The sequence below is a fragment of the Kribbella sp. NPDC004875 genome, assembly GCF_042873375.1.
Taxonomy (GTDB): domain Bacteria; phylum Actinomycetota; class Actinomycetes; order Propionibacteriales; family Kribbellaceae; genus Kribbella.
On record NZ_JBIALI010000010.1, the window covers coordinates 55214 to 111645 of the forward strand.

Annotated in this window: 50 protein-coding genes and 2 pseudogenes (2 of these 52 running past the window's edge); 26 read left to right on the forward strand and 26 right to left on the reverse strand. The window is 69.2% G+C overall.

The features are described 5' to 3' along the window. Window positions 1-913 carry the 5' portion of a hypothetical protein gene (locus ACFYRH_RS39250; RefSeq protein WP_387785683.1) on the reverse strand. 146 nt of this gene lie to the left of the window's left edge, so only the first 913 of its 1059 coding nucleotides appear in the window; its start codon is at window positions 911-913; the stop codon falls past the left edge of the window. A 93-nt stretch (window positions 914-1006) separates the two neighbouring features. Here ACFYRH_RS39250 and ACFYRH_RS39255 point away from each other — a divergent pair, with 93 nt between their 5' ends. After that, complete coding sequence (locus tag ACFYRH_RS39255) at window positions 1007-1579, forward strand: TetR/AcrR family transcriptional regulator (protein ID WP_387785686.1); 573 nt, start codon at window positions 1007-1009, stop codon at window positions 1577-1579. Here ACFYRH_RS39255 and ACFYRH_RS39260 read toward each other — a convergent pair. Genes ACFYRH_RS39260 through ACFYRH_RS39275 form a run of 4 tightly spaced genes read right to left on the reverse strand, consistent with a single transcriptional unit; the run spans window position 1544 to window position 5739 of the window. Continuing rightward, the gene (locus tag ACFYRH_RS39260) at window positions 1544-2320 is read right to left on the reverse strand and encodes a metallophosphoesterase (RefSeq protein WP_387785689.1); all 777 of its coding nucleotides are present in this window, start codon (window positions 2318-2320) and stop codon (window positions 1544-1546) included. The genes ACFYRH_RS39255 and ACFYRH_RS39260 overlap by 36 nt on opposite strands. A gap of 19 nt (window positions 2321-2339) precedes the next feature. After that, complete coding sequence (locus ACFYRH_RS39265; RefSeq protein WP_387785691.1) at window positions 2340-3575, reverse strand: Nramp family divalent metal transporter; 1236 nt, start codon at window positions 3573-3575, stop codon at window positions 2340-2342. A gap of 60 nt (window positions 3576-3635) precedes the next feature. Next, a complete protein-coding gene (locus ACFYRH_RS39270; RefSeq protein ID WP_387785694.1) occupies window positions 3636-4256 on the reverse strand; it encodes an SIMPL domain-containing protein in 621 nt (206 codons plus the stop codon). Window positions 4257-4272: 16 nt separating this feature from the next. Continuing rightward, window positions 4273-5739, reverse strand: a complete 1467-nt coding sequence (locus ACFYRH_RS39275) for a restriction endonuclease (protein ID WP_387785697.1) — start codon at window positions 5737-5739, stop codon at window positions 4273-4275. A gap of 223 nt (window positions 5740-5962) precedes the next feature. Here ACFYRH_RS39275 and ACFYRH_RS39280 point away from each other — a divergent pair, with 223 nt between their 5' ends. Then, on the forward strand, window positions 5963-7585 hold the full coding sequence (locus ACFYRH_RS39280; protein WP_387785699.1) for an AMP-binding protein: 1623 nt from the start codon (window positions 5963-5965) through the stop codon (window positions 7583-7585). On the opposite strand, the gene ACFYRH_RS39285 is transcribed toward ACFYRH_RS39280, so the two are convergent. After that, window positions 7521-8666, reverse strand: a complete 1146-nt coding sequence (locus ACFYRH_RS39285; protein WP_387785700.1) for an MFS transporter — start codon at window positions 8664-8666, stop codon at window positions 7521-7523. The genes ACFYRH_RS39280 and ACFYRH_RS39285 overlap by 65 nt on opposite strands. Before the next feature lie 50 nt (window positions 8667-8716). Here ACFYRH_RS39285 and ACFYRH_RS39290 point away from each other — a divergent pair, with 50 nt between their 5' ends. Beyond that, the gene (locus tag ACFYRH_RS39290) at window positions 8717-9139 is read left to right on the forward strand and encodes a winged helix-turn-helix transcriptional regulator (RefSeq protein WP_387785702.1); all 423 of its coding nucleotides are present in this window, start codon (window positions 8717-8719) and stop codon (window positions 9137-9139) included. A 153-nt stretch (window positions 9140-9292) separates the two neighbouring features. Here the strand turns inward: ACFYRH_RS39290 and ACFYRH_RS39295 are convergent, their stop codons facing one another. Continuing rightward, window positions 9293-10171: a LysR family transcriptional regulator gene (locus ACFYRH_RS39295; RefSeq protein WP_387785704.1), complete on the reverse strand. Its 879-nt coding sequence runs from the start codon at window positions 10169-10171 to the stop codon at window positions 9293-9295. Between the two features lie 88 nt (window positions 10172-10259). Here ACFYRH_RS39295 and ACFYRH_RS39300 point away from each other — a divergent pair, with 88 nt between their 5' ends. Then, window positions 10260-11423, forward strand: a complete 1164-nt coding sequence (locus tag ACFYRH_RS39300; protein ID WP_387785706.1) for an MFS transporter — start codon at window positions 10260-10262, stop codon at window positions 11421-11423. Here ACFYRH_RS39300 and ACFYRH_RS39305 read toward each other — a convergent pair. Genes ACFYRH_RS39305 through ACFYRH_RS39315 form a run of 3 tightly spaced genes read right to left on the reverse strand, consistent with a single transcriptional unit; the run spans window position 11397 to window position 13919 of the window. Beyond that, complete coding sequence (locus ACFYRH_RS39305; RefSeq protein ID WP_387785709.1) at window positions 11397-12344, reverse strand: R2-like ligand-binding oxidase; 948 nt, start codon at window positions 12342-12344, stop codon at window positions 11397-11399. The two genes, ACFYRH_RS39300 and ACFYRH_RS39305, sit on opposite strands and share 27 nt — an antisense overlap. Continuing rightward, window positions 12341-12934, reverse strand: coding sequence for a TetR family transcriptional regulator (locus ACFYRH_RS39310; RefSeq protein WP_387785712.1), 594 nt, complete (start codon window positions 12932-12934; stop codon window positions 12341-12343). The genes ACFYRH_RS39305 and ACFYRH_RS39310 overlap by 4 nt, the downstream gene beginning before the upstream one ends. Window positions 12935-12989: 55 nt before the next feature. Continuing rightward, on the reverse strand, window positions 12990-13919 hold the full coding sequence (locus ACFYRH_RS39315; protein ID WP_387785715.1) for a TauD/TfdA dioxygenase family protein: 930 nt from the start codon (window positions 13917-13919) through the stop codon (window positions 12990-12992). 111 nt (window positions 13920-14030) lie between these two features. Here ACFYRH_RS39315 and larE point away from each other — a divergent pair, with 111 nt between their 5' ends. After that, entirely contained in the window at window positions 14031-15506 is a 1476-nt protein-coding gene (larE, locus tag ACFYRH_RS39320; RefSeq protein WP_387785718.1) for an ATP-dependent sacrificial sulfur transferase LarE, read from the forward strand. A gap of 130 nt (window positions 15507-15636) precedes the next feature. Next, window positions 15637-16020, forward strand: coding sequence for a cold-shock protein (locus tag ACFYRH_RS39325; protein ID WP_387785720.1), 384 nt, complete (start codon window positions 15637-15639; stop codon window positions 16018-16020). Between the two features lie 220 nt (window positions 16021-16240). Here ACFYRH_RS39325 and ACFYRH_RS39330 read toward each other — a convergent pair whose 3' ends face one another. After that, window positions 16241-16993, reverse strand: a complete 753-nt coding sequence (locus ACFYRH_RS39330; protein ID WP_387785722.1) for a TetR/AcrR family transcriptional regulator — start codon at window positions 16991-16993, stop codon at window positions 16241-16243. Between the two features lie 100 nt (window positions 16994-17093). On the opposite strand from ACFYRH_RS39330, the gene ACFYRH_RS39335 reads away from it, so the two are divergent. Next, complete coding sequence (locus ACFYRH_RS39335) at window positions 17094-18644, forward strand: MFS transporter (protein WP_387785725.1); 1551 nt, start codon at window positions 17094-17096, stop codon at window positions 18642-18644. Between the two features lie 111 nt (window positions 18645-18755). Here the strand turns inward: ACFYRH_RS39335 and ACFYRH_RS39340 are convergent, their stop codons facing one another. Next, complete coding sequence (locus tag ACFYRH_RS39340) at window positions 18756-20723, reverse strand: MFS transporter (protein WP_387785727.1); 1968 nt, start codon at window positions 20721-20723, stop codon at window positions 18756-18758. A gap of 117 nt (window positions 20724-20840) precedes the next feature. On the opposite strand from ACFYRH_RS39340, the gene ACFYRH_RS39345 reads away from it, so the two are divergent. Continuing rightward, window positions 20841-21629: a DUF3027 domain-containing protein gene (locus ACFYRH_RS39345; protein WP_387785729.1), complete on the forward strand. Its 789-nt coding sequence runs from the start codon at window positions 20841-20843 to the stop codon at window positions 21627-21629. 163 nt (window positions 21630-21792) lie between these two features. Here ACFYRH_RS39345 and ACFYRH_RS39350 read toward each other — a convergent pair whose 3' ends face one another. Then, window positions 21793-22329: a class IV adenylate cyclase gene (locus ACFYRH_RS39350; protein WP_387785732.1), complete on the reverse strand. Its 537-nt coding sequence runs from the start codon at window positions 22327-22329 to the stop codon at window positions 21793-21795. A 130-nt stretch (window positions 22330-22459) separates the two neighbouring features. Beyond that, on the reverse strand, window positions 22460-22771 hold the full coding sequence (locus ACFYRH_RS39355; protein WP_387785734.1) for a DUF2530 domain-containing protein: 312 nt from the start codon (window positions 22769-22771) through the stop codon (window positions 22460-22462). An 81-nt stretch (window positions 22772-22852) separates the two neighbouring features. Here ACFYRH_RS39355 and ACFYRH_RS39360 point away from each other — a divergent pair, with 81 nt between their 5' ends. Both ACFYRH_RS39360 and ACFYRH_RS39365 read left to right on the forward strand, forming a co-directional pair. Beyond that, window positions 22853-24325: an NCS2 family permease gene (locus ACFYRH_RS39360; RefSeq protein WP_387785736.1), complete on the forward strand. Its 1473-nt coding sequence runs from the start codon at window positions 22853-22855 to the stop codon at window positions 24323-24325. 5 nt (window positions 24326-24330) lie between these two features. Beyond that, the gene (locus tag ACFYRH_RS39365) at window positions 24331-26391 is read left to right on the forward strand and encodes a prolyl oligopeptidase family serine peptidase (RefSeq protein ID WP_387785738.1); all 2061 of its coding nucleotides are present in this window, start codon (window positions 24331-24333) and stop codon (window positions 26389-26391) included. Between the two features lie 22 nt (window positions 26392-26413). Here the strand turns inward: ACFYRH_RS39365 and ACFYRH_RS39370 are convergent, their stop codons facing one another. After that, entirely contained in the window at window positions 26414-27508 is a 1095-nt protein-coding gene (locus ACFYRH_RS39370; RefSeq protein ID WP_387785741.1) for a hypothetical protein, read from the reverse strand. 83 nt (window positions 27509-27591) lie between these two features. Here ACFYRH_RS39370 and ACFYRH_RS39375 point away from each other — a divergent pair, with 83 nt between their 5' ends. Beyond that, window positions 27592-28041 carry a MarR family winged helix-turn-helix transcriptional regulator gene (locus ACFYRH_RS39375; RefSeq protein ID WP_387785742.1) on the forward strand — a complete coding sequence of 150 codons (450 nt, stop codon included), beginning with the start codon at window positions 27592-27594 and terminating at the stop codon, window positions 28039-28041. After that, entirely contained in the window at window positions 28038-29399 is a 1362-nt protein-coding gene (locus ACFYRH_RS39380; RefSeq protein WP_387785744.1) for an MFS transporter, read from the forward strand. The genes ACFYRH_RS39375 and ACFYRH_RS39380 overlap by 4 nt, the downstream gene beginning before the upstream one ends. Here the strand turns inward: ACFYRH_RS39380 and ACFYRH_RS39385 are convergent. Beyond that, window positions 29396-30085: a DUF4429 domain-containing protein gene (locus ACFYRH_RS39385; RefSeq protein ID WP_387785746.1), complete on the reverse strand. Its 690-nt coding sequence runs from the start codon at window positions 30083-30085 to the stop codon at window positions 29396-29398. The genes ACFYRH_RS39380 and ACFYRH_RS39385 overlap by 4 nt on opposite strands. Window positions 30086-30141: 56 nt before the next feature. Between ACFYRH_RS39385 and ACFYRH_RS39390 the strand changes: the two genes are divergently transcribed. Then, a complete protein-coding gene (locus ACFYRH_RS39390; RefSeq protein ID WP_387785748.1) occupies window positions 30142-31545 on the forward strand; it encodes a mycothione reductase in 1404 nt (467 codons plus the stop codon). Here the strand turns inward: ACFYRH_RS39390 and ACFYRH_RS39395 are convergent. Further along, on the reverse strand, window positions 31528-32979 hold the full coding sequence (locus ACFYRH_RS39395) for an LLM class flavin-dependent oxidoreductase (protein ID WP_387785750.1): 1452 nt from the start codon (window positions 32977-32979) through the stop codon (window positions 31528-31530). The genes ACFYRH_RS39390 and ACFYRH_RS39395 overlap by 18 nt on opposite strands. Before the next feature lie 34 nt (window positions 32980-33013). On the opposite strand from ACFYRH_RS39395, the gene thpR reads away from it, so the two are divergent. The 4 genes from thpR to efeB are packed head-to-tail and all read left to right on the forward strand — an operon-like array spanning window position 33014 to window position 37014. Then, window positions 33014-33577 carry an RNA 2',3'-cyclic phosphodiesterase gene (thpR, locus tag ACFYRH_RS39400; RefSeq protein ID WP_387785752.1) on the forward strand — a complete coding sequence of 188 codons (564 nt, stop codon included), beginning with the start codon at window positions 33014-33016 and terminating at the stop codon, window positions 33575-33577. Between the two features lie 45 nt (window positions 33578-33622). Further along, window positions 33623-34477 (forward strand): iron uptake transporter permease EfeU, encoded by an 855-nt coding sequence (gene efeU, locus ACFYRH_RS39405; protein WP_387785754.1) that lies wholly within the window; start codon window positions 33623-33625, stop codon window positions 34475-34477. A 33-nt stretch (window positions 34478-34510) separates the two neighbouring features. Beyond that, window positions 34511-35650: an iron uptake system protein EfeO gene (gene efeO / locus ACFYRH_RS39410; protein ID WP_387785756.1), complete on the forward strand. Its 1140-nt coding sequence runs from the start codon at window positions 34511-34513 to the stop codon at window positions 35648-35650. Continuing rightward, a complete protein-coding gene (gene efeB / locus ACFYRH_RS39415) occupies window positions 35647-37014 on the forward strand; it encodes an iron uptake transporter deferrochelatase/peroxidase subunit (RefSeq protein WP_387785758.1) in 1368 nt (455 codons plus the stop codon). Before efeO ends, efeB begins: the two co-directional genes overlap by 4 nt. A gap of 193 nt (window positions 37015-37207) precedes the next feature. Here the strand turns inward: efeB and ACFYRH_RS39420 are convergent, their stop codons facing one another. From ACFYRH_RS39420 to ACFYRH_RS39435, 4 genes are all read right to left on the reverse strand, one after another. Continuing rightward, window positions 37208-38047: a carbohydrate ABC transporter permease gene (locus tag ACFYRH_RS39420; protein ID WP_387785761.1), complete on the reverse strand. Its 840-nt coding sequence runs from the start codon at window positions 38045-38047 to the stop codon at window positions 37208-37210. Then, entirely contained in the window at window positions 38040-39020 is a 981-nt protein-coding gene (locus tag ACFYRH_RS39425) for a carbohydrate ABC transporter permease (RefSeq protein ID WP_387785763.1), read from the reverse strand. The genes ACFYRH_RS39420 and ACFYRH_RS39425 overlap by 8 nt, the downstream gene beginning before the upstream one ends. Before the next feature lie 88 nt (window positions 39021-39108). Then, entirely contained in the window at window positions 39109-40425 is a 1317-nt protein-coding gene (locus ACFYRH_RS39430) for an ABC transporter substrate-binding protein (protein ID WP_387785765.1), read from the reverse strand. A gap of 421 nt (window positions 40426-40846) precedes the next feature. Then, entirely contained in the window at window positions 40847-41929 is a 1083-nt protein-coding gene (locus tag ACFYRH_RS39435; RefSeq protein WP_387785766.1) for a LacI family DNA-binding transcriptional regulator, read from the reverse strand. A gap of 115 nt (window positions 41930-42044) precedes the next feature. On the opposite strand from ACFYRH_RS39435, the pseudogene ACFYRH_RS39440 reads away from it, so the two are divergent. From ACFYRH_RS39440 to ACFYRH_RS39455, 4 genes and pseudogenes are all read left to right on the forward strand, one after another. Continuing rightward, window positions 42045-42356, forward strand: a pseudogene (locus ACFYRH_RS39440) (acyltransferase); the annotation flags it as partial. 84 nt (window positions 42357-42440) lie between these two features. Beyond that, a pseudogene (locus ACFYRH_RS39445) lies at window positions 42441-42543 on the forward strand (DapH/DapD/GlmU-related protein); the annotation flags it as partial. Between the two features lie 1155 nt (window positions 42544-43698). Continuing rightward, a complete protein-coding gene (locus tag ACFYRH_RS39450; RefSeq protein ID WP_387785768.1) occupies window positions 43699-45036 on the forward strand; it encodes an FAD-binding oxidoreductase in 1338 nt (445 codons plus the stop codon). A gap of 107 nt (window positions 45037-45143) precedes the next feature. Continuing rightward, window positions 45144-46253 carry a hypothetical protein gene (locus ACFYRH_RS39455; RefSeq protein ID WP_387785770.1) on the forward strand — a complete coding sequence of 370 codons (1110 nt, stop codon included), beginning with the start codon at window positions 45144-45146 and terminating at the stop codon, window positions 46251-46253. On the opposite strand, the gene ACFYRH_RS39460 is transcribed toward ACFYRH_RS39455, so the two are convergent. Both ACFYRH_RS39460 and ACFYRH_RS39465 read right to left on the reverse strand, forming a co-directional pair. Continuing rightward, window positions 46183-47469: an MFS transporter gene (locus tag ACFYRH_RS39460; protein WP_387785773.1), complete on the reverse strand. Its 1287-nt coding sequence runs from the start codon at window positions 47467-47469 to the stop codon at window positions 46183-46185. The genes ACFYRH_RS39455 and ACFYRH_RS39460 overlap by 71 nt on opposite strands. Window positions 47470-47487: 18 nt before the next feature. After that, complete coding sequence (locus tag ACFYRH_RS39465; protein ID WP_387785775.1) at window positions 47488-48081, reverse strand: helix-turn-helix domain-containing protein; 594 nt, start codon at window positions 48079-48081, stop codon at window positions 47488-47490. A gap of 161 nt (window positions 48082-48242) precedes the next feature. Between ACFYRH_RS39465 and ACFYRH_RS39470 the strand changes: the two genes are divergently transcribed. The 3 genes from ACFYRH_RS39470 (at window position 48243) to ACFYRH_RS39480 (ending at window position 51483) form a co-directional block, all read left to right on the forward strand. Next, on the forward strand, window positions 48243-48608 hold the full coding sequence (locus ACFYRH_RS39470; protein WP_387785776.1) for a hypothetical protein: 366 nt from the start codon (window positions 48243-48245) through the stop codon (window positions 48606-48608). Window positions 48609-49123: 515 nt separating this feature from the next. Beyond that, window positions 49124-50380, forward strand: coding sequence for a class I SAM-dependent methyltransferase (locus ACFYRH_RS39475; protein WP_387785778.1), 1257 nt, complete (start codon window positions 49124-49126; stop codon window positions 50378-50380). Next, complete coding sequence (locus ACFYRH_RS39480; RefSeq protein ID WP_387785780.1) at window positions 50377-51483, forward strand: hypothetical protein; 1107 nt, start codon at window positions 50377-50379, stop codon at window positions 51481-51483. The genes ACFYRH_RS39475 and ACFYRH_RS39480 overlap by 4 nt, the downstream gene beginning before the upstream one ends. Window positions 51484-51791: 308 nt before the next feature. Here the strand turns inward: ACFYRH_RS39480 and serC are convergent, their stop codons facing one another. Both serC and ACFYRH_RS39490 read right to left on the reverse strand, forming a co-directional pair. Next, a complete protein-coding gene (serC, locus tag ACFYRH_RS39485) occupies window positions 51792-52931 on the reverse strand; it encodes a phosphoserine transaminase (RefSeq protein ID WP_387785781.1) in 1140 nt (379 codons plus the stop codon). A 165-nt stretch (window positions 52932-53096) separates the two neighbouring features. Beyond that, the gene (locus ACFYRH_RS39490) at window positions 53097-53957 is read right to left on the reverse strand and encodes a phytanoyl-CoA dioxygenase family protein (RefSeq protein WP_387785783.1); all 861 of its coding nucleotides are present in this window, start codon (window positions 53955-53957) and stop codon (window positions 53097-53099) included. A gap of 100 nt (window positions 53958-54057) precedes the next feature. Here ACFYRH_RS39490 and ACFYRH_RS39495 point away from each other — a divergent pair, with 100 nt between their 5' ends. Then, entirely contained in the window at window positions 54058-54813 is a 756-nt protein-coding gene (locus tag ACFYRH_RS39495) for a helix-turn-helix domain-containing protein (RefSeq protein WP_387785785.1), read from the forward strand. 5 nt (window positions 54814-54818) lie between these two features. Here ACFYRH_RS39495 and ACFYRH_RS39500 read toward each other — a convergent pair whose 3' ends face one another. Continuing rightward, the gene (locus ACFYRH_RS39500) at window positions 54819-55931 is read right to left on the reverse strand and encodes a citrate synthase 2 (protein WP_387785788.1); all 1113 of its coding nucleotides are present in this window, start codon (window positions 55929-55931) and stop codon (window positions 54819-54821) included. Window positions 55932-56088: 157 nt separating this feature from the next. Between ACFYRH_RS39500 and ACFYRH_RS39505 the strand changes: the two genes are divergently transcribed. Further along, window positions 56089-56432 carry the 5' portion of a hypothetical protein gene (locus ACFYRH_RS39505; RefSeq protein WP_387785790.1) on the forward strand. The gene runs 238 nt beyond the window's last position, so the window shows 344 of its 582 coding nt (coding positions 1-344); the start codon lies at window positions 56089-56091; its stop codon lies beyond the right edge, outside the window.

Sequence of the window (56432 nt, forward strand, 5' to 3'; positions counted from 1 at the left end):
TCGCGTCCCCGGCCCGCAGCCACGCCTCCCGCGTCGTACCGTCCGGCCACGTCACGACCGCATGCCCCCACGAGTGCTCCCGCGGACGCGGAGCCGGCTTGACCTCGGCCGCCGCCATCCGCCGTACGGCGAACCGTCGCACCGCCGGGATCCTCAACAGGGCACCCGCCACCGGAAGAATCGCCCGCACCACAGGCGCCGACGGCACCAGTCCGGACGTCGCCACCACGTTCGGTGCACCACTCGCGAGGTGCGCCGCCAGCAGCTCGCCCGTCGGACCGCCCGCGGACTTCGCGGTCTGACCGTCCGGCAGCGCGTGCAGCCGCGGGTCGGCTGCGAGCCGCGCCGGCACCCGCTGACCGTTCTCGTACCGAAGTCCGCCGGTCGTCAGCCCCGACACGATCGACTGCGCCAGCGCCTCGCCCAGCCTCCCGCCCTCGATCGCGACCGACGGCAGTGCATCCACCCGTACGTCGCGAGGCGTCGCCCGATCCGCACACAGCAGCGCGACCACCGCCTCGGTCCCCAGCACCCCGAACCCGGCCCCGGTCACGAACGTGCTGCCCGCGGCCACAGCTTCGTCGTGCAGCGCGATCAGCCGCGGCATCGCGACCAGATCGTTGGCCAGGTCAACGTAATGCCCGCCCGGCAGGCAGGCCCGGGCGATCGGTACGGCGGTCTCGGCGTACCCGCCGATCGTGTTCACCACGACGGCGGGCCGGCGTCGCGCGATCTCGGCCGCTGCGTCCGCGGTCTCGACCACCTCGGCGTCGCCCAACCCGATCTCCGCAGCGGTCTTGCGCAGCCGCTCGGCGCTCCGCCCGACCAGTACCGGCGTACCGCCCCGGGCCGCGACCTGTACGGCGATCTCGCGTCCGGTCCGCCCGGTGGCGCCAAGAATCCAGATGGCCATCTGTGCTCCTCGATCTGATGTCTCAGGGTGTCATCACTGCGACGATAGCACAGCAATGACACTCTGAGACATCGCGATTGCTAGACTTCGGGCATGGCTCGATGGGACCCCGGTGCGGAACAGCGGCTGCGCAAGGCCGCGCTCGAGCTGTACGCCGCGCACGGGTACGACGCGGTGACCGTCAACCAGATCGCGGAACACGCCGGTCTGACGCGGCGGTCGTACTTCCGCTACTTCCCGGACAAGCGCGAAGTCCTGTTCGCCGGCTCCGAGCGCCTGCCCGAGGCTGTGCTCGAAGCGATCCGCGCCGTCGATCCCGCGGTTGGGCCGTGGCCCGCCGTACTCCAGGCCGCCGCGGCAGTCGGCGAACTCCTCGTCGAGCTCGCCGAGGACACCGGCGTACGGCGTGCCGTCATCGCCGCCAGCCCGGAGCTGCAGGAGCGAGAGCGCACCAAGATGGCCTCCGTCACCGCGGCTCTGCGCGACGGTCTCGAGGAGCGCGGACTGTCACCTGAAGACGCGGCGCTGGTGGCGCAGGTCGGGTCAGTCGTGTTCCAGAACGCGTTCAGCCGGTGGATCGACGGCAACGGGCAGCGGACCTTCCAGTCCTGCCTCGACGCCGTCAGCGGCTCACTCGGCGGTGAGCTCTTCCAGCTCGACGACTAGGCACGGGCCGCCGTCGAAGGCGCCGCCGTCGATCCCCAGCGCGAGCCCGTCGGCGTACAGATGTGGGCCGGTCAGGAACTGTGGGTCGATCCCGAGCTGGTCGGCGACGATGCTGTGGCCGTGCACGATCCGGTGGCCGCCGAGGTGCTGCAGCATGATCCGGGCCACCTCTGGACCGCTCGGCCCGCGGAACGCATACCGCGAGGTGGTCCGGCGCCAGATCTCCCACCAGACCTCGATGTCGTCGGAGTGCAGCTCGGCGCGGGCCGCGGCGTTGATCTGGTCGAGGGTGTCGCCCCACTCGACGTACTCGGCGGTGTCGGAGTGCATCAGCAGGTGACCGGCGTCCAGCGCGAGCATCGGCCGGTCGAGCAGCCAGGCCACGTCGTCGTCGGTGAGCAGCTCCTGGTCACGGTCCTGGCCGCCGTTCAGGGCCCAGGACCGCTCGAAGCTGCGCAGCGTGACGCCGTCGTGCGGGACGAAGGTGTCGCCGAACTTGTGCATCCCGAGCGCCAGGATCTCGTGGTTGCCGAGCAGCATCCGGACCGCACCGTCGGGGGCCTGCTCGATCAGGCCGCGGACGTAGCGGAGCACGCCGATGCCGTCCGGGCCGCGGTCGAAGAAGTCGCCGAGGAACCACAGCCGGGTGTCCGTGGCGGCCCAGTTGCCGTCGGCATCGGTGAGGCCGGCGGTGTGCAGCGCGGCGGTCAGTTTCTCCAGGTGGCCGTGGACGTCGCTCACGGCGAACACCCGCGTCACGTCATCCCCGAACGGTGAGCACGATCAGTACGACGTTCAGGGCCGTGACGGCGGTGGCTACCAGGCATGCCGCGAGAGTAGTCGCCCGGCGGTTGACGAGGTCGCCCATGACGCGCCGGGAAGAGGTCAATCTCACCAACGGCCAGAGCGCGCACGGGATCCCGAAGCTCAGCACGACCTGCGAAACGACCAGCGCTCGGCTCGGGTCGATGCCGATCGCCAGCACCAGCAGGGCGGGCACCAGCGTGATCAGCCGGCGGGCCGCCAACGGGACGCGGCGCTGCCAGAAGCCGTCCAGGATCACGGAACCGGCGTACGTCCCGACCGAGGAGGAGGCGAAACCGCTGGCCAGCAGCGCGAGCGCGAACAGCAGCGCCGGGAACTCCCCGAGCCGGACACCGATCGCGGTGTGGGCGGCGTCCAGCGAGTCGGCACCGGTGCCCTTCAGGGCAGCGGCGGCCAGCACGACCATCGCCAGGTTGACCGCACCGGCCAGCGCCATCGCGACCGCGACGTCCAGCCGGGTGGCCCGCAGTACCCGGGACTTGCCTTCTTCGGACCGGATGCTCTTCCAGTGCCGGTCGGTCACCAGGGCGCCGTGCAGCCAGATGGCATGTGGCATCACAGTGGCCCCGAGCATGCCGGCTGCCAGCACCAGCGACTCGGTCCCGTCGAGCCGGGGGACCAGACCGCTGACTACGCCGCTCGCCGACGGGTCCGCCGTCGCGGTCGACACCACGAAGCCGATCAGTACGACGGCCAGCAGCCCGATGATCGCGGCCTCGAACGGGCGTTGCCCGCGCTTCGACTGGTAGATCAGCAACGCGAACGAGACCGCACCGGTGATCGCTCCACCGAGCAGCAGCGGGACGCTGAACAACAGGTTCAGCGCGATCGCACCGCCGACGACCTCGGCCAGGTCGGTCGCGATCGCGACCACCTCGGCCTGCGCCCACAGTCCGGTCGACGTCGATCGTTTGAAATGGTCGCGGCAGAGCTGCGGCAGCGTCCGCCCGGTGGCGATGCTGGCCTTGGCCGCGAGGTACTGCACCAGAACGGCCATCAGGTTCGCGCCGACGACGACCCAGCACAGCAGATAGCCGTACGTCGCCCCCGCGGCGATGTTGGTGGCGAAGTTGCCCGGGTCGACGTACGCGACTGCGGCAACGAACGCCGGTCCGAGCAGTAACAGCCCGGACCGGCTCAGTTGCCGCCGCAGCGGCGCCGGTGCGTACATGAGAGAAGTCTCTACGAAGGCACCGACAACGCAACCCTTGTTCCGGTTTTGAGACGCGCCTTACGCCCAGCCGAAGTGCACTTCCAGTGTGACCTCGACGCTGCTGTCACCCGGGGAGATGCTGATCGAGGCGTCGAAGTTCGCCTTCCGGCCGGCGTTGGACGCGGCGTGACGGATCGGGAACGCGTTCTGGGTCTCCGCGATCGCGGTCACCTGGCCGAGCGTGGAGCCGGCCAGCGCGGCCAGGTGCTCGGCCTTCGCCCGCGCCTGCTGGAAAGCGAGTTCCCGCGCCTGGGTCAGCAGGCCGGACTTGTCCTCGATGTCGAACTGCAGCCCGTTCAGGGTCAGGTTGTTGCCCGCGGCATCGACCGCGGCGTTCAGCAGCGCTCCGAACCCGGTGAGGTCGTTCGTCTCGACCTGGATCATGTGCGACGCCTGGAAGCCGACGTCGGTCCCCGGCTCCCGGAAGTGCTGGAACACGTTCACGGCGCTGGTGCCGAGCTGCGACTCGACGATGCCCCGGCCACGCAGTGCCGCGGTCACAGCATCCGTGAGCTCGCCGACCCGGGCCACCGCACTCGCGACGTCCGGCGCGAACGCCTCGACCCCGAAGGTCGCCCGCAACACGTCCGGCGCCCCACTGACCTGCCCCGACCCGACAACAGTCACCCCAGTATCCATACCCGCCAGTCTGGCATCAGCTCGCGCGGCGGCGGATGAGGCGGGCGGGGATGTTGTGGAGGTGGCAGAGGGAGAGCAGTGCGGTGCCGTCGATCAGTTGGAGGGGTTTGCCGTTGGCGAACTGGTAGCTGGTCGGGCCGAAGCCGGATGTGGTGATCAGGATGCCCTTGGTGGCGCCTGCGTCGAGCACGGTGCCGAACAGGTCGCGGACGGCGGACGGCGGGACCGTGCGAGTCCAGAGCTTGGCCTGGACGACGAACTTGCCGCCGGTGATCGGCCGGGGATCGTAGGCCACACAATCGATCCCACCGTCGGCCCCGCGCCGGAACAGCTGCGTTTCCAGGCCCATCCGGGTGAGCAGGTTCTGTACGAGGTGTTCGAAGGACTCCGCACTCAGCTCCAGGAGGTTCGGCCGGGCGTCGATCTCGCTGATCACGTCGACCGCTTCGACAGCACGTGGATCGGTCAGGTCGAACTCCAGCACCGGCTCCACCGGCTGCAGCTCCTCCGGGTGCCGTGACACCTCGGCGGCGAAGAAATGCCGGACACAGGCCACCGGGTCAAGCTGATCCATCACCAGTGCCTCGTACTGCTCCCGCGTTGCCCGCAAGGTGATGAGGCACGGCCGCACGGTCTGTCCGGTGGTGAGGTCCACGGACTCGACCATCCCGTTGAACACGATTGTGTCGACCACGCCGTACCGGTCACTGCCGAAGACCAGGTGCAGCGCCCGCAACGCGAGCTGGGCGACCAGCTGCTGATAGCGCCGCCGCAGTTCCTGCGGATCCCGCGGTACGGCGAGCACTGCGTCGACCGCACGGTCATAGCGGTACGACGCCGCGACTGGGATCGCGGTCACGTCCGGCAGATCCCACTCGAGCGCCAGGAGCGTCGACTCGGGCACGTACCCGACCTTGCGCCGGCGTGGGAAGTCCAGAGGCTCCGGCACTCGGTCCAGCGCCTTGGTGAAGTAGCGCGTCACGGCGACCCGGTCGTGGTTCTCCACGGCACGTTGGTACGCGTCGATCCGCGCATGCTGCTCCGCGGTCGTCTCGTCGAGCCGGCGCTGGCGCTCGACTTGCTCCCGCAGCGCCTTGGCCACCCGGGTACGACGGGTCTCCTCCGCGGCCCGGTGCCGTTCGATCGCCTCGGCGAACCGGTCCTCCGCGTCGGCGAGTCGACGCGCGAACCGGCGCTCGGCGCCCCACCAGCGGAACGTGCCCGGCGGGTGCGGTACGAACGCATCCCAGACGGGTCCGGGATGCGCCTCGAGATCTGCCGGTGACACGGTCGGCGGAGCCCGGCGCGGCGCCCGCTTCAGGGTCTGCAGATCGGTGCCGTGCACATCGGCGGCGAGTGCGTCGGCCAGGATGTTGTCCAGGATGTCGACGCGCTCCTGTACCGCAGCGGTACGTTGCGCCGCTTCGGCGGATCTCCGCGGCGGACGGTCGCTGCGGGCGTGACCTTCCATGGATCGGCCCATCGCCTCACACCTCTCACCCACCAATGTAACGGTCCAACCACGCTCCGCGACGATGATGACGGAGAGTTGGAGAGGACATTGCTTGCCGTCCACCCCCTGTTTCCTGCTGCACGTGCAGGTGCTCGCTCCGGGGGAAAGAAGAAAGCGGGGGGAGGGCAGGGCGTCCTGTTTCCTGCCGCATGTGCACTTGCAGGCGCATCCGGAAGCGGTGACGATGACAGGCATGAGCCAGCCGTCGTACGCGTCCGGGGTCTCCGAGGTTCCCTTGCTGGGCGAGACGATCGGGCAGAACCTCAGACGGACGATCGCGGCGTACGGCGACCGCGAGGCCCTGGTGGAGGTCCAGACCGGAAGGCGCTGGACGTACGACGAGTTCGGCGCCGAGGTCGAGCTGGTGGCCCGGGGCCTGATGGCGCGCGGGATCGCGAAGGGTGACCGGGTCGGGATCTGGGCCCCGAACCAGGCCGAGTGGACGATCACGCAGTACGCGACCGCGTTGATGGGCGCGATCCTGGTGAACATCAACCCGGCGTACCGCACCCACGAACTCGCCTACGCGCTGAACCAGTCCGGTGTCCGGTTGCTGGTGTCCGCGACCGCGTTCAAGACCAGTGACTACCGCGCGATGATCGACGAGGTGCGCCCGGACTGCGCCGCGCTCGAGGAGACCGTCTACCTCGGCACCGGCGACTGGGACGCGCTCCGCGACGACGCGAGCCGGATCACCGTCGACGCGTTGAACGCCCGCGAGGCCGAGTTGTCCTTCGACGACCCGATCAACATCCAATACACCAGCGGTACGACGGGGTTCCCGAAGGGCGCGACGCTCAGCCACCACAACATCCTGAACAACGGCTTCTTCGTCACCGAGACGATCGCGTTCACCGCCGAGGACCGGCTCTGCATCCCGGTGCCGTTCTACCACTGCTTCGGCATGGTGATGGGCAATCTGGGCTGCACCACGCACGGCGCCTGCATGGTGATCCCGGGGCCGGCGTTCGACCCGGCGGCCACGTTGCAGGCGGTCCAGGACGAGCGGTGCACCGGGTTGTACGGCGTACCCACGATGTTCATCGCCGAGCTCGGGCTGCCGGACTTCGCGGAGTACGACCTGAGTTCGTTGCGAACCGGGGTGATGGCGGGATCGCCGTGCCCGATCGAGGTGATGAAGCGCTGCGTCGCCGACATGCACATGGCCGAGGTCGCGATCTGCTACGGCATGACCGAGACCTCGCCGGTGTCCACGCAGACCCGGCGCGACGACGACCTGGACCGCCGTACGTCGACCGTCGGGCGGGTGCTGCCGCACGTCGAGGTGAAGCTCGTCGACCCCGCCACCGGCCTGGTCGTCCCGCGCGGCGAGACCGGCGAGCTCTGCACCCGCGGGTACTCCGTGATGCTCGGCTACTGGGACGAGCCGGAGAAGACCGCGCAGGCGATCGACCGGGCCCGCTGGATGCACACCGGCGACCTCGCGACGATGCGCGACGACGGGTACGTGAACATCGTCGGCCGGATCAAGGACATGGTCATCCGCGGCGGCGAGAACGTGTACCCGCGGGAGATCGAGGAGTTCCTCTACACCCATCCGGCGATCGCCGACGTCCAGGTCATTGGTGTCCCCGACGAGAAGTACGGCGAGGAACTCTGCGCGTGGATCAAGCTCAAACCCGGTGCGGACCCGCTGGACGCGGACGCCGTACGGGCCTTCGCGAACGGCAGACTCGCGCACTTCAAGATCCCGAAGTACGTGCTGCTGGTGGACGACTTCCCGATGACCGTCACAGGTAAGATCCGCAAGGTCGAGATGCGCGAGAAGTCCGTTGAGCTCCTCGGACTGAACTGATCAGGCTGCCGGCCCCGAACGCCGCGCCGAGTACGCAGACCGCGGGCCACCCGGCCTGCTCGTACAACGCGGTCGACGCGATCGCGCCGACGCCGCTGCCCAGCGAGTAGAACACCATGTAGCCACCGATCAACCGGCTGCCCGCGTCTGTCCGGTAGATCAGGCTCTGGTTGGTGACGTGAACGGCCTGTACGGCGAGATCGAGCAGCACTGCCCCGATCGCCAACCCCACCAGCGAGTGTGCCGTCGCCAGCCAACTCGTTGCCAAGAGCACCGAAGCGATGATCGTGACCTGCCGTCCGTGGCCACGATCAGCGAGTCGCCCGGCCGGTCCGGCGGCGAGCGCGCCGGCCGCACCGATCAGGGCGAACGCGCCGATCTCGGTGTGGGACAGGCCGCGTTCGGTGAGCGGTAGGGCGATCGAGGTCCACAGGGTGCTGAACGACGCGAAGACGAAGAAGGCGCGCACCGCACTCTCCCGGAACAACGGCTCCCGCCAGAGCCGGACGGTGGATCGCAGCAGTGCGAGGTAGCTGAGCCCGCTCGCGGTGTGCAGTCGGGCGGGAGCGAAGGCGGCGGCGAGGGCGAGGCAGGCGGCGCAGGCGATCAGGTAGACGGCTCGCCAGCCGAGGAGGTCGGTGAGGATTCCTGATGTCGTGCGGGCCAGCAGGATGCCGATCACGATGCCGCTGGTGATGGTGCCGACGGTGCGGCCGCGTTCGGCGGGGGCGCTCATCGACGCGCCGTAGGCGACGAGGGACTGGGTGACCACCGCGAGGGCGCCGACCGCGGCGAGGCCGAGCAGGAGCATCGCGGAGTTCTGTGCCAGGCCGGTTGCGAGGAGGGCGACGGCCAGCAGGGCGAACTGGACCTTGATCAGTCGCCGCCGATCGAGCAGATCGCCCAACGGCACCAGGAAGAACAGGCCGAGTCCGTATCCGGACTGGGTGACCGTCACGAACACCCCGACCGTGCCGGGTGCGATCCCGAGGTCGCCGCCGATCGTCACGAGCAGCGGCTGGGCGAAGTACACGGTGGCGACCGCGACCCCGGCGGCCAGAGCGAGGAGCTTTGGTTGCATCTTGCTACCGTAAGAGCAGTTGGTAGCATGTTGCAACCAGGAGGTGCCGAGTGGTCAAACGAACGAGGTTCGACGGTGAGAGCTGCCCGGTCGCGCGGTCGGTGGACGCGGTCGGCGACTGGTGGTCGCTGCTGATCGTCCGCGACGCCTTCGACGGCAGTCGCCGGTTCGGCGACTTCCAGCGCAGCCTCGGTGTCGCGAAGAACATCCTCAGCTCGCGGCTGCGCGAGCTGGTCGACAGCGGCATCCTCGAACACGCCGGTCACGATTACGTCCTCACCGCCAAGGGTGAAGCGCTCTTCCCGGTGATCGTCGCCCTCCGCCAATGGGGCGAGGCGTACGCCTTCGCCTCAGGCGAGGACCACTCGCTCCTCCTCGATCGCCGCGACCACCAGCCCCTACGCCCCCTCGAAGTACGAGCCGCCGACGGCCGCCCCATCACCCCAGCCGACACCGAGGTCCGCAAGCTTTGAGGGGTCGGCCCCTCAACTGGTGGGTCGCGGACCAAAAATACTAGGGGCCAACCCACCGTTTGAGGGGCCGGCCCCTCAAACGCGGCTCGGGGGGGAGCAGGGTGGGGCGTGCTGGGGGAGCGGCGGGGTGGGGTGGGCTGGGGGCGGCGGCTGCTAGGGCGTGAGGTGTTTGGCGAAGGCTTGCACGGACGGGGTGTCTTCGCCGCGGCGCCAGATCAGGGCCAGGGCGGAGTCCGGGAGGCCGGTGAGGGGGACGGTGACGATGCCGCCGCGGCCGTTCAGGTTCGCGGTGGGGCGGCAGATCAGCATCGCGCCACGGTCGGCGGCGATCAGCGAGATGCCTTCCTGCAACGTGTTGACGTCCGGGCCGCGGTGGATCAGCGCGCCGCTCGGCGTCTGCGTGGGCGCCTGCGCCTGCCGCCAGTAGTCGGGCGCCGGGCCGGCGAACGCGATCAGGGTCTCGCCGGCCAGTTCTTCCGCGTCGACCGATTCCCGGTCGGCCAGCGGGTGCCGCTTGCACACCGCGAGCGTCTGCGGGTGCCGGGAGAAGGTCGGGCCGATGACCAGATCGTCCTCCGCAACCGGGAGCAGTACGACGGCTGCGTCGATCGTGCCGCGGCGGAGCGCGCCGAACGGATCGTTGAGCGGGAGTTCGCAGACGGTGAGCTGGCAGTTCGGGTTGCGGGAGCGGAAGGCCGCGACCGCGTCGAGGATCTCGTCGCTCGCGGTGCCCTGGAAACCGATCCGCAGCGTGCCTTGCGCGCGGGCGGCGTACTCGCGGGCGTTCTCGACGACCCGCTCCAGAGTCGCGTACGCCGGGCGCAGCGACGTCACGAACTCCTTGCCCAGCGGTGTCAGTGCGACCCGGCGGCTGGTTCGCTCGAGTAGCGGTCCGCCGATCCGCCTCTCCAGTGACTGGAGTAGTTGGCTGACGCGGCTCTGCGAGAGGTAGAGGCGTTCCGCCGTACGGCCGAAGTGGAGTTCGTCGGCGAGGACGAGGAAGCACTCGAGTTCGCGGATCTCGACGGCCATGGGTCCAGGGTCATCGATTAGCCCAGCTAATACAAGCATGACCAGATCACCGTTGTTCGGGACCACCGGTGAGCCGCTCACTGGTGATATGACAACGATCTGCGTCGACCAGCCGGTCTCCGCTGCGCGGGCCTGGACCGCGTCCGTGACGATGGCCGCCACCGTGTTCACCGTGGTGACCGCCGAGATGCTGCCGGTCGGCCTGCTCACCCCGATGAGCGACGCCCTGCACGTCACCAAGGGCACCGCCGGCCTCAGCCTCACCGTCACCGGCGTCGTGTCCGCGGTGGCCGCGCCCGTCCTCCCGCTGCTACTCGGCAAACTCGACCGCCGCGCGGTCATGGTCGGCCTGATGCTGCTGCTCGCCGCGGCCGGCTTCCTCGCCGCGATCGCCCCGGCGTACGGCGTCTTCGTCGGCGCCCGGGTGCTGATGGGGATCTCGATCGGGGGCGTCTGGCTGTTCACGGTCGGACTCGCGCGCCGCGTCGTACCCACGCACGCGTCCGGTCCCGCGACGTCGCTCATCTTCAGCGGCATCGGAATCGCTTCTGTGCTGGGGATTCCAGCCGGTGCGTACGTCGGCGAACTCGTCGGCTGGCGCTGGGCGTTCGCGGGTGTCGGGCTCCTGTCGATCGCGCTGGCCGCCGCGCTGGCCATCTACCTACCGCCACTGGCTGCCGAGAAGGCCGTGCGCTTCCACGACGTGGTGAAGGTGCTGCAGGTCAAGCAGGTCCGCGTCGGACTCGCACTGGTCGCGTTGATCGTGACCGGCCACTTCGCGGCGTACACCTATGTCCGTCCGCTCCTCGAACCGCACACCGGCACCGCGCTGATCGGCACCCTCCTGCTCGCGTACGGCGTGGCAGGTGTCGTCGGCAACTTCCTCACCGGCGCCCTGCGCCCGCCCGTCGCGCTGACTGTCATCGCCGCGGGTATCGCGTTGACTGCCTTCGCACTGCCTGTCGTCGGCACGACGATCGCCGGATCCCTTGTCCTGCTGGTGATCTGGGGTCTCGCGTACGGCGGTACGACCGTCAGCACGCAAGCGTGGGGACACGCCGCCGCGCCGGATGCACCCGAGTCCGCATCCGCGGTCCTGGTAGGCGTCTACAACGGATCCATCGCGCTGGGAGCCTTCACCGGCGGCCAGGTCGCCGACCACCTCGGTACGACGACCGTCACCTGGCTGCCCGCGACACTGGCAACCGCGGCCTTGCTCGTCCTGTTAACGAACCGCCGCCAGCGCCGCTGAGTCCTCGTCGCCGAAGTCGTCCTCGAGTTTCTCCGGCGAGTAGTCCAGGTCGATACCCGCGATGTCCGCGCCGACCGCGGACTCGATCGCCCCGAGGCGCCGGGTCGCGCGATCACCGGCGTACGTCATCAATGCTGTCGGGCTGATTTCCGGAGGTAGCTCCGGCGAGTTGTCCAGAGCCCATTGGATCTGCGTCAGCGCGTGCGGGAGGAGCTCCTCCATGGTGTCGGTGACGACCTTCCAGTTCGACGCGTCGGCGGCGACGTGCCGGCGGCAGGTGAACGTACCCCACGCCATGTGCCGTCGCTCGTCGTCGCCGATCCGGCGGATCAGCTCCTGCATGCCGGGCAGGACGCCGCGCGACGTACAGAGCAGGTTCCACGCGTGGTACCCGGTGAGGGCCAGAGTCCCTTCCACCACGTGGTTGTAGGTCACCGACGCCCGTACCTGGTTCGACGGTGACGGATCGTCGGCGAGTGACTTCAGCGCGACCGGGAGGGCCTCGTAGAAGATCGCGCGGTACCCCGGGTTGTTCTCGACGTACCGGTGCAGGTCCTCGGTGACGCCGACCGCGTCCAGCCAGAGCCGGAAGACCGCGGTGTGCTTGGCCTCCTCGAAGCAGAACTGGGTCAGGTACATCTCGTCGCCGAAGCGGCCCTCGGCGGCCATCGCCTGCAGGAACGGTTGCAGGTCCTCGGTCACCGCCTCCTCGCCGGCGATGAACTGGGAGCAGAGCATCAACGCGTTGTCCTTGTCGTTGTCGCCCAGCTCCTGCCAGTCCTTCGCGTCCTGGCTGAAGTCGATGTCGCGCGGGTCCCAGAACTTGCGGTTGCCCTTGTCGAACAGGCGCAGGGGCAGCGCGTCCCAGTTCAGGCCGCCGGCCCGCAGGGAGCTGAAACCCTGACGGTGCAGTTCGTTCATACGTGCTGCCTCCTCGTCTCGGACAAGAACGGAGAGAGGACGCGAGCCAGTTGCGCGGCCACGACCGCCGGGGGAGGGCCCGGCGTGACGATGTGGCTCAGGACGACGCGTAACGCGACGTCGACGCAACTGGTCGCGTCCTCGGCGGGTACCTCCGGCCAGTGCTCCCTGACATGGGCATCCAGCCGGAGGTGTGCCAGTTCCAGCACCTGCTGTCCTCGGGTGGTCAGCAGTTGACTGGCCTGATCGGATCCCGGCTGACTCAGCGCGGCCTTCACCAGCGGGTTCTCCCCGGCCAGTGTGAGGGCCCGCTCGACCGCGGCCCGGAGGCCGTCGATCGGGTCGGACTCCTCGGCGAGCGCCGCGTTCACGTGCAGCAGGAACCGGTCGGTCTCGCGTGCCGCGACGGCTTCCAGTACGCCCCACTTGTCGCCGAACTCGTTGTACACGGTCTGGCGGGACACCCCGGTACGACGGGCCACCTCGGCCATCCGGAGTCCGTCGTACCCACCTGTCTCGATGGCGTCCTGTGCGGCGTCGAGCAGCTCGTCACGCAGCCGGCGTTTGGTCCGATCGGCAAACGAGTCCATGCCGATGAGGGTTTACAAAATTGTCTCCGATGTCAAGTACTCGGACACCATCTCTTCAGTTGTCAAGTGCGGAGTAGTGCGACGCGTCACCGGTTCGCGGCGTACTGCGGACGCCGTCGACGCTCACCGGGACGTCGCCGGCGAGCGTGATCCGGTGCAGGCGGCGCGGCAGGTCGTCGTAGTCGGCGACGCCGAAGTGCTGGGTCGCGCGGTTGTCCCAGATCGCCAGGTCGCCCGGCTGCCACTGCCAGCGGACGGTGTTGTCGAGGTTGGTGATCCGGTTCTGCAGGAGCTGGAACAGTGCGCTCGTCTCGGTGCTGCTGAGGCCCACGAAGCGGCGGACGAAGTGCCCGAGGACGAATGCCCGTTCGCCGGTCTCCGGGTGTACACGGACCACCGGGTGCTCGGTCTCGAACAGCTTCGACTCGAACTGCTTGTGGTGCTCCTCGAACTTCACGTCGACGCCGCCGATCCGGCCCTCGTCCGCGTGACCGGCGTAGTCGTAGACGTTGCTGTGCACAGCCCACAGCCGGTCGACCAACGCCTTGAGCGACTCCGGGAGCTGGGCGTATGCCCGGACGGTGTTGGCCCAGCTCGTCCCACCCCCGTACGCCGGCAACGTGACCGCCCGGAGCAGGCTGATCGCCGGGACGCGGTCGACGAACGTGACGTCGGTGTGCCAGCTGTTCGCCTTGCTGTAGTCGGAGTCGATCGGCAGCACCTCGGCCGCGCCGTCGAGGCTCTTCGAGGTCGGGTGCGCGAGGGTCGGCGTACCGAGCAGGCGCGCGAACGCCAGCTGGCCGGCGTCGTCGAGGTGGTGCTGCTCGCGGAAGAAGATCACCTTGTGGTCGAGCAGCGCCCGGCGGATCGCGGCGACGGCCGGCGCGGCCAGGTCGCCGCCCAGACGGACGTTCCCGATCACGGCGCCGAGTGCGCCGCCGGTCTTGTCGACGGTGATCTCCGGTGCTTCCAGTTGCGCTGTCATGATCGCTCCCTCACGGTCGGTTATCCTCCATAATCCGACTGATTTAGTAGACATAGACGTTGTTTCGGGATGCGAGATCGTGTCGGTGACGGGTCACGTAGTGTGGGGGGCGTGTCAGCCGCCGCACTTGAACCCGCCCCCGATACCGCCGACGTTCCGGAGTTGGTGGTCGGTTTCGACCTCGACATGACGCTGATCGACTCCCGCCCGGGCATCCAGGCCGTCTGGGACCTGCTGGCCGCGGAGTCCGGCGTACCGATCGACACCGACCTGGTGGTGAGCCGGCTCGGTCCGCCGCTGACCTGGGAGATGGCGAACTGGTTCCCGCCCGAGCAGGTCGACGCGATGGTCGCGCGGTACCGCGAGCACTACCCGTCGCACGCGATCTCGGGCAGCCTGCCACTGCCGGGCGTGGCCGAGTCGCTGGCTGCGATCCGGGCGCTGCGCGGGCGCACGATGGTCGTGTCCGCGAAGTACACCCCGTCGGTCCGGCTGCACCTCGAGCACCTCGGCCTCGACGTCGACGAGCCGGTCGGTGACCTGCACGGCGCCGAGAAGGGTACGGCGCTGCGCGAACACCGGGCCACGATCTACGTCGGCGATCACACCGCGGACATCGACGGCGCGCATGCCGCCGGCGCGGTCGCGGTGTCGGTGGCGACCGGTCCCTTCACCGCGGACGAGTTGCGGGCGTACGGCGCGGACGTCGTACTGAACGACCTCACCGAGTTCCCGGCGTGGCTCGACGCGTACGTCCTCGAGCAGCGGCTCGCAGCGTTGATGCGGCGGCTGTCGACGTACGACAAGATGGTCGTCGCGTTCAGCGGTGGCGCCGACTCGGCGTTCCTGCTGGCGGCCGCGGCGCGAGCGATCGGCGCGGCGAACGTGGTCGCGGCGACCGCGGTGTCGCCGAGCCTCCCGGCGGCCGAGCTCGAGCCCGCGGCACGGTTCGCGGACGGTCTCGGCGTACGGCATGTCACCCCGCACACGCACGAGATGGAGCGCGAGGGCTACCAGGCCAACTCCGGTGCCCGCTGCTACTTCTGCAAGGCCGAGCTGATCGAGACGCTGCAGCCGATCGCCGACGAGTTCGGCATCACCGCGATCGCGACCGGCACGAACGCCGACGACGCGATCGCCGGCTTCCGTCCAGGCATCCGCGCGGCCCACGAACGCGGCGCGTTGACGCCGCTGAAGGACGCGCGCCTCACCAAGGCCCAGATCCGTACGGCGTCGCGCAGCTGGGGTCTCGAGACCTCGGACAAGCCGGCTGCCGCGTGCCTGTCCAGCCGGATCGCGTACGGCATCCGGATCACCCCGAACCTGCTCGTCCGCGTCGACCGGGCCGAGCAGGCAGTGCGTGAGCAACTGGCGGCGTACGACGTGCAGAACGTGCGCGTGCGTGACCTCGGGGAGAGTGCGTCGATCGAGATCGATGCCGCGTTGCTGGACCAGGTCGACCGGTCGGCGCTGGAAGCCGCGGTGATCGCCGAAGGCTTCCCGGCCGCGCAGGTGGACCCGCGCGGGTTCCGGTCCGGCTCGATGAACGAGCGGCTTTCGGAGCCCGAAAAGTATCGGAATCTTTAAGGGGTGCGGGGCGGCTGCCTGATCAGGTAGTTTCCCGGAGGCGCCACCGCGCCGGTTCACGTACGCTGGGTTTCCGATCGGGTTTCACGGCTCGACGGCTTCCGAACGATTGACGACTGAAGAGGTTCCCGTGCCCGTTGGCAAGGTGAAGTGGTATGACTCCGACAAGGGGTTCGGATTCCTCAGCAAGGAGGAGGGCGGGGACGTCTACGTCCGCGCCGAGGCCTTGCCGTCCGGTGTGACCAATCTGAAGCCGGGCCAGAAGGTCGAGTTCGGCGTCGTCGAGGGCCGCAAGGGCGAGCAGGCCCTGCAGGTCCGGCTGATCGACCCGCCGCCGTCGGTGGCGAAGGCGATGCGGCCGAAGCCGGACGAGATGCAGGTCGTCATCGAGGACCTGATCAAACTCCTCGACCGCCTCGGCGAGGGCTACCGCCGCGGCCGCCAGCCCGACAACAAGTCGGCCCGCCAAGTCGCGACCGTGCTGCGCGGAGTCGCCGACAAACTCGACATCTGACCCACCTCACCCCGGCCCACCCCGGCCCACCCCGCACCGGCCCGCACCGGCCCGCCCCGCACCGGCCCGCCCCGCGCAGTCCCGCCCCGCGCAGTCCCGCCCCGCGCAGTCCCGCCCCGCGCAGTCCCGCCCCGCGCAGTCCGGGCCATTTGCGGGGTGAACCTCCGAGGTTGACCGTTCGCAGGCTGCGTGCGAGGGGTGAAGGGGCGAATTGAGGGGTTCACCCCTCAGATGCGGGCAGGGGTGGGTGGCTGTTGATGCGAGACTGGATGCCGTCGAGGACGGTGTCCAGGCCGAAGCCGAACTCGCCGGCGTCGAAGTCGCCGACGTAGCCCTCGTCCGGCGGCTGCTCCAGGGTGGCCGCGATGCCGGGGAAGCGGTCGGAGGTCACGAGCATCGCGAGCCGCTGCGTGTAGAGCTGGCCAGCCTCGCGTGCCTGGTCTGGTTCGGCGACCATGTTGGCGGTGAGTTGTGCCGCGCCGCGGATGTAAATGTTCACCAGCAGCATCGCGGACAGGCGGTCCTGCGGCGTCAGCGGCGTACCGTCGAAGGCCTGCAGGGCGGACTCCATCCAGGCCAGCTGGTTCGGTGACAGCGGTGGCTCGGCGACCGGGATCTGCAGGACCCACGGGTGCGCGCGCAGGCCGTCGCGGAAGGCGGTCGCCCAAGCGGTGATCTGCGCCCGCCAGTCTTGCGTGCGGTCGAGTGCGGGCGGTGCGCCGAACGCCTGCTCGAGCATCACGACGTACAGGTCGGCCTTGGCGTCGACGTAGCGGTAGAGCGACATCGTGGTGAAGCCGAGCGCGGCCGCCACCTTGCTCATCGAGACCGCGGCCAGGCCGCCTGCGTCCGCGAGTTGGATCGCGGCCCGCCCGATGTCACTGATGTGGAACGCCGGCTTCGGTCCCGGCCGCGACCGCCCCTCGATCCCCCAGAGCTGCTGAAGCACTCGCGGCAGTTCCTGCTCGTCCATGGCGTCCACCTTATCTGTTTACAACATAGACAGTCATGTTCTATGGTCTGCGTATGGCGCACACAGTGTGCGACGTACACAGATAAACCGGAGGGGCATCATGGGGACCACCGAACGGGCGGGCCGCAAGGAATGGATCGCGCTCGGCGTGCTCGCACTGCCGCTGCTGCTGGTCTCGATGGACGTGTCGGTGCTGTACTTCGCGGTTCCGTTCATCAGCGCGGATCTCGGGGTGAACGCGACCGAGCAGCTGTGGATCTTCGACATCTACGGGTTCGTGCTCGCCGGCCTGCTGATCACCATGGGTTCGCTCGGCGACCGGATCGGCCGCCGCCGGCTGCTGGTCCTCGGCGCGATCGGGTTCGGCGTCGCCTCGGTCGCCGCGGCGTACGCGCAGAGCCCGGAGCAGCTGATCGCGGCCCGCGCACTCCTCGGGATCGGCGGTGCGACCCTGATGCCGTCGACCCTGGCGCTGATCCGGAACATGTTCCACGACCCGAAGCAGCGGTCGAAGGCGATCGCGTTCTGGAGCGCGGTGATGATGGGCGGGATCACCCTGGGTCCGGTGCTCGGCGGGTTCCTGCTGGAGCACTTCTGGTGGGGTTCGGTGTTCCTGGTCAACACCCCGGCGATGGTGCTGTTGCTGGTCCTCGCGCCGGTGCTGCTGCCGGAGTTCACGAGCACCGCCCGTGGACGCTTCGACCTACTGGGTTCGGTGCTTTCGCTGGCTGCCGTGCTTCCGGCCATCTGGGGAATCAAGGAGATCGCTGCGAACGGTGCGTCCGCGCTGCCGGTGGTGGCGATCGTCGCCGGGCTGGTCTTCGGGGTCCTCTTCGTGCAGCGGCAGCGGACCGCGGCGCACCCGATGGTCGACCTCGCGATGTTCCGGAACCGGGCGTTCAGCGGCTCGCTGGCCGCGAACACCGTCGGGACCCTGGCGCTGGTCGGCAATGCGGTGTTCCTGACGCAGTACCTGCAGTTGGTGCACGGGCTGAGCCCGCTGAAGGCCGCTCTGTGGTCCCTCGCGCCGTCGGTGCTTGTCGGTGGCGCCGCGCCACTGGCCACCGCGCTCGCAGGCAAGACGGACCGCGCGTACGTGATCGGCGGCGCCTTCGTCCTCGCGGCTTCGGGGTACGGCGTCCTGACCCAGGTGCACCCCGACTCGTCGCTGGCCGTGCCGCTGACCGGAGCCGGTCTGCTGGCCGCCGGTCTGGTGATGGTGATGACGCTGGTCACCGAGGCCGTCGTCGGTTCGGTCGCTCCCGAGCGGGCCGGGTCGGCGTCCGCGGTGATGGAGACCTGCTCGGAGTTCGGTGGCGCGCTCGGGATCGCGATCCTCGGCTCGATCGGTACCGCGGCCTACCGCGCCGACCTTCCGTCGAACCTGCCGCCGGGTGTCGCCGAACCGGTCCGGGAGGGTCTGCCGGCCGCGACGGCGGCTGCTGCTCACCTGCCGGCGGAGCTGGCCGGGACCGTCCTGACCACCGCGCAGCACGCCTTCACCCACGGCATGAACGTGGTCGCCCTCGTCGGCACCGTGCTCCTGCTGGTCACCGCGGTCGCCGCGACCCTCACCCTCCGCGGGACCGCGCCGGCCGCCCCCGCCGAGGAGCCGGCTTCTGAGGAGGCCGAATTGGGCCGTGTCTCGTAACTCCCACCCACTGCGCGCCTGCTCGCTACGGCGCGGAATTGCCAGACACGGCCCAGTCACCGAGTCCTGAGCCCACTGAAGCGGCGGCCGTCCGGCCGCCGCTTCGTGCTGTCAGCGGGGTGGACGGCGCGGGTCGTGTCCACCCGGGCGGCGTTTGAACAGGCCGCCCTTGTTGCGTTCGACCGTCGGCTCTTCGGCCCACGGCGCCTGGTTCTGCGTGGTGTCTTCGTCCTCGTCGGGCTGGCCGCTCCACCAACGGCCGGCCGACTGCTGCTCCGGACCTGAACGCGGCGGCTGGTCCTGCTGACGAGCCGGCTGCTGACCGGGCGGGCTCTGGTCGGCAGCGCGCTGGTTGGGGGCCTGCCATTCGATCGTCGGCTCGTCGTGCGAGCTCGAGCGTTCGGCGCGATTGGCCCGCTGCTCCGCGACGCTCGTGGTGAGGATGGTCCGGGTCGTGCTGTCCGCGTGCTCGTCCGCGTGGTGGTGCTGCGGGTGGGCGTCGGTGCGAGGGCCGCCGAGACCGCCCGGGCGCAGCGGTCCTTCGGTGGGGCGGGGAGCCGGGCGCATCCGCAGTACCAGGAAGACCACGACCAGCAGCACCGCGGCCAGGAAACCGAACCCGAGCCTCGGGATCAGCGGCATCACGATCCCGCAGCCGCCGCCGATCACCCAGGCGAGCTGCAGCACCGTCTCGGAGCGCGCGAATACCGACGTCCGCACGGATTCGGGGACGTCGCGCTGGATCATCGCGTCCAGCGACAGCTTGCCGAGCGAGCTGCACAGGCCGGCCACCAGGCCGAGCGCGACCAGGATCGGCAGGCCGTAGAGCACCGCGACCGCGACCGCGACGACCGCGTCCGCGAGCAGGACGACGAGCACCATCGCTTCCGGTTTACGGGCCTTGAGCAACGATCCGAGCAGGGTGCCGAGGCTGTTCCCGATGCCGGCCGCGGCGACCACCGCACCGGCCGCGACGGCGCCCTTGACCCCGCTGATCGGCTGGTCCCGCAGCAGGAACGCCAGGTACATCGTGAGGAACCCGGACACGAACCGCAGCCCGAGATTGCACCGGATCCCGCGCGAGACCGCCGCGGTGATGGCGCGCCGGCGGGCGTCGCGCCCCGCCGTACCGGTGACTTCCTCGTCGGCGGGGGAGTCGACCGCGCTCGGCAGCCGGATCGCGAGGATCAGACCGACGATGTAGACCAGCGCAGCCCAGCGCAGTGACCATTGCGGGCCGATCGCGGCGAACGCGGCCGCGATACCGGCGCCGATGGTCGCGCCGGCGACACCGGCGAGCGAGATCCGGGAGTTCGCCGTGACGAGCGTGATCTGCTTGGGCAGCAGTCGCGGTACGGCGGAGGCGCGGGTGACGCCGTACGCCTTGGAGGCGACCAGGCAGCCGAGGGCGGCCGGATACAGCCAGGCGGAGCCGTGGCCGGCGATCGAGGACGCGAGGCTCCAGACCAGGAACGCGCGGACGCCGAGCGTCGCGCCGATCGCCCAGCGGCGGCCGTGGCGGAACCGGTCCAGGATCGGGCCGATCAGCGGCGCCATCAACGCGAACGGCGCCATCGTCAGCAACAGGAAGAGCGCGACGCGGTCGCGGGCCTGGTCGCTCGGCACGGTGAAGAACACCGTCCCGGCGAGGGACACCGCGAACGCCGTGTCACCGGCGGCGTTCACCGCGCCGAGCTCGATCATCCGGGACAGCCCGGACTCACCGGCGCCCTGCGCACCGGTCAGCCCGCGGATCCGGCGTCCGGTGGCGCGGCCGACCTTGCCGCCGACCTCGGCCGCCTTCTTGGACGCCGAGGCGACACCTTCGGCCCCGACCTTCGACGCGTGCCCGACCTTCTTGCCTGCGGTCCCGACCCGCTCCCGAGCGTCCCCGAGCCGCTCGCCGGCCGACTTGCCGTCCGGCTTCCCGGACGGCTTCCTGTTGCCTTTCCCGGCCGGCCCGCTCTCCGATGGCCCGGCCGGCTTCCCCGCGGACCGGCCGGTGCCGCCGCGTGCCGGGCCGTCGGCGGGGTTGCCGCCGGGGGTGGCCTTCGGGTCGCCAGGGTCGGGGGAGTGCATGCAACCATCCTGCCTCCTGCCGGGGACAGAGCGCAGGCACCGCGCGTGCGTCCGCTGGATGGCGGTTCCGCGACGTCGGTTCGGCGCCGTGGGAACGGCGTGCGAGAATTGGCGATTGTGACTCCCGTCAGAATCCCGGAACCGGTCCGTGCCAAGCCCGACGCCGTCTGCGTCGCGGCGGTCGAACCGGCCCGCGAGGCCGCGATCGCCGAGGCCGGCGCCGCGCAGGTCGGGGAGCACCTCGGTCAGTCGGTCGAGGGCGAGCGCCTCGTCACCCACTACTTCGCCTCCGCCCACCCCGGGTACCGAGGCTGGCGCTGGGCGGTCACGCTGACCCGTGCGTCCCGTGCGAAGACCGTCACGGTCAACGAGGTCGTGATGCTTCCCGGCGAAGACGCGATCGTCGCGCCGGAGTGGGTCCCGTGGTCGGAGCGCGTGCAGCCCGGCGACCTGCGCCCCGGCGACCTGTTCCCGACGCACGTCGACGACCCGCGCCTCGAGCCGGGGTTCACCGACACCGCGGACGCCCCGGAAGAGGTCCTGACGGTGGTCGAGGAGCTCGGTCTCGGCCGCGAGCGGGTGCTCTCGCCGTTCGGGCGTGCGGACGCCGCCGAGCGCTGGTACGCCGGGGAGTTCGGCCCGTCGTCCGCGATCGCGCAGGCCGTCCCGTACAAGTGCTATTCCTGCGGGTACTGGATCCGTCTCGCCGACAGCCTCGGTCAGGCGTTCGGGGTCTGCGCCAACGAGATGGCCCCCGGGGACGCCCACGTCGTCGCCTACGACTACGGCTGCGGCGCCCACTCCGACGCGACCATCGAGATCTCCGAGCAGCCGACGCCGGAGCACGCCTTCGACACCACTGGCTACGACAACCTCGAGCTGGCCGTCACCGAAGCCGACGACTAAGGGCGTGTGGATCGCCCCGGCGTCCTACAGCTCTGCCCGTTCGGGCTCACCCGTGTTGCCGCCGCTCGACAGGACGTGTCGGCGTTCTGCGCCGGATCGACCCGCGACTTGAGCGTGGCGATGTGCGGACTCATCGCACACCTCCTGTCGAGATGCGCCTCGACTACTGGGTGAGGCGGAGGTCAGTGATGGTGGTCAGGTCGATCCCGTAGCGGGCGTACACCTTGGTGGTGTTCTCCCCGGTGAGCTCGTGTTCGCCGAATCCGAGCAACGCCGCGACCTCGACGACATGATCGCGGGACCGCCCCTCGATCTCGAGGTACGGCGGGATGCGCGGCCACCGGTCCAGCTCGAGCCGGGCGTCGTGGAACAGGAAGCTGGTTCGCCGGTTCTCCTGGTAGGCCTTCGGGGTGTAGCCGAGCTTGGCCAGGAGTTCGTTCGTGATCGCGAAGTCGCTCACCACGACCTCGGTCTCCGTGGTGCCGTCGATACCGTCGTGCGCGATCTCCTTCACCGTGAGCGTGACCTCGCCCCCGGTGTCCCGCAGCCGGATCCAGCGCGAGCCGTCCCCGGTCGCGATGTCGTAGACGTACCGTCGCGACACGCCATCCGCGACCTGCCGCCCACCGAGCCCCAGGATCTTGCCGGCGACCGTGTTCAGGTCGATCCCCAGCACCTTCGCCTCGAACTCAACCGGCATCTCGCCCCTTCACACAGTCACGCGGGTCCGTGCACAGGCAATAACCTGTTCAAGGTCCCCACTTCCCCGCCCGACCCCCCACGCCAGCCACCCGTCTCCCAGGACCGGCGGCCGCGACGAGCCGCGCGGGTCAGTCTTCGGTCTCCGGCCGATGACCGGCCTGGATCGCGGCCCAGCGGCGCTTGCAGTACCAGAGGCCGATCAGCCCGAGGCCGAAGCCGGCGACCGGGACCCAGATCCACCAGTCGAGGCCGTCGGCCTTGAGCTGGTCGCGGAAGATCAGCAGGACGACGAAAGCGACCACCCAGGCCACGATGCCGGTGATCACACTCGGGATTCCGGACAGGTCCAGCGGCTTGACCTCGGCGTGCACCAGCTCGCCACGGGCCAGCTGGCTGGTCGGGTCGGTGCGCTTCTTGGATGCCCCCTGGTCCTCCGTCACGTGCCTACCTTAGCTTCCACCCACGCAACGGTTTGCGGTAAGTGCTCGCAACTGCCCGGGCCGACCTGGCACGATGCGGTCATGAGTTCGCCCCAGGCCGCGACGGCCCGCTCCGGTTCCGGTCCACTGGACTCCTTCTTCAAGATCAGCGAACGCGGATCCACGCTCGGCCGGGAGATCCGCGGCGGGCTGGTGACGTTCTTCACGATGGCATACATCGTCGTGCTGAACCCGCTGATCATCGGCACCGTCAAGGACGGCAGCGGCCAGTTCGTCGGCGGTGGCACCGACCCGGCGGCGTCGATCGCGAAGGTCGCGGTCGCGACCGCGCTGGTGGCGGGGGTGGTGACGATCCTGATGGGGGTGGTCGCGAACTTCCCGCTCGCGCTCGCCGCCGGGCTCGGCCTGAACGCGTTCATCGCGTTCACGGTGGCCACCAAGATGACCTGGGCGGACGCCATGGGCCTGGTGGTGCTGGAGGGCCTGATCATCCTGATCCTGGTGCTCACCGGCTTCCGCAAGGCGGTCTTCGAGGCGGTGCCACTGCAGCTGAAGGTGGCGATCAGCGTCGGGATCGGCTTGTTCATCACGTTCATCGGGGTGATCGACTCCGGGTTCGTACGGCGTCCCGGGGCCCCGACCGGCCCCCCGGTCGAACTCGGGGTCGGCGGCAACCTGCGCGGCTGGCCGGTGCTGGTGTTCGTGTTCGGCCTGCTGCTGATCGTCACGCTGTACGCCCGGAAGGTGAAGGGCGCGATCCTGATCGGCATCCTGGCCTCGACGGTGCTGGCGATCGTCCTCGAGGCGGTCGTGAAGATCGGCGCCCGGACCGAGGACAACCCGGGCGGTTGGGGCCTGAGCGTGCCGAAGCTGCCGGACTCCTGGTTCACGAAGCCGAACCTGGACACGATCGGTGAGTTCAACCTGTTCGGCTCGTTCGACAAGATCGGCATCGTGTCGGCGCTGCTGCTGATCTTCTCGCTGATGCTGGCCGACTTCTTCGACACGATGGGCACGATGACCGCGATCGGCGCCGAGGCGGGGCTGAACGACAAGGAAGGCATCCCGCCGAACTCGCAGCGCATCCTGATCGTCGACAGTGTCGCCGCGGCCGCCGGTGGTGCGGCGTCGGTGTCGAGCAACACGTCGTACATCGAATCGGCTTCCGGTGTCGGTGAGGGGGCCCGGACCGGGCTGGCGAGTGTGGTGACCGGGATCTGCTTCCTGATCTCGATGGTGGTCGCGCCGCTGGTCACGCTGGTCCCGTACGAGGCCGCGACGCCGGCCCTGATCCTGGTCGGATTCCTGATGATGACGCAGGTGAAGGGGATCGACTTCGACGACATCGAAGTCGCGTTCCCGGCGTTCCTGACGATCGTGCTGATGCCGTTCACGTACTCGATCTCGGCCGGTATCGGTGCCGGGTTCGTCGCGTACGTGATGCTCAAGGTGGTGCGCGGCAAGGCCCGCACGGTGCACCCGCTGATGTGGGTGGTGGCCGCGCTGTTCGTGATCTACTTCGCGATCGGCCCGCTGACCGACTGGCTGACCTGAGCACGGTGAACCCGATCGAGGACTTCCCGGTCCAGTCCGCGCGCACCGGGCGTTTCACCTACGGCCTGCCGAAGGCCTTCACGCTGGGCCGCGAGCACGTGCTGTTCCTCCGGGCCACCGGTCCGGAGGACCGCACCAGTTGCTTGTGGCAACTCACCGCGGACGGTGTCGAACACCTCGTCGTCGCTCCCGAGGACCTCGACTCCGGCGGTTCGCTCCCCGAGGCCGAGCGAGTACGGCGGGAACGCAGCCGCGAGCACAGTTCGGGCATCGTCGCCTACTCGACCGATCGCGCCGCCCGCCACATCGTCTTCGCGCTCCAGGGCGTGCTCTACCACCTGGACGGGCCGGAGGCGTTGCCGCGCGAGGTCTGGACGGCCGGTCTGGTCGTCGACCCGCGGATCGATCCGGCCGGGCGCCGGGTCGCGTACGTGACCGGTCGCGAGCTGCACGTGGTGGACCTTGCCGACGGCAAGGACCTGACCGTGGCGTCGGACCCCGACCCGGAGGTCAGCTGGGGGCTGGCCGAGCACGAGGCCGCCGAGTCGATGGGCCGGACGCGCGGGTACTGGTGGTCGCCCGACGGCACCCGGCTGCTCGCGGCGCGCGTCGACCAGACCCCGGTGCAGCGCTGGTGGATCGCGGATCCGGCGAACCCGGATCGCCCGCCCCGCGAGGTCGCCTACCCGGTCGCCGGTACGGCGAACGCGATCGTCACCCTGCACGCCTTCGACCTCGAGGGCGGAGCGGTCGAGCTGCGGTGGGACCGGAGGAGATACGAGTACCTCACCGCGGCCACCTGGGACGCACACGGCCCGCTGTTCGCGGTCCAGTCGCGTGACCAGCGCACGCTGTTGGTGCTGGCGGGTGATCCCGCGACGGGCGAGACGCGAATCCTGCACGAGCAACGCGACCCCGCCTGGGTCGAACTGATCGACGGCACTCCGGCGCGGACCGCGTCCGGCCGGCTCGTCCACACCGAGGACGTCGGCGAGACCCGCCGGCTGGTGATCGACGGCGTACCGGTGACGCCGGACGGGCTCCAGGTGCGCGGTGTTCTCGAGGTCTCCGGGGAGTCCGTCCTGCTGGAGGCGAACGACGAGCCGACCGAGCGCCATCTCTGGCTGTACGACGCGCGCGGGCTCCGGCGGCTGAGTAACGGCCCCGGCGTGCACAGCGGGAGCCTCGTCGACGACACGTTGCTACTCACGTCCCACACCGAGTCGGGGCGCTCCTTCGTCGTACGTCGGCGCGGTCTGCCGGATCGATCCATCGAGGCACGCAACGCCGAGCCGGTCGTCACACCGCGGATCACGTGGGTGGGCGCGGGCAAGCTCGATCTGCGCACCGCCGTACTGCTGCCGTCCTGGTACCGGCCCGGCGACAAACCGCTGCCGGTCCTGATGGCGCCGTACGGCGGTCCGGCGATGCAGCTCGTGACGCGGACGAGCGGCGGTGCGTACGCGGCCGCGCAGTGGTTCGCCGAGGCCGGGTTCGCGGTCGTCATCGCGGACGGTCGCGGTACGCCGGGCCGCGGACCGGTGTGGGAGAAGACCGTCCACCTCGACAACCTGACCTTGCCGCTGGAGGACCAGGTCACCGCCTTGCAGGCGGCGGCGGAACAGACCGGTGCGCTGGACCTGAGCCGTGTGGGGATCAAGGGCTGGAGCTATGGCGGGCTGCTCGCGGCTGCCGCCGTACTGCTGCGCCCTGATGTCTTTCACGTGGCGGTCGCCGGTGCCGCACCGGCGGATCAGCGGCTCTACGACACCCACTGGCGGGAGCGGTTCCTGGGGCATCCGGACGAGAACCCGGAGATCTACGACCGCCTGTCGCTGATGACGTACGCCGCGGACCTGCGTCGCCCGCTGCTCCTCATCCACGGGCTCGCGGACGACAACGTCTTCGCCGCGCACACCCTTCGCCTGTCGGCCGCGCTCGTCGCGGCAGGCCGTCCACACCAGGTGCTCCCGCTGTCGAACGTCACCCACATGGCGAGCAGCGAATCAGCCGCGGCCGGCCTGCTCCGCTCCCAACTCGCCTTCCTCTCGAGCCACCTACTCTGACCCGAAAGCACGCAGGAACGCCCTAGCGGACCGAGTCAGGCTGCCAGGACGTCTTGCGGAGCTCCAGGTACTCCGCCCGCGCGGTGAACAGGTCACGGAGCTCCGCACTGACGTTGTCGAGGAACTCGGTGCGGTACGTCGAGTCGGTGAGCAGCGCGATCGAGTAGTAGAGACCGGTGAAGTTCGCGATGCCGACCGAGACCTTGATCAGTGACGCGCTGAGGACGAGCGGGTGGTTCATCAGCTCCATGTTGTACGACCAGCTGCCCTTCGTGATGCCCCACTGGTCGTAGATGTGCTCGCTGATCGCGAGCAGGCCGAAGGCGACGAAGAACAGGCCGACGCCGGCGCTGACCACGAGAACCTGCATCCACTGCCGGATCATCAGGTTGACGCTGAGGTTCACCCGCTGGATCGGTTGCAGCGCCGGACCGGAACCGGCGTCGCGCTCGATCGCGTCGACCTCTTTCGGCAACCGGATCAGCAGGAACACCGTGCTCAGCAGCGTGAACGCGACCACGGAGAAGACGATGAAGGCGGTCGGCATCCCGGCGAACACCTGCCACATGTCCGCGGTGATGAACAGCACCAGGGAGAAGACCAGCAGCAACGGCAACGCCCGGATGAAGCTGGCCACGGAGTTGGCCAGCTCTCCGGCCAGTCGGCGTACGCCCCAGACGATGGTCGCGATGAAGCCGTAGGCGACGACGACGTACACGACGCCGACCAGCAGCAGGTTGCCGAGGGCGACGCCGAAGAACTGCTTGAGCTGCCCCTGGGTGACCACCGGCAGCAGGGCCGGAAGCAGCACGAACACCGCCAGCTCCGGGATCCCGAAGCGGGTCGGCAGCGACCAGAACGGCCGGCCCCGGAACCCGTTCAGCAGGCCGAACCCGGCGACCAGTGCGACCAGGCCGCCGACCGCGGCCAGCAGGTTCTGCCACCAGTCCCAGTCCAGGGAGGTGGCGCCGATCATCTCGGCCAGGAACACCAGCACCAGCAGCGGCGCTGCCCGCGTGAAGATGTCGTGCGTCGGTGAGAAGTCCTCGATGAACAGCGGCAGCCCGGCGCGCCGGAACCGCTGCTCGTACCGCTCCAGCTCGCCGCTCGTCCCCATGACCGCGCACTCTATCGGTCCGGGAATACCACAGCGTGATCGCGGGTTTTTAGTTAGCAAAGGTAATGAGTTAAGGTAAGGACATGCCCGAAGTCGTAGCCCAGCAGGTGAAGAGTGACGTCGGCCTGGCGAGTGCCCTGCGGTCGTCGACGCTGCGGCTGTCCCGGCAGATCCGCCGGCAGCGCGAGCCCGGTCACGACCTCACCGCGAACCAGCTGAGCGTGCTCGGCGCGCTGTCCAAGCACGACGCGATGACGATCGGCGAGCTGGCCGCCCACGAGCAGGTGAAGCCGCCGTCGATGACACGGATCGTGACGAACATGGAGGAGGCGGGCCTGCTGGTCCGCCGGCCGCATCCGACCGACAAGCGGCAGATCGTCGTCGAGCTGACCGACCGCGCCGACGAGCTGATCCTGGCCAACCGCCGGCGCCGCGACGAGTGGCTGCAGACCAAACTGAAGCAATTGACCCCCGAGGAGCGCGACATCCTGCGCAAGGCAGCCCCTGTTCTCGAACGGCTGGCGGCTCGATGAGCCCCACCTTCCGTGCTTTCAAAGTCCGTAATTTCCGTCTGTACGCCTCCGGCGCGATCGTCTCGAACGTCGGCACCTGGATGCAGCGTGTCGCCCAGGACTGGCTGGTCCTGGAGCTGACCCACTCCGGTACCGCGCTCGGCATCGTCACCGGTCTCCAGTTCCTCCCGGCCCTCCTCCTCGGCCCGTACGCCGGCCTGGTCGCCGACCGGTTCCCGAAGCGGCAGGTGCTGACCTGCACCCAGATCGCGATGGCCTCGGTCGCGTTGTTCCTCGGTGGCCTGACCATCGCGGGCGTCGTCCAGCCCTGGCACGTGTACCTGCTGGCCCTGCTGTTCGGTGTCGGCACCGCCTTCGACGCCCCGACCCGGCAGGCCTTCGTGGTCGAGATGGTCGGTCGCGACGAGCTGTCCAACGCGGTCGGCCTGAACTCGGCCTCGTTCAACGCGGCCCGGCTGCTCGGCCCCGCCCTGGCCGGCCTGCTGATCAACTGGATCGGCACCGGTCCGGTGATCCTGATCAACGGATTCACCTACTCGGCCGTGATCCTGTCGCTGCGGCTGATGCGGGTCTCCGAGTTGCACACGCCGAAGCCCGCCGCCCGCGACAAGGGCATGATCCGCGACGGCATGCGCTACCTGTGGCGCCGGCCGGACCTGATGATGGTGCTGGTCGCGGTGTTCTTCGCGGGCACCTTCGGACTGAACTTCCAGCTGACGTCGGCGCTGATGGCGACCCAGGTCTTCCACAAGGGCGCGGGGGAGTACGGCATCCTCGGCTCGGTGCTCGCGATCGGCTCACTGGCCGGTGCGTTGCTGGCCGCCCGCCGGGTCCGGATCCGCGCCCGGCTCGTCATCGGCGCGGCGTTGGCCTTCGGTGTCGCCGAGGTGATCAGTGCGGTGATGCCGACGTACGTCGGGTTCGCAGTGGTGCTGCCGCTCGTCGGGCTGGCCTCGCTGACGATGCTGACGTCCGCGAACGCGACGATGCAGCTGAGCATCGAGCCGACCATGCGCGGCCGGGTGATGGCGCTGTACATGACGGTCCTGATGGGTGGTACGCCGATCGGGTCGCCGTTCATCGGGTGGGTCGGCCAGGAGTTCGGTGCGCGGTACTCGCTGATCGTCGGCGGTGGGCTGACCGTCCTCGGCACGGTCGGATCGGTGCTGTACTTCTCCCGCCGCCGGGGACTCGCGATCCGGCCGCGGTTGCTGCCGCGCCCGCGGCTCGAAGTACTGCCGCAGACCGAGCTGCTCGGCGACAAGGCAGTCGTCGAGGCCGCGCCGCCGGCGGAGCCCGAAGTGCCGGCGAAGGAGACCGTGCCGGCGAAGCAGGACGCCGGACCACAGGTCGCCTAAGGCCTGACCCGGGTCAGCAGGCGCGCGGCGAAGAACAGCGCGTCGACGTCCGTGCCGCGGTGGGTGACCATCGCGGCCGGGTCGTGTTTCGGCTTCGGGCGGTGCTCCGGCGTACTCGCCGTGCTGATCCGGAGGAAGCCGCGGCCGCCGATCCGGCCCTGGTGCGGGGACCATTCCACCTCCAGGATGTCACCGAGCGGCACCGCCCGCGGGGCGCCGAGGACCTTCTTCTTCCGGCTCGCGCCCCGCGCGTACGTGAACGTGAGATGTCCGCTCGCCACCGCCAGCGACGCGTCCCGCCCGGAGATGCGGTCCGGCGCGACCGGCGGCGCGAGCAGCCAGGCGGTGGCCCGGGTCGCCGGTACGTCGCGACGCACGAGGGTACGGCGGATGTCGCCGGCGATCGCCTCCGCGAGCTCGGGATCGGCCTCCGGGAAGTCGTAGAGATCGATCAGCGGCTGGGTCACCGACTGCAGCGGGTCGGCCCCGTCGCGCAGCACGAACCGGATCCCGGTGCCGCTCACCTCGACCGCCCGCAGCGCCTCGACCGGCAGGCTGCGCTCGCCGAGCCGGGGGCGCACGGGATCGGGCGCCGCCGCGCCGTACCGGAGCCGGAGCGTCCCGACGCCGTCCCAGACGACCGTGCCGTACGCGCTGCTCAGCTCACCACTTGCCACCCTGCTCATCTTCCCTGGTCCGTGGGTTCACCGCAGATTTGGGGCCGTCACCCCCACAATGGGGTGTGACCCACTACGACCTCGTGATCATCGGGACCGGCTCCGGCAACACGATCGTGAACCGGCGGTTCGCCGATTGGAAGGTGGCGATCGTCGAGCGTGGCACCTTCGGCGGCACCTGCCTGAACTTCGGCTGTATCCCGACCAAGATGTTCGTGCACGCCGCCGACGTCGCCGCGACCCCGGCCGAGAGCGCGCGGTACGGCGTCGACGAGCAGCTGCTCGGCGTCCGCTGGCCGGACGTCCGGGACCGGATCTTCGGCCGGATCGACCCGATCTCGGCGGGCGGGTCGGCGTACCGGCACCACAACCGGGACAACGCCAACGTCACGATGTACGACGGCACCGGCCGGTTCACCGGCGTGAAGGAGCTGACCGTCGACGGCAAGGACGGCTCGACCAGCGTCTTCAGCGCCGACCGGTTCGTGATCGCGACCGGCAGCCGGCCGATCGTGCCGCCGATCCCGGGCCTCGAGGAGACCGGCTACCACACCTCGAACACGATCATGCGGCTCGAGGAGCTGCCGCGCCGGGTCGCGATCATCGGCAGCGGGTTCGTCGCCGCCGAGTTCGCGCACGTCTTCGGGGCGTTCGGGGTCGAGGTCACGATCGTCGCCCGCTCGAAGGAGCTGCTCCGCCCCGAGGACGGCGAGATCGCCGCCCGCTACACCGAGATCGCCCAGCAGAAGTACGACGTCCGCCTGAACCACGAGACGATCCGGGTGACCCGGCGGGACGACGGCTCGGTGCTGGTCACGATGCTGAGTCCGGACGGTCTCGACGAGCTGGTCGTCGACGAGCTGCTGGTCGCCGTCGGCCGGACGCCGAACTCCGACGTACTCGACCTGGACGCCACCGGGGTCGAGGTCGACCGCGAGGGACGCGTGCTGGTGGACGCGTACCAGCAGACCACCGTCGACGGCATCTACGCGCTCGGCGACGTGACGAACCCGCACCAGCTGAAGCACGTCGCGAACCACGAGGCCCGGGTGGTGAAGCACAACCTGCTGAACCCGGACGACCGGATCGAGGCCGACCACCGGTTCGTCCCGCACGCGGTCTTCAGCTCGCCGCAGATCGCCGCGGTCGGGCTCACCGAGGAGGAGGCGAAGGACCGCGGGATCCCTTATGTGACAGCGGTTCAGCGGTACGCCGACATCGCGTACGGCTGGGCGATGGAGGACACCACCGGGTTCGCGAAGGTGCTCGCCGACCCGACGACGGGCCAGATCATCGGCTGCCACATCATCGGCCCACAGGCGCCGACCGTGATCCAGCCGGTGATCCAGGCGATGAGCTTCGGCCTGGACGCATACACGATGGCCCGCGGCCAGTACTGGATCCACCCGGCGATGCCGGAGCTGATCGAGAACGCGCTGCTGAAGCTCGACCTACACCCGGAAGGCTGAGATCACGTCGGCGACGGTGTCGAGAGTGTCGAGGTCGGGGAGGCTGATCATCACCTCGGCGACCCCGGCCTCGGACAGTTCGCGGAACCGGCCGATCTGATCGTCGACGGTGCCCGCGTTCACGGACGCGGCGTACCGCGCCGGGTTGACGTTCCGCGGTCGCAGGCGTTGCACCAACTGGTCGACCTGTTGCTGGTTCTTGCCCACCAGCGTCGTGGACAGATGCGTGAGCTCAACGTCCCGCGAGGTCACCTGCCGCAGGTACGCCGCATGCTTGCGGACCGTCGCGGTGTCGCCGAAGACGTTGACGGCGTCCGCGTATCGCCCGGCCAGCCGCAGCGTGCGCTGACCACTCCCGCCGACCAGCAGCGGCAGGCGTTCCTGCAGCGGGCGTGGATAACACGTGGTGTCCGGAACCTCGAGGACCTCGCCGTGGAACGGTTTGTTGCCTGGTCCCCATAAAACCGGGAGCAACCGCAGCGCGTCGGCCAGCAGTGCGTACCGTTGGCCGACGGTCGGGAACGGCCATCCGTACGCCGTGTGCTCGGCCTCGAACCAGGCGAGTCCCACACCGCACACCGCGCGGCCGCCGCTGAGCACGTCGAGCGTCGCCGCGATCTTCCCGAGGTGCGCGACGTTGCGGTAGGTGATCCCGGAGACCAGCGTGCCGAGCCTCACCCGCTCAGTGCACGCGGCGAGATAGCCGAGCGTCGTCCAGCTCTCCAGGAAGTCGTCCCAGGCCCGCCCTACCTGCGGAATCTGCCGAAAGTGATCCATCACGTAGACCGCGTCGAACCCGGCCGCCTCGGCCCGCTCCGCCACCTCACGCACCCACGAGGAGAGCCCCTCGCGGCCGCCTTTGTAGGCGCTCACCTGCAGCCCGAAGCGCAGTCCCACCGGCGCTTCCGATTGCCTGTCGCGCGCGGCGGTCGACTCGACGAAGTCCGCCGGCACGACGCGCGCGGCGGTCGGCCGCAGTACCTCGTCGTACCCCTCGGTCGGGAGTTCCTTCTTGACCGACGTCCAGGATCGCAGTTGGGACGTCAACGCGTCCGCGGGGATCCGCTTCGCCGTCCGCTCGCGGTTCCGCCGGCGGCACTCGTCGGGCGGAGTGTCGAAAGCGACCACCACACAGGGCATTCCGGCCTCGCGTGCCAGCTCGAGCCATCGCGTACGCCGCTCGCGATCCAGGCCGAGCGTGTCGATCACCGTCGTCAGCCGCCGCCCGATGCGCTGTCGCACGACCACTTCCAGCAGCGCGAAGGCGTCGGTGCTCGCCGCGATGTCGTCCTCGCCGGAGCCGACGAGCGCCCGCAGCCGATCACTCGAAACGATCAGCTCCGCCGCGAACTGCTCGGCCGCCCAGGTCGACTTCCCGGACGCGCCGGGACCGGCCAGGATCACCACGCACGGCGACGGCAGCTTGAGCTCCACAGAAAGCAGTTTCCATCACCGCTAGCATTTTGGGATGCGATTGTTCGTGGCCGTCGTGCCACCCAGTGAGGTAGTGGAGGATCTGAGCGAGTTCGTCGAGCCGCGCCGGGAGCATCCGGACGACGACATCCGGTGGGCGTCGGAGGAGCACTGGCATCTCACGCTGGCGTTCCTCGGCGAGGTGCCGGACTGGAAGACCGAGGAACTCGAGGAGCGGCTGGAACGGGCCGCGCAGCGGCAGAAACCGTTCGAACTGCAACTCACCGGAGCCGGCGCCTTCCCCGGCGTCCCGGACGCCCGGGTGCTGTACGCCGGAGTTCGCGACGACACCGAGTCACTCAAACACTTGTCGATGACGACGCGGGCCGCGGCGAACCGGGCCGGGGTCACCGTCGAGGGCCGCAAGTTCAACCCGCACCTCACGCTCGCGCGGCTGCGCCGGCAGATGGATGTCACCAAGTGGGTGCGGATCTTCGACACGTACGAGAGTCCCGTGTGGACAGCGCGCAGTCTGCGGCTGATCGAGTCCCGGCTCGGCGAGGGTCCGGGCCACAGTGCGGCGTACCTCACTGTAGGCGAATGGGACTTCTTAGGCTAACCTCAGCAAGGTTAGCCGTACCTAATGCTATGAGAGAGTCCCGCCATGCTCGCGAACTACCTGATCGGACTCCGTGAAGGACTCGAGGCCTCGCTGGTCGTCAGTATCCTCGCCACCTTCCTGGTCAAGTCGGGCCATCGCGATCGACTCAAACTGGTCTGGATCGGAGTCGCCACGGCCCTCGCCGTGGCGGCGGCCGCCTGGGGGCTGCTCCAGTTCGTCACCGCGCTGACCGCCAAGTCCTTCACCACCCAGGAGACCGTCGGCGGGGTGATGTCGATCCTGGCCGTCGGCTTCGTCACCTGGATGATCTTCTGGATGCGCAAGGCGTCCCGCAGCATCGCCAAGGAACTCCGCGAACGGATGGGCCAGGCCCTCGAGGTCGGCTCCCGCGCGGTCGTCATCCTGGCGTTCCTCGCGGTGTTCCGGGAGAGCATCGAGACGGCGTTCATCGTGTACGCGTCCGCTGCCACCGCGACCACCGCCGTACCGTTCATCGGCGTCCTGCTCGGTCTGGCCACCTCGGTGCTGCTCGGGGTCGCGATCTACAAGGGCGCGGTGAAGATCAACCTGGCCGTGTTCTTCAAGTGGACCGGCGCGGTGCTGATCCTGGTCGCGGCCGGCATCTTCGCCTACGGCTTCCACGACCTGCAGGAGGCCGGCATCCTGCCCGGCCTGCACACCGTGGCCTTCGACATCTCCCACGTGATCCCGCCGGACAGCTGGTACGGCGTGCTGCTCAAGGGCATCTTCAACTTCAACCCCGCCCCGAGCGTTCTCGAGGCGAGCGCGTGGCTCGTGTACCTGGTCCCGGTGCTGGTGCTCTACTTCCGCCCGGTGAAGAGCTCCACGCCGCCCGCTGTCCCGGCCGGGAAACCCGCCACCGGCCACGCGGCCTGAAACACCTCTCGTCGTTCCCCGCTCAGGAGAAACATGTCCACCTCACTGGCCCGCAAGGCCTCCATCCTCGGTGTCGTCCTCGGTCTCGCCGCGCTGACCGCGTGCGCGAAGGACGAGCCCGCGGCGAAGGACGACGGCACCGGTCCGGTGTCGGTGAAGGCGTCCGACTCGGGTTGCGACCTCAGCCGCCGCGACGTGAAGTCCGGCACCAGCACGTTCTCGGTGTCGAACGGCGGCAGCAAGGTCACCGAGTTCTACGTGTACGCCGACGGCGACCGGGTGATGGGTGAGGTCGAGAACATCGGCCCGGGCCTGAAGCGGGACCTGATCGTCGAGCTGCCGACCGGTAAGTACCAGGCGGTCTGCAAGCCCGGCATGGTCGGCGACGGCATCCGGGGCGAGCTGACCGTGACCGGTGACGCGCCGTCGCAGGTGACCGAGGACGCGCTGCTCAAGCAGGCGGCGGACAGCTACCAGCGGTACGTGAACTCGCAGGCGGTCGCGCTGGAGCAGAAGACCACCGAGTTCACCGCCGCGGTGAAGGCCGGTGACGTCGCCAAGGCGAAGGCCCTGTTCCCGGTGTCGCGGACCTACTGGGAGCGGATCGAGCCGGTCGCGGAGTCCTTCGGCGACCTGGACCCGAAGATCGACGCCCGGGTGAACGACGTCGAGCCGGGCACCGAGTGGACCGGGTACCACCGGATCGAGCAGGCGCTCTGGGTCTCCAACACCACCAAGGGCATGGAGAAGTACGCCGACCAGTTGCTCGCCGACGTGAAGACGGTCGTGGCGAAGGCGAAGGTCGTGAAGCTCACGCCGCTGCAGCTGGCGAACGGCGCGAAGGAACTGCTCGACGAGGTCGCGACCGGCAAGGTCACCGGCGAGGAGGACCGCTACTCGCACACCGACCTGTGGGACTTCCAGGCGAACGTCGAGGGCTCGCAGGCCGCGATCCAGGCGCTCCGCCCGGCGCTGCAGGCGCGGAACGCGGCGCTGGTGACTCAGCTGGACACCAACTTCAAGGCGGTCTTCGCGTCGCTGGACAAGTACCGCGACGGCGACGGCTTCAAGCCCTACACCGCCTCCGAGACCGAGAAGAAGGCCCTCGGCGCCGTCGTCGACGGCCTCGCCGAGCCAGTCAGCCAGGTCGCCGGAGTCATCGCGAAGAAATGACAGACAACAAGCCCACACTCGGCGACTCGTCCCCCGGCGACCCGCCGGCCGGCGCTCCGGCCCCTGGCTCGGCTCCTGCTTCTGCTTCTTCTCCCGCCGACGCCCTGGCGGAGCCGGGGCGTCAGCGGGGGTTTTCCAGGCGGGGGTTGTTCGGGGCAGCGGGGGCTGCTGTTGCGACGGGTGTTGCTGGGTATGCGGTGCGGTCGGCGGTGGCCAGCCAGCCGACCCAGGCTGCGGACGGCAATGGGCCGGTCGAGTTTCACGGGGCTCATCAGGCCGGGATCATCACCCCCGTCCAGGACCGCCTGCACTTCGCCGCGTTCGACGTGACGACGACCAAGCGCGAAGAACTCATCTCGCTCCTGAAAGAGTGGACAGCCGCCGCCGCACTCCTGACGGCAGGTCGCGACATCGGCCAGTACGGCGCGGTGAACGGACCGGACGAAGCGCCACCCGAGGACACCGGCGAGGCGGTCGGCCTGCCGCCGGCGCGGTTGACGATCACCGTCGGGTTCGGCCCGGGCCTGTTCGACAAGCGCTTCGGTCTCGCCGCGAAACGGCCCAAGGCGTTGGTGGATCTGCCGCACTTCATCGGCGACGACCTGGACCCGCAGCGGTCCGCGGGCGATATCGCCGTACAGGCGTGTTCGGATGACCCGCAGGTCGCCGTACACGCGATCCGGAACCTCGCGCGGATCGGGTTCGGGCGGGTCGCCGTACGGTATTCGCAGCTCGGCTTCGGGCGGACGTCGTCCACGTCAAAGGCGCAGGCGACGCCGCGGAACCTGTTCGGGTTCAAGGACGGCACGAACAACATGAAGCTCGAGGAGGCTGACAAGCTCGAGCAGCAGCTCTGGGTACAGCCCGAGGACGGCCCGGACTGGATGGTCGGCGGCGCGTACCTGGTCTCGCGACGGATCCGGATGAACATCGAGATCTGGGACCGTACGTCGCTCGGCGAGCAGGAAGGCATCATCGGGCGCGGCAAGGGTACGGGCGCTCCGCTGGGCAAGGCCGACGAGTTCGACGCGATCGACTTCGGCGCCAAGAACGCCGACGGCGAGCCGAAGGTCCCGGCCGACTCGCACGTCCGGTTGGCGCACCCGCAGTTCAACAACGGCGCCGAGCTGCTCCGCCGCGGCTACAACTTCGTCGACGGCTCGGACGGCCTCGGTCGCCTGGACGCGGGCCTGTTCTTCCTCGCCTACCAGCGGGACCCGCGCAAACAGTTCATCCCGATCCAGAATCAGCTGGCCAAGAACGACACGATGAACGAGTACATCCACCACGTCGGCTCCGGCATCTTCGCCTGCCCGCCTGGGGTCACGCCCGGCTCCTACTGGGGCGAGAAACTCTTCAGCTGAGCCGCGCGATGTGAGGAGGCCTCAGGCCCTGGGTAGGGCACGCAGGGCGATCTCCACCGTCGCGTACAGGCCGGCCCGATCGGCCCCCGCGGCGGCGTGCACCGCGTTTCCCTCGCTCACGGTCATCACGTAGTGAGCGTGGCCGGGTGTTCGGTGCGAACACCCGGCACGTAGTCCTCGAGGTACACACGTCCTATTTGACCGCGCCCGCGGTGACGCCGGCGACGAAGTGTCGCTGTGCGAGCAGGAAGCCGATCACGACCGGGATGCTGACGACCAGCGCGGCCGCCATGATCTGGTTCCAGTAGATGTTGGTCTGCGTCGAGTACTGCCGCAGACCCACGGACAACGTCCGGTTCGCCTCGGTCGTCATCACCGAGGCGAACAGCACCTCGCCCCAGGCCGTCATGAACGAGTAGATCGCGACCGCGATCACGCCGGGCCGCGCGGCCGGGAGTACGACGCGCCAGAGCGCTCCCATCGGCCCGCAACCGTCCACCAGCGCGGCCTCGTCGAGCTCGCGCGGGATGCTGTCGAAGTACCCGGCCAGCATCCAGATCGAGAACGGCAGGCTGAACGTCAGGTACGTGATGATCAACCCGAGCCGCGTACCGACCAGCTGCACACCGAACGAGTTGTTGATGTTCACGAAGATCAGGAACAACGGCAGCAGGAACAGCACACCCGGGAACATCTGCGTCGACAGCACCGTCGTGGTGAACACGGTGCGGCCACGGAACATGAAGCGCGACACCGCGAACGCGGCCAGGATCGCGATCGCCACCGAGAACGCGGTCGCCGCCACCGAGACGATCGTCGAGTTCACGAAGTACCGGGCCAGCGGCACCGTCTTCCACATGTCGATGAACGGGTCGATGGTCAGGTTCGACGGCCACCAGGTGAACGCGCCCTGCACGTCCTTCAGCGGCTTCAGCGACGAGGTCGCCATCACGTACAGCGGCACCAGTACGAACAGCCCGAGGACGAGCAGCACGACACCGCGGTAAATCTTGAAACCCCTGGTCTCACGCACGACGCGACCTCCTTCCGGTGACGAGCAGATAGGCGCCGGTGACGATCATCAGGAAGATCAGCAGCAGTACGGACATCGCCGCACCGGTCCCGAAGTTCCAGGTCAGGAACGACGCGTTGTAGATGTGGAACGTGATCAGGTCACCGGCCGGCGGCTGCGCCGTACCGAACAGCACGTACGGCGTGTTGAAGTCGCTGAACGTCCACAGGAACAGCACGAGCACCAGTACCAGGTTCACCGGGCGCAGCGAGGGGAGCGTGATGTTGCGCCACTGCCGGATGTTGCCGGCGCCGTCCACCGAGGCCGCCTCGTAGAGGTCCCGCGGGATGCTCTGCATACCGGCCATCAGCGTCAGGAACGCGAACGTCCACAACTTCCAGCTGGCGACCGTGATCAGCGAGATCAGCGCGTTGCCGCCGATCAGCCAGAACGGCTTGCCGTCGGTGAGGTGCAGCTGGTTCAGCACGTGGTTCACCGCTCCGGTGTCGCGCTGCAGCATGAAGTTCCAGGTCAGGATTCCGGCGTACGCCGGGAGCGCGTACGGCACCAGGAACAGCGTCCGTACGACGCCACGCCCGCGGAACTCGGGCTGCAGGGCGACCGCGGCGGCCATCCCGAGCAGCCACGACAAGGCGACCGTGACGAGCGAGAAGACGACCGTCACGCCGAAGGACTTCAGCAATCCTTCGCCGACGGCGTTGTTGAAGTCGAGGGCGACCTTGTAGTTGCCGAACCCGGCGCTGGGCGCGGCGGACCAGTTCGCGATGAAGAACTTGGTCAGTTTGACGAAGCTCATCCAGATCCCGACCAGCATCGGGATGATGTGGATGAACAGCTCCATCAGCACCGCCGGCGCCAGCAGCGCGTACGGCAGCCACCGGTTCAGACCCGGCCGGCGCTCCGGACCGCGTTTCGTCTTGGGCTTCGCGGGCTTCGTGGCGGCCGGCGTCGCTTGCTCTGTGGCGACGGACATCCTCCGGGTCGCCTCCTGTCTGTCGGGTGCGGGTGGGCTGACGTGGTCGGTGGCCCGGACGCGCCGCGCCCGGGCCACCGAAGCGTGGTCAGCTACTCGCCGCGACCTGGTCCTCGGCGGTCTTCAGCGCCGCCTTCACGTCGTCGGCGGTCACCGTCCCGCCGGTCGCGATCTTGGCGAACATCGCGTTCATCGCCTTGCCGACGGTGCTCTCGAACTGGTCCTCGGCCGGCACCAGCGGCAGCGGCTTGGACTTGGTGTTGTAGACGTCGGAGAACGTCGCCGCCTCGGCCGCGTCGGTGGTGAACACCGGCTTGGCGTCCTTCAGCACCGGCAGCGAGGAGAACGGCTTGCCCAGCGTGGTCTGCGTGTCCGCGCCCGTCATGTACTTGACGAACTTCAGCGCCGCGTCCTTGTGCTTGGTGTTCTTGAACACCGACAGGTTGATCCCGGCCACATGGCTGGCGACCTGCTCGGCGCCGGACGGCGCCGGGAACGGTACGACGCCGTACTCGCCGGCCTTCATGCCGTTGGCAACGATCGAGGAGTCGGCGTTGTTCTGGTTGATGACCATCGCGACCTTCTTGGTGGCGAAGTCGTTCACCGACTTGGTGCCGTTGTCGTACTGCGCGTTCGACGGGTTCGCGACCTTGTCCTTCTGCATCAGGTCGAGGTACCGCAGGACGCCCTGCACGTTGCCGTCACCGGTGAAGGTCGGCTTGCCGTCGCCGTTGAACCAGTCGGCCTTGTTCTGCGCGGCGTTGATGAACGCGAAGTGCACGTTCTCGGTGTAGCTGCCGGCCGCGAGCGCCATACCCCACTGGTTCTTCGCGGGGTTGGTCAGCTTCTTGGCGGCGGTGACCATCTCTTCCCAGGTCTTCGGCGGCTGCAGGCCGGCCGCCGCGAACATCGCCTTGTTGTAATACAGGCCGTAGGCCAGACCGTAGAGCGGGACCGACGTCGGGTCGGTGCCTTCCTTGCCGCCGGTCGCCAGAGCCGTCGGCACGAACTTGTCCTTCCCGCCGATCGCCGTCATCGCGTCGCCGTCGAACGGCAGGAACGCGTCGGTGGCCTGCAGCGAGGCCGCCCAGGTGTTGCCGATGTTGACGACGTCCGGCGCCTGGCCGGAGGTGATCGCGGTCTGGATCCGGGTCTGCAGATCGTTCCAGCCGATCACCTCGAGGTTCACCTTGATCCCGGTGTCCTGGGTGAACTTCTGCAGGACCGGGGTCAGCACCTCCTTGTCGTTGTCCAGGCTGGTGCCCTGGTTGCTGGCCCAGTAGGTCAGCGTCTGGTCACCGGAGCTGCCGCCCGAGGAGTCATTCTTGTCGCCGCCACCACAGGCGGCGAGGCTGATTCCCATGGCGGTCGCCGCAACCGCGGCTACAAGCGAACGCAGTCTCACGTCGGACTCCCTCGTCCCGTCGAGCCCCCGCTGACGGCGGGGGCGGATCGGCCCCATCCTGACCTAACCGGTTAAGTTTCGAAACCCTAACCGGTTCAGTTCTCGGGTCTTCGTTACGACCTCGTGACTCTGCCAACCTTCACCAGAGCCCCGGCAAACGCAATCCAACACCCTTCGAAACCACTCGATTTCACACAGTCTTCAAACTGCGGCCCCGGCCGACGAATCGGCGCGGTACCCCGCCTCCCACCCGCCGCCCTCGGATTTCGACGACACAACCCTCCACTCGAGGGGGTGCCGCGCGAGCCGGTGGGTTGCCCCTGGGGAATTCGAGGGGGCAACCCTCTGGTCGAGGGGGCGAGTCCTCGAACGCGTCGCGATCACCTGCAGGTGGCGGGCAAGCTGCGGAGGAGGCGGTGGGTCAGGTGGGGGCTGGGCCGGAGGACTCGCGGGGGCGGAGTTCGCCGGCGGGGGCCTGTTCGTGGAGATCGGTGTCGCCGGTGACGATCCGCAGGAGCAGGTCGGCGGCGGCCCGGCCGCGTTCCATCGTCTTCTGGTCGACCGCGGTGATGCCGGGCCGGGCGAGTTCGCACAGCGGGGAGTCGTCCCACGCGAGCACCGAGACCTCGCCGGGGATCGCCGTACCGAGGTCCAGCGCCACCCGGAGCGCGGCGACCGCCATCAGGTCGTTGCCGAGCACGATCGCGGTCGGCGGGTTCGGCCCGGTGAGCAACTGACGGGTGAGTTCGGCGCCGTCGTCGTACCGGTAGCTGCCCTCGATGTGCCGGACCGTGATCCCGTGCCGGGCCGCCTGTTCCTGGAACGTCTGCACCCGCAGGCGTTCGTGGATGAACGTGAACGGCCCGCTGATGTGTGCGACGTTCGTGTGCCCGAGCTCGACCAGGTGCTCGAGCAGCAGTGTGACGGTCTCCTCGGGTGAGCTGATCAGCCGTCCGACCGAGTCGTCCGGCGCGTTCGAGCTGACCACCACGCACGGCACCCCGAGCTCCCGGACGACCGGGATCCGCGGGTCGTCGTCGTGCTCGTCGAACAGGATGAACCCGTCCACACGCCCCTGCCGCGACCAACGCCGCAGTACGTCGAGATCCTCGCCGTGCTCGCCCGTCAGCCGGAGCAGCAGCGACGAGTCGACCTCGTTCAGGTATTGCTCGATGCCGACCAAGGTGCGCATGTAGAACGCTTCGGTCGAGATCAGCGTGGGGTCGCGGGCGATCACGATGCCGATCGTCCGGGTCCGGCTGGCCGACAGTGCGACGGCGGCCGAGTTCGGGTGGAAGCCGAGCTCCTCGGCGAGCGCGAGGACGCGTTGCCGGGTCTCCTCGCTGACGCCGGCGCGGCCGTTCAGCGCGTACGAGACCGACGCCTTCGAGATGTGCAGCCGGCGCGCGAGGTCGCTGATCGTGACGCGATGGCTGCGGCGTGTACTGCCTGCCGGGCCGTCGCCGTCGGCGTCACCATCTGGAACGGATCCGCTGGTCGTCATCGCCCGGCACCTCGCACAGACGGAAAAGTGTTCATGTCGGTCCCCGCACAGACGGGAGGTTAGCAGCGGCTTTTCGGGGCTGGCGGGGCCGCCAGGTTTTGGATAGCGTTTTCCCATGTCATCGACCGAGCCGTTGCGACTGGATTTCCTGCCCTGGGAGTACGCCCGCAAGGGCACCGACGCCGAGCGTGAACGGCAGGCCGAGCGGCAGTCCCGGCTCGGTGGGTCGGTCGAGCTCGGCCCCGACGTGTACGTCGCCGAGTCCGCCGCCGTCTACTGCGACGTGCTGCGGCTCGGCGAGCGCTCGTACATCGCCGCGCACGCCTACGTCACCGGCGAGATCACGCTCGGGTCCGACTCGACGATCAACCCGTTCGCCACGGTGCGCGGCCAGATCACGATCGGCGACGGTGTCCGGATCGGCGCGCACACGTCGATTCTCGCGTTCAACCACGGCACCGCGCCGGACCGGCCGGTCTTCCGGCAGCCGATCACCGCCCGCGGCATCACGATCGGCGACGACGTCTGGATCGGGTCGAACGTGACGATCCTGGACGGCGTCACGATCGGGTCGCACACGATCATCGGCGCCGGCGCGGTCGTCACGAAGAACATTCCCGCCAACTCCGTCGCGGCCGGCAACCCGGCCCGCGTCCTCCGCTCGCGGACAGGAGCATCCATGTCAGGTGACCTTCGGACCTTGCTGCGGGAGTTCGCCGCCAAGGCGCGCGCCCAGACCGACGACGTACTCGCGCGGTGCTGGGACGGTGAGCGCTTCGTCGACCGCCCCGGTCTCGACGCCGCGCCCGAGATCCGGCCGTGGTGCGACGCGATCGAGATCGCCGACCTGCTGGTCCGCCGGGCCCCGGCCGGCCACTCGCGCGACGACCTCGTCCGGCGGCTCCGCGCCCGTCAGGATCCGGCGACCGGACTGGTATCACCGGGGGACCTGTCCGACGACGGCCTCGGCAAGCCGTCGGAGGCCGAACTCGCTGTCCTGCAGGGCCCCGCGAGCTACCACGTGCTCTGCGTCGGGTATGCGCTCCAGGTTCTCGGGAGCGGTTTCGAGCACCCGATCACCACCGAGTTCACCCTCGACCAGCTCGACGACCTGCCCTGGGAACGGCACGCCTGGTCGGCGGGTTCCGGCATCGACGCCCTCGGTACGGCGCTGGCGCGGAACCTCCACGACCACAAGGAATCCGGCCCGCTCGAACCGCTGATGGGCTGGCTCCTCACGCATGTCGATCCGAAGACCGGTCTGTGGGGCGAACCGCATCCCGACGACGGCTGGCTGCAGGTCGTGAACGGGTTCTACCGGCTGACCCGGGGCACCTACGCGCAGTTCGGCCTGCCGCTGCCCTATCCCGAACAGGCCGTCGCGACTGTCCTTGCCCACAGCAACGACAAGCGGATGTTCATCGGTGACAACTACAACTCCTGCAACGTTCTGGACGTGATCCACCCACTGTGGCTGGCGCGCAAGCAGACGTCGTACGGCGAGCAGGACGCCAAGCGCTGGGCGGAGGAGCAACTGCGCGCGATCCTCGGCCGCTGGGTCGACGGCGAGGGCTTCGCGTTCGCCCCGGACGGGACCGACGAGCGCGCGATCCCTGGTCTGCAGGGGACGGAGATGTGGCTGTCGATCATCTGGCTGCTGTCCGACTACTTGGGCGTGTCCGACGCGCTCGGCTACCGTCCGCGCGGTGTGCATCGTCCGGAACCGTTGGTCAGCCTGCACTGACCCACTCCGGTGGTAGAGCGGATGCATGGTCGACGAGCTGCGACAGGTACTGACCGGACGGCTGGTGACACCGGACGACCCGGACTGGGACGAGGTACGACGTGGCTGGAACCGGTCCGTCGACTCGCACCCACTGGCGGTCGTCGAAGCGGCTGACGCGACCGATGTCGAGCAGACCGTCGCGTACGCCGCCGCGCACGGACTGAAGGTCGCGGCGCAGGCAGTCGGCCACGGTACGACGCCTGCGCTCGACGGGACGATCGTGGTGCGGACGGGGGCACTCGACGAGCTCACGGTCGACGTACCGGAGCGCGTCGTACGGCTTGGTGCCGGGGTGACCTGGGGAGCGGTGCAGACGGCGCTGGACGGCACCGGACTGACCGGACTGCCTGGCTCGACCGGGAACATCTCGGCGGTCGGTTTCTGCACGAGTGGCGGGTTCTCGTGGTTCGCCAGGCCGTTCGGGAGCGGTGCGGCCAGCTTGCGAGCGGTGGAGCTCGTCGACGGGACCGGAGTACGCCGCTGGGTCGACGACACGCTGGACGCGGACCTGATGTGGGCGCTGCGTGGTGGTGGCGGGAACTTCGGTGTGGTGACGTCGGCCGAGGTGGAGTTGCATCCTGCTCCTGCCATCACCGGTGGGCGGCTGATGTTCCCGATCGGGCAGTCCGAGGCGGTACTGACGGCGTACGGGAGGGCGACGCGGGACGCCGCGGAGCATGTGACGCTGTGGGCGTACTTGATGCACTACCCGGACTCACCGGCGCTGCCGGAGGACATGCGCGGGCAGTCGTACTGCATGGTCGATGCGATGACGCCGTACCAGCCGGAGGCTCTTGAGGGGGTGCTGGCGACGATTCGAGTCGCTGGTACGCCGGTGAGCGACGTGGTCGGCCCACTGCAGCCGAGTGGCGTCGGCGAGATGAATTCCGTGCCGGCGCCACCCCAGGCGCTCTCGCTGATCACCTCGACGTTCGACGAGCTGACACCGGAGCTGATCGGGACGCTGCTCGAGTACGGCCGAGAACCGTCGTTGCTCTTCCAGGTGCAGCTGCGGCACCTCAGGGCGAGTCGTGACGCCGGTCGTCCCGGAGTGGCGTCGGCGGACCCGTCAGCGCAGTACATGGTGCTGGCTGTCTCCATCGTGCCGAGGCCGGAGCTGCAGGAGTCGGCGGAGACCGCACTGCGGTCGTTGAAGGAGGCGCTGGTGCCGTGGAGCGTGGGGGACATGCCGCCGACCGGTCTGTCCGCGTGGGGCTCGCTGCGGGACTGTGTGAGCGAGCCGGACCTGGCCAGACTGCGGGAGATCAAGCGCCGGGTCGACCCCCTTGGCACACTGACCGGGAACTTCCCCCTACTCTGACGGGGTGGACCCCCGCACGCGCCGACTGGTGACCTCTCTCGTACTGGCCGCCCTGGTCGCCATCGTCGTGGTCGCGGCGTTCCTCCGCTGAGGCTAACGTCGAGCCCATGAGTGCCACCACCAGCACCGGACCGCGGTCGTCGTACCTGATGCGGGCGGGCCTGGTCCGCAACGTGCGGTCGGGTGAGCACCTGACCACGTTCGTGGTGTCCGGGGTGGCGACGGTGCTGGTGACGCGGCTGATCCTCAGCCTGAGCGGCTACCCGCAGATCGGCGGCCGCGGCCTGCACATCGCGCACGTACTGCCCGGCGGCCTGCTGATGCTGATCGCGATCTCACTGCTCCTCGGGTACGTCGGACCGGTGGTCCGGCCCGCCGCGGCGACGGTCGGCGGGATCGGGTTCGGACTGTTCATCGACGAGGTGGGGAAGTTCGTCACCTCGGACAACAACTACTTCTACAAACCGACCGCCGCGATCGTGTACATCGTCTTCGTGCTGATCGTGCTCGCGTTCCGGTTCCTCACCACGCGCCGGCCGATCGACCCGCGCGAGGAGCTGGCGAACGTCATCGACCACGCCGTCGAGGGTGTCGCCGGCGGCCTCTCCCGGCGGCGCCGGGCCGAGGCGGAGGAACTGCTCCGGGTGGTGCCCCCGCAGATCTCCGGTCGCCGGGAGACGACCGAGCTGCTGGCCGCCTGCCCGCCCGACGAGGTGGAGCTCGCCGCGCCGGTGGATGCGGCGTGGCAGGCGCTGCAGAAGGGCTTCGAGCGACTCGCCACCCACCCGAAGGCCCCGCGGGTGGCAGTCATCGTGCTCGCAGTACAGGTGGTGGGCGAGCTCATCATCGCCATCGTGCTCGGTAACGGTCTCGGCAGTCTCCCGGTGATCGGGGTGACGGCCGGGAGTTTGCTGTCAGCAACGTTCACGGTGCGTGGTGCGCTGGCGCTGCGGAAGCACAACCGGGCCCGGGCGGTCCGGTTGTTCGAGCTGGCGGTGCTCGTCTCGTTGCTGATGACACAGGTCTTCCAGTTCGCCGCCACCCAGTTCGCGGCCGCGTTCGGCATGCTGCTGGACCTGGTGATGCTCGGTCTGCTGCGGGCGGAGCGTGACCGGATGCGGCGGGCGGTCGACACCACCCTGAAGACTAAGACGCTCCGACTGCCACCTGATCCGGATCTGCCGCCGTTTCCGCAGGACCCGTCTGATCCGGTGTAGCTTTCCACTGCTCGTGCCGGCCGATCAGCACCGGTGACATGGTCGCGACTAGGTAGATCGCCCCACCGGCGAGCAGCGCGGGCACCAGTCCGATCCCGGTGACAGCCGCACCGGCGATCACTCCACCCAGCGGTACGCCGGTCCAGCACACCGCCCCGCTGAGCGACCGGACCCGGCCCAGTAGGTGACTCGGGATGCGCTCGATGAACAGTGCGCCGAGGACGGGGTTGATGAAGCCCGCGCCGATACCGCCGACGGCGTACACGGCCATCAGGGCCCAGACCGGCGCGTCGGTGGCCATGGCGATGAAGCGTGGGGCGCCGGCGATCAGGAACGCGACGGTGAAGACGAGCTTGCGGGGGATACGGTCGCCGATCGCGGAAGCCAGCAGGGCGAACGCGGTGGCGGTCACTCCGAACGACGTGAGAATCAGACTGGTGTGGCCAGGTCCGTAGCCGTGGTCCTTGATCCAGACGGGCAGCAGTACGCCGCTCGTCGCCGCATCGAGCAGGTTGGTGACCGCGATCATCAGCACCAGCGGAAGCATCAGCTTGTCGGTGCGGAGGAATCGCCAGCCCTCCAGTAGCCGCCTCCCGTAGCTGTGTTCTTCCTCGGCTCTGGGGGTGTCCTGCTGCACTGGCTTGGGGATCCAGCGGGCGATGAGTACGGCGCAGATGCCGAACGATGCCGCATCGATCCAGAGGGCGTTGACCGCACCGGCGAGGGTGATGAGTCCACCGGCGAGCGCATACGCGAAGAAGCCGGCCAGGCGTTCCGTCGTACTCTCCAGGCCTGTCACTCGCTCCAGCGGGACCTTGGCCGCTCGGGCGATGTCCGGGATCAGCGTGTCCTTGGCCGCGTCGCCTGGTCCGCGCAGGGCGCCTGCGATTGCGACCAGCACCAGCAGCGTCGGGAAGTGCAGTAGGCCGAGCGTGTGCAGCAGGGGGACGAGGCCCACGACTGCGGTGCTGGCCGTGTCGGCGACGACGCTGACCCGACGTGCACCGACTCGGTCGATGAGTGGGCCGCCGATGGCCTTCACCACGACGAGCGGAGCCATCTCGGCCATCGCGACCAGACCGGTCTTGATCGGCGACCCGGTCGTGATCAGCACGAACCACGGGATCGCGATCGCGCTGACGCGGGTCCCGCAGATCGAGACCACGTTGGCGACCAGGAACGCCACCAACGGCGCGCGGTTCCCCTTCTCGTTCATCGCTTCCCCCTGGTCCGGTTACCGCGTCTCGCGCGGGAAGGCCTGGATCTGGACCGTCACCTGTTCGGCGCCCTCGGGCAGCGGGGCAGTGAGGTCAGGCGTTCGGTACTTCTCGAAGACCGCCAGGACCTCGTGCATCATCGCGTCCAGCTGGTCGGCCCGCAGGTGGAAGAAGTAGTCCGAGAGCAGGCTGGCGTCGCGCCAGTCCTCCGGCATGGTCTGCATCGCGTCGATGAAGCCGAAGATGTTCTCGGCGTACGTCTGGCCGACGCCGTGCAGGAAGCCCAGGGCCAGCTCGGGCTCCTGGTCCAGCAGTTCGGCCGCGTTGAAGTCGGTGCCCTGGTGCGCCGCCTTCCACCAGCGGTCGCGCGCGTTGCCGCGGCTGTCGTCCTCGACCACCAGCCCGGCGTCCGCGAGCTGGCGGAGGTGGTAGCTGGTCGCGCCGGTGTTCACTCCGAGCCGGCCCGCGAGCGTGGTGGCCGTCTGGGGGCCGTAGACGCGGAGGAGGCCGAGGATCCGGTTCCGCATCGGGTGCGCGAGGGCGCGCACGAGGTGGCGGTCCAGCCGGACTGTGCGAGGGGCCTCGTCCGCCGGCGTGTCGTCGTCGCTCATGGATCTGAGCATAGGACTGCAAAGAGCCTTTGCAAAGGCATTTTGCAAACAACTTTTGTGGTTGGTTGTCCACAGATTGCGGATCGGGCGGTCGGGGCGGGTGTGATCGCGGCATCTTCTCTGGCGACCACGCATCCACCAAGGAACGGAGAGAACCACCGATGATGCGCGTGATGCTCGAGGACGCCGACTACTGCGACGTCCCGGCCGACCTGATGACGTTCGACGACGGGGCGGTGGTGTTCTGGCGGGAGGGCGAGGAGGTCGGACGCCACCGGCAGCTCCGGATCCGCTCGCTCGAAGTACTGAACGCCCGTTCGATGACCCGCCGCATCGAACGCGCCCGGAAGAACCACCCGAACGCGTTCCGCCAATGGAGCCCCGAGGACGAGCAGACCCTGATCGAGATGTTCAACAACGGCTCCACCAAGGAGCAACTCGTCGAAGCCCTGGGTCGCCAGGAAGGCGGCATCGCCACCCGCCTCCGAGCCCTGGGCCTCCTCGAAGACGACCAAAGACTCACCTGACCCGCGCAACAGCCCCGGCCGCGGCGAGGGGCGGGGTGTGAGGTGCGCCGCAAACGGCCGCAGCCTCGGGCGTCGGCTTCTCGCACAACTCACGTGCGACGGTGGCTATGCGCGGCGACGGTGCCTTGGGCCGTGCAGCGGCGCGCGGGCGGAGGCTTGGTGGCGCGCTCGGCGAATCACTGGTGGGGGACGCCTGCCCCCGAGACTCAGCGACACTGGGGAGTGCCGCGGGAGGTCGCCGACTCGTGGCTGTGCCTGTCGCTGGGTTCGCGTCGTGACGGACGGGATCGCTCCGCGTGCCGGCGCTGTTTGCGGACGCCCACTGTATGCGGTCCTGGCGCCGTACCTCGGTGACCAGGATCCATGTCTCCACAGTTGCGCAGGTGTTCTATCCCGATATTCGGGTCTTCGTTCGAGTGGATTGGTGGCGGTGAATGCGAGGGGTTCCGGGTGTGGTACTGCCAGTGGTCGAGACCCTTTTGAGAAGCGGCGGAGTGGTCGGGGACAATGGCGCGATGCAGCCAGAGGAGCGGTCGGACGGTCCGGCGCGGCCGGAGGAGTCCGGGGCGCCGGCGGCGATCCGTGCCGCGCTGCTGGATCGGACAGGTCTGGTGCGTGGGATGGCCTCCGGCCGGCGACGGGGGCTGGAGCCGCCGTCGTACCTGCGGGTCGAGGTTCGGTACGTCGATCTGAAAGGCCGGCGGCACCTGCAGATCACCGAGTTCGACGAGCGGCAGGCGCACACGCGGAACGTCGCCGACGCGGACGTGGAGAAGGCCGTCGACGAGCTGCTCGAGCTGGCGTACGGGTCGTGGCATGTCGAGACGACGAGCGAGACCCTGCGGCTGCGGTACACCAAGAAGGGCAAGGAGCTGCTGCACCGGGAGCAGAGCGACCGGCAGCAGGAGACCGCTCACGATCGCGTGAAGCGGCGGGTGCTCGACCCCGCCGCGCCGTTCCTGATCGAGCTCGGGATCAGCGACCACCAAGGCCGCGTGAAGCCGTCGCGGCAGGCGAAGTACAAGCAGATCGAGGAGTTCTGCAAGCTGCTCGCGCCGGCGCTCGACGAGGCGATCTCGGCAGGCCGGATCGAGACCGGAAGGCCGTTGCAGGTGGTCGACCTCGGCTGCGGGAACGCGTACCTGACGCTGGCGGCGTACCACCTGCTGTCCGCGGCCGGGCGCGACGTCCGGATGACCGGTATCGACCACAACCCGGCAGCCCGGAAGCGGAACACCAGAGTGGTCGAGGCGCTCGGCTGGCAGGACCACCTGCGGTTCGTCGACGCGACCATCCAGGCGGCGGAGCTGGACGTCCGGCCGGACGTCGTGCTGGCACTGCACGCGTGCGACACCGCGACCGACGACGCGCTCGCCCGGGCCGTCGGCTGGGAGGCTCCGCTGGTGCTCGCAGCTCCGTGTTGTCATCACGACATCCAAAAGCAGCTCAAGAGCGTCACACCACCGGCGCCTTACGCGCTGATGACGAGATATGGCATCGTTCGTGAGCGGTTCGCCGACGTCCTGACGGACTCCCTGCGGGCGGCGGTGCTGCGACAGGTCGGATACCGGGTGGAGGTCGTGCAGTTCGTGGACAGTCAGCACACGCCGCGCAATCTGCTGCTCCGCGCTGCGCGGACCGGCGCCAAGCCGACACCGGACCTGGAGGCCGAGTACCGGTCGCTGGTCACCGAATGGCAAGTGACGCCGCGGCTCGCACAGCTCCTGCTACCGCCCGCCGAGCACAGCGCGGGCGCCGAGGTGGTTTCGTGAGACAGGTCCGGGTGACGTTGGCGCTGCTGGGCGCGACGCTCTGTGCGTTGACGGGTGTGGCACTTCCCACAACAGCCACCGCGACCACCGCGACCATCACGAACACAGCCGCGGACCCGACCACGCCGGCACCGAAGAAGCTCTTCTCGATCCGCGACGACCGGATCAAGGAGTCGTCCGGGCTGGCGAAGAGCGTCAAGCATCCGGGCATCTACTGGACCGTGAACGACTCCGGGGACACCGGGCGGGTGTTCGCCGTCGACCAGAGCGGCAAGGTGAAGGCGGTCCTCAAGTTCGGCGCCAAGGTGACCGACGTCGAGGCGCTCGGGATCGACCGGGACGGCACGCTCTACATCGCCGACATCGGCGACAACAAGGAGAACCGGGACCAGATCGAGATCTACACGGTGCCGGAGCCGGAGACGCTCGAGGATCAGGACGTCAAGTATCACCGGTTCGACTTCACCTACCCCGACGGTGCGCACGACGCCGAGACGCTGCTGATCGAGCCGGGTACGAGCCAGTTGTACATCGTGACGAAGTCGCTCAAAGGTGCCGGCGCGATCTACGCTGCTCCGCCGGCGCCGTCGCGCGAGGGTACGAACAAACTCAGCAAGCTCGCCCCGGCGCCGTCGGGTGTGATCACCGACGGGACGTTCCTGCCGGACGGGCAGCGGGTGGTCCTTCGGTCGTACACCGATGTCGCGACCGTCGCGTGGGGTGACACGCCCAACGCGATCGCGCGGGGCGCTGCGCCGCTCGGTCAGGGGGAGACGGTCGCGCTCGGCCCGACCGACACCACCGTCGTGGTGGGGAGCGAGGGGCCCAACTCGGCGGTGTACCAGGTGGCGATCCCGGCCAAGGCGACCGCGTCCGCGCCGCCGACGCCTGGCGCGACCCCGAAGCCGGCCGGGAGCTCGGACAGCGACAGCTCGAGCTCCGGCAAGAGTCACAGCCTTCGCTGGATCGTCATCGGTGCGGCGCTGTTCGCGCTGATCATCACCGTCATCACGTTCCCTCCGGGCCGCCGCGAACGCCGCGACCGCCAAGCCGAGAACGACCGCCTCACCGGCCAAGGTCCCCCCACGGCCCACCGCCGCTAACCCCACCCGCCGCCGAGACGCGGCTGGACCGAGGGGCTCCACGCGTGGGGTTGGGATGCGAGCACCTGCCGCGACCAGTCGGGCGCGATGGCTGGCTGGTGTTGGGAGAGTGGGCGGTGTCGGCGCCCGCGTGGGTCCGGCTGGTTGGGTGGGGATGTGAGCGCCCGCTGCGGACTGGGCGGGTGCGGTGGCTGGCTGGTGTTGGGGGAGTGGGCGGTGTCGGGGCCCGTGTGGGTGTGGGTGGTTGGGTGGGGATGTGAGCAGCCGCCGCGACCCTGAGGGTGCGGCGGCTGATGGGGCTGCTGGGGTTACTTGAGGTTTTCGACGACGTAGTCGATGGCTTGGGTCAGCTTTTCCACGTCGGCGGGGTCCACCGCGGGGAACATCGCGACGCGCAGCTGGTTGCGGCCGAGTTTGCGGTAGGGCTCGGTGTCGACGATGCCGTTGGCGCGGAGCGTCTTGGCGACCGCGGTGGCGTCGATCGAGTCGTCGAGGTCGATGGTGCCGACCACGAGGGAGCGGGCGTCCGCGTCGGCGACGTACGGCGTGGCGTACTCCGACTTCTCGGCCCACGTGTAGAGCCGGTTGCTGGAGTCCGTCGTACGCCCGACGCTCCACTCCAGGCCGCCCTGGCTGTTGATCCAGTCGGTCTGCTCGGCCATCAGGAACAGCGTGGCGAGTGCCGGGGTGTTGTACGTCTGGTTCTTGCTGGAGTTGTCGACCGCGGTCGCCAGGTCCAGGAACGCCGGGATCCACCGGCCGGACGCGCTGATCTCCTCGACCCGCGCGAGCGCGGCCGGGCTCATCAGGGCGATCCAGAGGCCGCCGTCGGAGGCGAAGCCCTTCTGCGGCGCGAAGTAGTAGACGTCGGCCTCGTTGATGTCGACCGGCAGACCGGCCGCCCCCGAGGTGGCGTCGATCGCGATCAGCGCACCCTCGTCGGCGCCCTCGACCCGCTTGACCGGGGCCATCACGCCGGTGGAGGTCTCGTTGTGCGGCCACGCGTACAGGTCGACGCCGGCCTCGGCGACCGCGACCGGGCGGGTGCCCGGCTCGGACTTCACGATCGACGGCTCGCCCAGGTGCGGCGCCAGCTGCGACGCCTTCGCGAACTTCGAGGAGAACTCACCGAAGCTCAGGTGCTGGCTCTTCTCCCGGATCAGCCCGAACGTCGCGATGTCCCAGAACGCGGTCGAGCCACCGTTCCCGAGCACGACCTGGTAGCCGTCGGGCAGCTGGAACAGCTCGGCGACGCCCTCCTGGACCCGCTTGACCAGGTTCTTCACCGGCGCCTGCCGGTGCGAGGTGCCGAGCAGCTTCGCACCCTCGTTCGCCAGCGCGGCGATGGCCTCCGGGCGGACCTTCGACGGACCCGAACCGAAGCGGCCGTCGGCGGGCTTGAGCTCTGCAGGAATCTGAACTGTGTTGCTTCGATCGGCGCCGGTCACCAGCGTCTCCCCTTCGTCGTCTGCACTTCAGAAAGCCGACGACGCTGTCAGCGCGCTCTATCCTCGCACACCCCGCCCAAGCCACCACCTCGGGTCCACTTTGTGCACCGGGTCCGTACGCCGAGCGCGCCGCCGTACGGATCCGGTGCACAAAGACGCGCGGGGCTACTCGTGCTTGCGGGTGGTTCGCTCCGTGCCGGTGAGGAGGGCGACCGGTCCGTCCGGAGTCTCGGTCCACTCACCGCATGCACCGCCGCCCTCGGCGACCTCGAGCGGCAGCTCGGTCCCGTCCATCCGCAGCACCGGGTGGTAGTACTGCGCCACGCGCTCCGCCTCGCCCTCGATGTAGTGGCCGATCAGCGCCCGCCGGAACCGGTCGGTGGTGACGTTCGGGTTGCTCCCGTGCACCAGCGCGCCGTGGAAGAACAGCACGTCACCCGGCTCCATCTCGATCGGTACGGCGGATCCGTTCGACGGCAGCGGGACGGTGACATCGGTGAAGCTGACCGTGGTGTCGGCCTTCTCCGTGCACAGGATCGGCCAGCGGTGTGACCCGGGCACGACTTCGAGACAGCCGTTCGCCTCGTCGACCCGGTCGAGCGCCATCCACGCCGCGACACACGTCCCCGGGTCGGCCTTCAGGTAGAAGTTGTCCTGGTGCAGCGCCTGCCCGCGGGAGCCCGGCGGCTTGAAGTAGACCATCGTCTGGACGGCGTACGGCGACCTGCCGAGCAGCGCGGTCATCACCTCATCGATCCGCGGGTCGGTCAGCCACTGCAGCGAGGCGTCGTCCCAGCGGTGCATCTGCGCCATCCGCGGGTACCGTTTCAGCGGGTCGCGGTCGGTCGAGGTGTGCCCGGCGAAGTCGTGGGACCGGGGCCCGCCGTGGCGAACCTCCATGTAGTGGTCCCGCAGCCGGTCGACCTCGTCGGTGCCGAACAGCCCGCGCACCAGGGTGTACCCGGTCCGCTCGAACTCGTCCCGGAGTACCGCGGTCTGCTCGCCGGTGTTGTATGAAACGCTCATGCACGTCTCCCGCATCTCTGCCTTACGCTGCCTGTGAACCCTATTTTCCTGCCCATACCCGGATCGGGACCACGGACGATTCGCGCGAGGAGTTGAACTTTTGTTGCATCGACTCCGGCTCGAGTGGATGTCGCCGCCGACCTTCTGGCGCTGTGAGCCCAGCTGGTCCTGGACGTCGCGGCCGCTCGCGGACCACCTGCTCTGGTGCGTCGTCGACGGCCGCGGCGCGCTCGAGCTGGATGGCCGGCGTCAGGAGTTGCGGCCGGGCGTCTGCGCGGTGTTCCAGCCGGGTGACGCGCCGCGCGCTACTCACGACCCGCACCGAAGGCTCCTGGTCTTCGGCATGCACTTCGTGACCAGCCCGAGAGCCGCGCCGGATCCACGGTGGGGCGAGGTGATGGATCGCGAGCTGCTCGGCGTCCTCGCGCGGGCGAGCGACGCGGCGTACCGGCGGGGTGACGCGATCGGCCGGCGGCAGGCGGAACTGTGCCTGGAGCAACTGATCGTGCTGGTCTGGGACGCCGTCCACAATCCCGGCCGCAGCGTCACGGACGCCGCCGTCGACGAGCTCGCCAGGCAGTTGCGGGAGGACCCGGGCCGGGACTGGACCGTCGCCGAGATGGCGCGCCGCGCTTCGTTGTCCAGGGCCCAGTTCACCCGGCGTTTCGTCGCGCAGCTCGGGATGTCGCCGGCGCAGTACCTGATCCAGGCGCGGATCGATCGTGCGCACCAACTACTCACCGAGAGCGGCATGACCGTCACGGAGACGGCCGCCGCCCTCGGCTACACCGACGCGCCGTACTTCAGCCGCCAGTACAAGCAACGGACAGGACGCAATCCAAGCCAGGACCGCTGAGGCACCTAGGCCCAGTTGGGGTTCCAGCCCTCGATGGAGTCGGCGGGGCGGGAAGCGGGGCCGGAGTAGATCGCCGACGGGCGGATCAGGCGGCCGGTGCGCTTCTGTTCGAGGACGTGGGCGCTCCAGCCGGCGGTGCGGGCGCAGGTGAACATCGACGTGAACATCGGCGGCGGGACCTCGGCGAAGTCGAGGACGATCGCCGCCCAGAACTCCACGTTCGTCTCCAGTACCCGGTCCGGTCGGCGTTCGCGCAGTTCCGTCAGCGCGGCCTGCTCCAGCGCCTCAGCCACCTCGTACCGCGGTGCGTCCAGCTCACGCGCCGTACGGCGGAGCACTCGCGCCCGCGGGTCCTCGGCCCGGTAGACCCGGTGCCCGAAGCCCATCAGCCGCTCGCCCGCGTCCAGCAGGCCCTTCACGTAGGCCCGAGCGTCACCAGAGCGCTCGACCCCTTCGATCATCGTCAGCACCCGCGCCGGCGCGCCGCCGTGCAGCGGACCGGACATCGCGCCCACCGCACCGGACAGCGCCGCGGCGACATCCGCACCGGTGGAGGCGATGACCCGCGCGGTGAACGTCGACGCGTTCATCCCGTGCTCGGCCGCGGACGTCCAGTACGCGTCGACCGCGCGGACGTGCTTCGGGTCCGGCTCGCCACGCCAGCGGATCATGAACCGCTCGGTGATCGTCTTCGCCTTGTCCACCTCACGTTGCGGCACCATCGGGTGCCCGACGCCGCGAGCGGCCTGGGCGACGTACGACAGCGCCATCACCGCCGCGCGGGACAGGTCCTCGCGGGCCTGTACGTCGTCGATGTCGTAGAGCGGCCGCAGACCCCAGGCGGGTGCGAGCATCGCCAGCGCCGACTGGACGTCGACCCGGACGTCGCCGGTGTGCACCGGCAGCGGGAACGGTTCGGCCGGCGGCAGGCCCGGCGTGAACGCGCCGTCGACCAGCAGGCCCCAGACGTTCTCGAACGGCACCCGGCCGACCAGGTCCTCGATGTCCACACCGCGGTAGCGGAGCGCCGAACCTTCTTTGTCCGGCTCGGCGATCTGCGTGTCGAACGCGACCACACCCTCCAGCCCGTGCTGCACCTCGGTCCTTGGATCAGACATGCGACTCCCTAATGTCCGGTAAGCATGGCGCCTCCGCAGCATAGTTCTCCGTACAGACGACCGGACAGGTTTGTGACCGGTTCGAGGTGCCCGCTGCACGCCGCGCAACGCTTCGGTTCCCCGGGGGTGGACCGGTCAGAGGTCTACTGTCGAACTCATGACAAAGCCCCTCCCCGCCCTCGGGCTCGTGATCGGCGTCATCGCGACCTACGTCGGGATGGTCTGCGCGTCGTATGCGACCACCCGCTTGATGCTCCGGATGCAGACGTTCCGCGTCGACATGGGCCACACGCTGCCGTGGCTGGCCGCACTGGTCGCCATCGCGGTCGTGCTCGGCCTGCTGATGATGGTCCCGGCGATCGGTTCCGGTGTGACGACCGGTGCAGGTGCGTTGCTCAGCGTCGTCGGCGTGGCGGTACTGCTGCTGCCGGTGCGGCAGGCGTTCGACCTGTCGAAGCTGTTCCAGTTCCCGGGTACGCAGTACAGCGGCTACATGCTGTT

Excerpts from the sequence above, each read along its gene's own strand:
- ACFYRH_RS39425 (WP_387785763.1), bottom strand. The coding sequence starts at position 39,020 with ATGTCCGTCGCCACAGAGCAAGCGACGCCGGCCGCCACGAAGCCCGCG.
- ACFYRH_RS39465 (WP_387785775.1), bottom strand. The coding sequence starts at position 48,081 with ATGAGCGACGACGACACGCCGGCGGACGAGGCCCCTCGCACAGTCCGG.
- ACFYRH_RS39470 (WP_387785776.1), top strand. The coding sequence starts at position 48,243 with ATGATGCGCGTGATGCTCGAGGACGCCGACTACTGCGACGTCCCGGCC.
- ACFYRH_RS39385 (WP_387785746.1), bottom strand. The coding sequence starts at position 30,085 with ATGAGCAGGGTGGCAAGTGGTGAGCTGAGCAGCGCGTACGGCACGGTC.
- ACFYRH_RS39330 (WP_387785722.1), bottom strand. The coding sequence starts at position 16,993 with ATGGACGAGCAGGAACTGCCGCGAGTGCTTCAGCAGCTCTGGGGGATC.
- ACFYRH_RS39380 (WP_387785744.1), top strand. The coding sequence starts at position 28,038 with ATGAGCCCCACCTTCCGTGCTTTCAAAGTCCGTAATTTCCGTCTGTAC.
- ACFYRH_RS39275 (WP_387785697.1), bottom strand. The coding sequence starts at position 5,739 with ATGGGCCGATCCATGGAAGGTCACGCCCGCAGCGACCGTCCGCCGCGG.
- ACFYRH_RS39490 (WP_387785783.1), bottom strand. The coding sequence starts at position 53,957 with ATGAGCGTTTCATACAACACCGGCGAGCAGACCGCGGTACTCCGGGAC.
- ACFYRH_RS39370 (WP_387785741.1), bottom strand. The coding sequence starts at position 27,508 with ATGGGGACGAGCGGCGAGCTGGAGCGGTACGAGCAGCGGTTCCGGCGC.
- ACFYRH_RS39335 (WP_387785725.1), top strand. The coding sequence starts at position 17,094 with ATGGGGACCACCGAACGGGCGGGCCGCAAGGAATGGATCGCGCTCGGC.
- ACFYRH_RS39500 (WP_387785788.1), bottom strand. The coding sequence starts at position 55,931 with ATGTCTGATCCAAGGACCGAGGTGCAGCACGGGCTGGAGGGTGTGGTC.
- ACFYRH_RS39285 (WP_387785700.1), bottom strand. The coding sequence starts at position 8,666 with ATGCAACCAAAGCTCCTCGCTCTGGCCGCCGGGGTCGCGGTCGCCACC.
- ACFYRH_RS39340 (WP_387785727.1), bottom strand. The coding sequence starts at position 20,723 with ATGCACTCCCCCGACCCTGGCGACCCGAAGGCCACCCCCGGCGGCAAC.
- ACFYRH_RS39310 (WP_387785712.1), bottom strand. The coding sequence starts at position 12,934 with ATGGACTCGTTTGCCGATCGGACCAAACGCCGGCTGCGTGACGAGCTG.
- efeU (WP_387785754.1), top strand. The coding sequence starts at position 33,623 with ATGCTCGCGAACTACCTGATCGGACTCCGTGAAGGACTCGAGGCCTCG.
- ACFYRH_RS39350 (WP_387785732.1), bottom strand. The coding sequence starts at position 22,329 with ATGCCGGTTGAGTTCGAGGCGAAGGTGCTGGGGATCGACCTGAACACG.
- ACFYRH_RS39360 (WP_387785736.1), top strand. The coding sequence starts at position 22,853 with ATGAGTTCGCCCCAGGCCGCGACGGCCCGCTCCGGTTCCGGTCCACTG.
- ACFYRH_RS39265 (WP_387785691.1), bottom strand. The coding sequence starts at position 3,575 with ATGTACGCACCGGCGCCGCTGCGGCGGCAACTGAGCCGGTCCGGGCTG.
- ACFYRH_RS39435 (WP_387785766.1), bottom strand. The coding sequence starts at position 41,929 with ATGACGACCAGCGGATCCGTTCCAGATGGTGACGCCGACGGCGACGGC.
- efeB (WP_387785758.1), top strand. The coding sequence starts at position 35,647 with ATGACAGACAACAAGCCCACACTCGGCGACTCGTCCCCCGGCGACCCG.
- ACFYRH_RS39305 (WP_387785709.1), bottom strand. The coding sequence starts at position 12,344 with ATGAACGAACTGCACCGTCAGGGTTTCAGCTCCCTGCGGGCCGGCGGC.
- ACFYRH_RS39280 (WP_387785699.1), top strand. The coding sequence starts at position 5,963 with ATGAGCCAGCCGTCGTACGCGTCCGGGGTCTCCGAGGTTCCCTTGCTG.
- thpR (WP_387785752.1), top strand. The coding sequence starts at position 33,014 with ATGCGATTGTTCGTGGCCGTCGTGCCACCCAGTGAGGTAGTGGAGGAT.
- ACFYRH_RS39255 (WP_387785686.1), top strand. The coding sequence starts at position 1,007 with ATGGCTCGATGGGACCCCGGTGCGGAACAGCGGCTGCGCAAGGCCGCG.
- ACFYRH_RS39455 (WP_387785770.1), top strand. The coding sequence starts at position 45,144 with ATGAGTGCCACCACCAGCACCGGACCGCGGTCGTCGTACCTGATGCGG.
- ACFYRH_RS39450 (WP_387785768.1), top strand. The coding sequence starts at position 43,699 with ATGGTCGACGAGCTGCGACAGGTACTGACCGGACGGCTGGTGACACCG.
- ACFYRH_RS39460 (WP_387785773.1), bottom strand. The coding sequence starts at position 47,469 with ATGAACGAGAAGGGGAACCGCGCGCCGTTGGTGGCGTTCCTGGTCGCC.
- ACFYRH_RS39475 (WP_387785778.1), top strand. The coding sequence starts at position 49,124 with ATGCAGCCAGAGGAGCGGTCGGACGGTCCGGCGCGGCCGGAGGAGTCC.
- ACFYRH_RS39300 (WP_387785706.1), top strand. The coding sequence starts at position 10,260 with ATGACAACGATCTGCGTCGACCAGCCGGTCTCCGCTGCGCGGGCCTGG.
- efeO (WP_387785756.1), top strand. The coding sequence starts at position 34,511 with ATGTCCACCTCACTGGCCCGCAAGGCCTCCATCCTCGGTGTCGTCCTC.
- ACFYRH_RS39270 (WP_387785694.1), bottom strand. The coding sequence starts at position 4,256 with ATGGATACTGGGGTGACTGTTGTCGGGTCGGGGCAGGTCAGTGGGGCG.
- ACFYRH_RS39375 (WP_387785742.1), top strand. The coding sequence starts at position 27,592 with ATGCCCGAAGTCGTAGCCCAGCAGGTGAAGAGTGACGTCGGCCTGGCG.
- ACFYRH_RS39295 (WP_387785704.1), bottom strand. The coding sequence starts at position 10,171 with ATGGCCGTCGAGATCCGCGAACTCGAGTGCTTCCTCGTCCTCGCCGAC.
- ACFYRH_RS39315 (WP_387785715.1), bottom strand. The coding sequence starts at position 13,919 with ATGACAGCGCAACTGGAAGCACCGGAGATCACCGTCGACAAGACCGGC.